We start from the raw sequence: 47,916 nt of genomic DNA, 5'->3' as shown, positions 1-47,916 counted from the left end.
TGACGGTATAGGCGCAGCGGTTTGGCACCCCCTTCACCGAGGAGGCGACCGAGGCCATGTTGATGATCGAGCCGTCGCCGCGGGCGATCATTCCGGGCAGCACGGCGCGGATGGTGCGGATCATGGCGCGGACATTGAGGTCGAAGGCGAAGTCGAGGTCCTTGTCGGCCATGTCCAGGACCGTGCCGCCATGCACGACGCCGGCGCAGTTGAACAGCACGTCGACATCGCCGAAGCGTCCGAGCACGTCCTTGACCATCGCCTCGTCCAGCACGTCGAGCCGCGCGGTCTCGATCGAACCGCCGCCTTGTCCCGCAAGCTCTGCGAGCGCCGCCTCGTTGATGTCGGTCGCCAGCACCCGCGCACCGGCGGCCGCAAAGGCAAGCGCGCTCGCGCGGCCAATCCCCTGGCCGGCAGCCGTCACCACGACACGTTTGTTTTCGAGGGAAAGCGACATCGGAATTTCCTTTCTGGATGCTTGCCGGATCAGGCGGCCTTCGGCCGCCGCTCGACGATATGGATGTGGTCTGCGGCGAGCACGACCTCGCCCTTCTGGTTGACAACCTCCGTGCGCTCGACGACGCGGCCGACCTCGGCCCGCTTCGGATCGTCCTCCTTCGAATGGATCGTTACCCGGGTATGGATCGTGTCGCCGATGAAGACCGGACGGATGAAACGAAGCCGGTCGTAGCCGTAGGAAAACGCAGCCGGATTGATGACGGATGCGGTCAGCCCGACACCGATCGAAAAGACCATGGTGCCATGGGCGATGCGTTGGCCGAACGGGGTCGTCTTGGCGAATTCGGCGTCCATGTGATGCGGGAAGAAATCGCCGGTATGCCCGGCATGGACGATGAAATCCGTCTCGGTGATGGTGCGTCCCGTCGTCTGGCGCTGCTCGCCGATCTGGTAGTCTTCGTAGTATTTGAGCTGTTCCATTGCGGACTTCCTTGTCAGGGCTTTGCGGCGAGCGGGGTGGCAGGCGCCGCGTTCGAGGCATAGAGCGCCTCAACGAGTGCCATCGTCATCCAGGCATCTTCGACCGAGGACACGAGTTCCTGATCCTCGCCTGCGGCGTAGCGCTGAAGATTGGCCATGCGCCCGACGAAGGCGTCGGGGAACCAGGTGCCCTGCAGCGGAACCTCGACCCAGTCGGTGCCGCCCTTCGGATAGATCGCCAGGATGTCGGGCTCGCCGTGCGGATAGTCGAGGTTGACCCCGAGCTGCACATAGGCCGCACCCTCGGTACCGCAGACGCGGAACTCACAGGCCTGGTAGCGACGGCCGAACTTGTGGTCATGGTTGATCGACACGGCGCAACGGACGCGGTCGCCATAGTCGAGGATTGCCGTCGTGCGCGTCTGGGCCATCTTGTGATTGGGATGGCCGATCGATTTGGCATGTACACCCTTCGGGTCACCGAGAACCTGGCGGATGAGATCCAGATAGTGGATCGAATGCATGGCGATCTCGATGCGCGGCAGGCCTTCGAGGAAGGCCCAGAGCTGCCACGGCGTATCGAGCGCGAGATAGACGTCGAAGTCCACGACTTCTCCGAGCAGGCCCTTGGCGATCGCATCCTTGAGCGCCAGCATCATCGGCGCGAAACGCAGCTGGAAATTCACGGCCGCCTTGAGCTTCTTCGCCCGGCATATTTCGAGGATTTCCGTTGCGGCAGCGAGGTCGGACCCCATCGGCTTCTGGATCAGCACTGGCGCGCCGTCGGGCAGAGCGGAAAGCACCTTGGCATGGGCTGCCGGCGGCGTGGCGAGATCGAAGATCGCACCTTCGACGGCTGCCGCCTCCTCGACGGTGGCATAGGCCTTCACGCCCCATTTGTCGGCCAGCGCCTTTGCCTTCTCGTGATCGGGGTCATAGAGCCCCGCAATCGGAAAGCCGCCCTTGGCATAGGCTGGAAAATGCGCGTCGCCGACGATAGATCCGGCCCCGAATGTGACGATCGGACGGGGATTGGCAGGAAGAGGCCAGGACTGGGAAAGGGATTTCGGGTCGAAGGTCATTGCATCGTCTCCGGGAGAGTTGGGAGGCCCCTCATCCGGCTGCCGCCACCTTCTCCCCGCAGACGGGGAGAAGGAAGACCCGGGCCGGCCTCGACGTCAGCATTCCCTCTCCCCGCCTGCGGGGAGAGGGTCAGGGTGAGGGGCAAGTCACAGCACACCCCGGGCACAGCGTTACGCATGGAAGAACACCTCCTCCATCTCGGCCCACCACTCGCCGTCTTTCCGGGTGTCGAGTGGCTGTTGGCACGGCATGCAGACGGCCCACCATTCCTGGGTGGTCGGATCGGCCGCCATCTTCGCCATGTCGGCCGCAAAGTCGCTGCCGTGATATTCGAAGAACGAGAACAGCACGTTCTCCGGCTCCTTCAGGAAGATCGAGTAGTTCCGAATGTTGCAGGCCGAGATCATCGCCAGCACGTCGGGCCACACCGCCGCATGCAGGCGCTTGTACTCGGCGATCTTCTCCGGCCTGAGGCCGATCACCATTCCCTTGCGTTCCATGATGTCCTCCCGGTTCAGCGTATGTCGCGGTCGAATTCGATGATCCGGCGGCTGCGGATCGCATCGCGGTCCCACTCGATGCCGAGGCCGGGCGTCGACGGCGCAAGCGCCATCCCGTCCTCGATCACCAGGCGTGACGTGGTGATGTCGTCGAGCTGCGGGATGTATTCGACATATTTTCCGTTCGGCACGGCGCAGGTCAGGCTGACATGCAGTTCCATCAGGAAGTGTGGGCAGACCGGCATGTCGAAGGCTTCCGCCGCATGCGCCACTTTCAGCCACGGCGTGATGCCGCCGATCCGGCCGGCGTCGACCTGCACGATCGAGCAGGCGCCGCGTGCCATGTATTCGCGGAAATGGCGGATCGAATAAAGCGACTCTCCGACCGCGACCGGCGTGGCGGTCGAGCGATTGAGCCTGACATGACCGTCGATGTCGTCGGCCGGCAGGGGCTCCTCCAGCCAGGCGAGGTCAAGTTCGCGCAGCCGTTCGGCGCGCCGGATCACCTCGTCCACGGCAAAGCCCTGGTTGGCGTCCGTCATGATCTCGTAGCCGTCGCCGACGGCCTGCCGCACGGCCGACAGGCGGGCGAAGTCTTCCGCACCGTGCGGTTTGCCGATCTTGACCTTGGAGCCGCGAAAGCCCTTGGCCTTGGCGTCGAGCGCATCCTCGACCAGCGCCTCGGCCGGCAGGTGCAGCCAGCCGCCTTCGGTGGTGTACAGCGGGCACCTGTCCTTGGCGCCGCCGGCGAGCTTCCAGAGCGGCAGCCCCTGCTTGCGGGCGCGCAGGTCCCAGAGCGCGGTGTCGATCGCGGCGAGCGCGATCGAGGTGATCGCGCCGATCGTCGTCGCATGGGTGGCAAATTCGAGCTCGTGCCAGATCGCCTCGATCTGGTCGGCGTCGCGGCCGATCAGGCGGGGGCTAAGATGATCGGCAAGAAGCCGCATGACCGACGAGCCGCCGGTGCCGATCGTATAGCTGTAGCCGGTGCCGCTGGCGCCGTCGCTGTCGGTGATTGTGACCAGCGGCGTTTCCTGGCTGACGAAGCTCTGGATGGCGTCCGTGCGCTCGACCTTCGGGCGAAGGTCGACCATGGAAAGCTCGACGCGTTCGATCTTCGCCATGTCAGCCCCTCAGGGTCTTGCCGCTGTCGCGGTCGAAGAGGTGGGCCTGCGAGAGGTCGAAGCAGAAGGGCAGGCTTTCTCCCGACTTCAACGGCCGCGGATTGAGCATGCGGCCGACCCATTCGGCACCACCGAATTCGGAGAATACGAGGGTTTCGTTGCCAAGCGGCTCGGTGATCGCGACCTTGAGGTCCTGAGCATGGACATCCGTCTCGTGGCCCGAATGAATGCCATGGCCGGCGGGATAGAGGTCGTCGGGACGCAGGCCGAAGGTCACCTTCTGGCCGGCCGAGACGCGGCTTGCGAACTGTTTCGGCAGCGGCAGGCTGTCGCCATTGCCGAAGACCATGCGGCCATCGGCAATCTCGGCGTCCTTGAGGTTCATCGGCGGCGAGCCGATGAAGCCGGCGACGAACTTGGACGTCGGCCGCTGGAAGACGTCTTCGGGCGTTCCGACCTGCTCGATGTAACCGTCACGCATGATGACGATGCGGTCGGCGAGCGTCATTGCCTCGACCTGGTCGTGTGTCACGTAGATCACCGTCGACTGCACCTTGGCATGCAACTTCTTGATCTCGGTGCGCATCTGGGTTCTGAGTTTCGCATCAAGGTTCGACAGCGGTTCGTCGAACAGGAAGACCTCCGGATCGCGAACGATGGCGCGGCCCATGGCGACACGCTGGCGCTGGCCGCCGGAAAGCTGCGAGGGGCGGCGCTCGAGAAGGGCGGTGAGGTCAAGGGTGCGGGCCGCCTCCTCGACACGGGGGCCGATTTCCTCCGGCTTCATGCCGGCGATCTTCAGCGAAAAGCCCATGTTCTCGCGCACGGTCATGTGCGGATAGAGCGCATAGGACTGGAACACCATGGCGAGGTTGCGGGCCCGCGGCGGCAGGTCGTTGACGATCCGGCCGCCTATCTTCAGGTTTCCGCCGGAGATCGGCTCGAGCCCGGCGATCATCCGGAGCGTTGTCGACTTGCCGCATCCGGAGGGACCGACAAGGGCGATGAATTCACGGTCGGCCACTTCGAGATCGATGCCATGCACCACTTCGAGGGCGCCATAGCGCTTGACCAGCTTTTCGAGGGAAACGGTTGCCATGGTCTATCCTTTGACTGCGCCGGAGGTGAGGCCGGATACGAGATGCTTCTGCACGATGAAGGTCAGCACGAGGGCCGGGATGATCATCACGACGGCGAGCGCACACATGCCGCGCCAGTCGATGGTGAACTCGGCGGTATAGTCGAGAAGACCGACGGGCAGGGTTTTGGAGTTCACGGAACGGGTGAGCTGCGAGGCGAGCGCGAACTCGTTCCAAGAGGTGAGAAAGGCGAAGATGCCGGCCGAGGCGATGCCGGGTCCTGCCAGCGGAAACTCGACCTGCCAGAAGGCCTGCCAGCGGGTGCAGCCATCGATCTGCGCTGCCTCGGCGAGATCCTTCGGCACCTGCCGGAAGAAACCGTCGATCAGCCAGATGGTGAAGGGCACGTTGAGCGCAACATAGGCGAGGATCAGGCCAAAATGCGTGTCGATGATGCCGAGCTTCGAATAGACGAAGAACAGCGGCAGCGAGAGCGCGATGCCCGGAACGGTCCGGGTCAGCATCAGGCCGAGGAAGATCGACGACTTGGCCTTGAAGCGGTAGCGCGCGAAGGCATAGCCGCCGGCCATGCCAATGGCGAGCGAGATCACCGTCGAGGTGACCGAGATGATCAGCGAGTTGCGGAAGTATTCGATGACCGGGATACCGCCTTGGCCGATGCCGGAGAACATCGCCACATAGGCGTCGAGCGACAGGTGCTGGGGGATCCAGACCGGCGGCTTCGCCATGATCTCGACCGTCGGCCGGAACGAGGCGAGCACGATCCACAGGCCCGGCAGGCAGATGATGGTCATGGCCAGGAACAGGCCGATCTTGTGGGCGATCGACAGGCCCAAGGATTTCAGGCGGGCTTCAGCATTCTCGTTCATATCACCACTCCGCAGCGATCTGGGTGCGGGCTGCCGCCAGCTTTTTGTAGAAATAGACGGTGAAGAGGATCGACAGCAGGATGGCGAAATAGGCCATGGCATTGGCGAGCCCCATGCGGGCGTCGGAATAGGCAGTGCGTGAAACCAGGGTCCAGAGGAGTTCCGTGCGCTTGGCCGGGCCGCCGTCGGTCATGATCTTGACGATGTCATAGGCACGCGCCACGTCCAGCGAGCGGATCGTCATGGCGATATAGGCAAAAGGCATGATGAAGGGCCAGGTGACATAACGGAAGGTCTGGAAGGGCGTGCATCCATCGACACGCGCGGCCTCGATCGGCTCCTTGGGCATGGCAAGCAGGCCGGCGAGGATCAGGATGGCGAAGACCGAGGTGGACGACCAGATTTCCGCGGTGATGATCGCCCAGAAGGCGAGCTGCCCGTCGATCAGCCACGGGATCGCCTGATTGGTGAGGCCAAGCGACTGCAGTGCATTGTTGATGAGGCCGATATTGTCGTTGAACATGAACTTGAATTGGAAGCCCACAAGGATCGGCGAGAACATCATCGGGAACATCATGATGGTTCTCAGCACGCGCTGTCCGCGCGAGGCCTTCTCCACCAGCATGGCAAGGCCGAGGCCGAGCAGCATCTCGACGTTGAGGGCAACGGTCAGCAGGAGAACGGTGCGTCCGAACGCTGTCCAGAACTCCCAGTCGGTCAGGATGCGCTGGTAATTGCGAAACCCGACCAGCGTGTAGAGCGATGCCGGCTGGGTCAGCCGGAAGGCGGTAAAGCTCGAATACAGCGAGAGCAGAAGAGGAATGATGACGACGGCTGCCAGGATGATGAATGCGGGCAGCAGAAGCAGGACGGGTGCCGGTAGTCTCCAGCCTTTCATGAAATGCCTCTCCTGTATGCTTTTGAAAGTGTTTGTCATGCAGTCAACACTCCCTGTGGCTCCGAACGAGGAGCCGTTTTGCGAGTGCGGACTGCCTGCTAATGCTAAATAAGTTTAGCCCCTCATCCGGCGGCCGGCACCTTCTCCCCGCAAGCGGGGAGAAGGGAGATGCCGCGCCGTTTCCGTCCCCTCTCCCCGCGTGCGGGGAGAGGGTCAAGGTGAGGGGCCGTTTCCGGTAATCGGAGCCTTAAAGCTCGCCGGCGTCCTCGAGGATCTCGGTCGCCTTCTTGGCAGCATCGTCAAGCGCCTGCTTCGACGTCTTGTCGCCGAGGATGGCGGCCTGGAGTTCCGGATAGACGGCGTTCGAGATTTCGATCCAGGACGGCGTCTGCGGAACGGCGAAGGCATGCTTGGCCGCTTCCTGGAAGGCGCTCAGGACTTCCTTCTTGTACGGGTCGCTTTCGGCTTGGCTGATGTCCCAGTCCCATACGGCGGTGCGGGTCGGCAGCGGGCCGGCGGCTGCCTCGAGCTTCTGGCTGTCCTCGTTGGTGAGGAACCAGACGAGCGAGGCGGCAGCTTCCTTGCTGGAGCAGCTTTCCGTGACAGAGAAGCCGTGATGGCCGGACCAGCCGGTGCGCTTGCCGGACGAGCCTGCCGGCTGAACCTTCACGCCGACATTGCCGGCAACCTTAGACGACTTCGGGTCGTTGAAGAAGGTTGCCCAGCCAGGCCAGTCGAGGTTGACGGCGATGGTGCCGGAGGCGAAGCCCTGGCCGAGATCGTCCCACAGATAGTTGGTGGTGCCGGCCGGAACCGCCTTGGCCTTGTACATGTTGACGAACCAGTCGAGCGCGCGCACGCCGGCTTCGGAATTGAAGGCGGGCTTGCCGTCGGCATCGAGGTATTCTCCGCCCTCGGCGACCACCATTTCATAGAAGCGGCCGTTGATGGCTTCTTCCTTGCCGGCGAACTGGGTGCCGTAGAAATCCGGCGGGCTGGAGAAGAAGGTGGCCTGGTCGCTCACCTGCTGCCAGGTATCCGGCGGCGTCAGCTCATAGCCGTACTTTTCCTTGAAGGCCTTCTTCTTGGCTTCGTCCTGGTAAAGGCTCTTCTGGTAGTAGAGCGCGGAGACGTCGAACTGCGCGCGCGGCAGCATCACCAGCTTGCCGTCGAGGGTCGAGGCCTTGATGTTTGCCGGCACGAAGGCGTCAATTTCTTCCTTCGGCAGCAGGGCCGAGAGGTCGGTGTAGATGTCCGGATACTGCGGCGCGAACGAGGAGTGGTTGGAACCGACGCACCAGGAGATGTTCCCGGTTGCGATATCCGACTTGATCTCCTTGTCGAGTTCGAAGTGGTTCTTCTTCGAAATCACGTTGACCTTGGCGCCGGTCGCCTTCTCCCATTCGGCGATGCGCGCGTAGAGCGCTTCATACTGCTGGCCGCCGATCAACTTGGCGTCGATGGTCACGCCGTCGAACTTGCCCGGCAGATCGGCCGCGCCGACCGCTCCCGCCCAAGCACACATTAATGCGCCGGCTGCAACGCCGGTCCAAAGCTTTGGCATTTTCTCCTCCCATTTGGCTTTCGCCCAGCCCTCACCAATAAGAGCTTCATTCATATACAAACCATTTATTCGCCTATCGTCAAGCTCAAACTATTGCAGGCCATCCATTCTGCGTATATGAACGAGTTGTTTTACTGAAGGGGGCTTAAGCGTGACGGAAGACGACAACGACCGCTATCGTGCGCCGGCGCTCGACAAGGGACTCGACATTCTCGAACTCCTGGCCGCTGTCGATGGTGGCCTGACGCAGGCGGAGATCGCCAAGCGCCTCGATCGCAGCACCAACGAGTTCTATCGCATGCTGGACCGCCTGGTGAAGCGCGGCTACGTGACCCGCATCGACGGCGACCGCTTCGCCTTGACGCTCAAGCTGTTCGGCCTCGCCCAGCTGCACGCTCCCGTGCGCCGGCTGGCATCCTTCGCCATTCCCCTGATGCGCGAGCTCGCCGAGGCCTCCCGTCAGGCAAACCAGCTCGTCGTGTTCGATCGCGGCTATCCGGTGGTGATCGCCCAGCAGGAGGCGCCGGGATACTGGGGTATCTCCATCCGCGTCGGGTCGCGGATCAGCCTGTTCGACACCGGCTCCGGCCACGTGCTGCTCGCCTTCCACACCAAGGAGGAACGCGAGATGATGATCGCCGAAAACCTCGGCAGCAGTGGCGATCATGCCAAGGTCACGCCGGAATTCCTGTCGCGCCTCGACCAGATCCGCAACCGTGGCTACGAAATGATGCCCAGCGCCCAGACGGCGGGTGTGATCAACCTGTCCGCGCCCGTGCTCGGGGCCGACGGCAAGGCGATCGCGGCGCTGACCGTGCCCTATATCACGCTCATCAATACGCCGGGCGCGCCGGATATCACCAACAGCATCCACCTTGTGGTCGAGACCACGCGCAAGCTGTCGGAAATGGCCGGCTCTGACTTCAAGTCCGAAGGGTCTTGATCGCTAAAAATCCGTATTTGAATGAACGCTTCTTCTGTGGCAGGTTTCCGTCCTCTCAAGGAGGAGGCCTGCATGATTGTCGATACCCATCTGCACCTGATCTACCGTGACCGGCTGGCCTATCCCTGGCTGTCGTCCGTGCCTCCGCTTGACGCTGATTTCACCTATGACGCCTACCAGCGCGAAGCCCGTCGCCTGGGGATCGTTTCGACCTTGCATATGGAAGTCGATGTCGCACCGGACCGGATCGAGGACGAAACCGACCTCATCGCCGGACTGGCCGCCGAAACGGGTAGCCTGCTTGTCGGCGCGATCGCCTCCTGCCGGCCGGAGGAGCCGGGTTTTGCCGCCTATCTCGATCGGACCCGTGCCAATCGCCTCGTCAAGGGCTTCCGACGCGTGCTGCATGTGATGCCGGACGACCTGTCCGAGGGCGCGCTTTTCCGCGAAAACATCGGGCGGCTTGGCGATTTCGGCCTGACTTTCGACCTCTGCGTTCTGCCGCACCAGATCGGGAAGGCGGCCGCCCTTGCCGATCTCGCCCCCGATGTCTCCTTCGTTCTCGATCACTGCGGGGTACCGGACATCAAGGGTGGCAGGTTCGACGCCTGGAGCGGACCGCTTTCCGAGATCGCCCGCAGGCCGAATGTGACGGTCAAGCTTTCGGGCCTGCCGGCCTATGGTGCCGAGAACTGGACGCTGGAGCACCTGAAGCCCTATTTCGCCCATGTCGCGGAGAGCTTCGGTTTCGATCGCATGATCTGGGGCAGCGACTGGCCGGTCTGCACCCTCGGCGGCGGGCTCTCGACCTGGGTCGGGACCACCCATGCGCTGCTGTCTGGCGTCAGCCTTGAGGAGAAGGCGAGGGTTCTCTCCGGCAACGCGCGCGCGCTCTGGAAGCTCTGAAATCGAGGCCTGAGGCTTTCCTCAGGCGGCGCGGGGCGCAAACAGGATGATTGCCGCGCCGGCAAGCGCAAGCCCTGAGCCTGTCACGTCCCAGCGGTCCGGCATCTGGCCTTCGATCAGCCACAGCCACACCAGCGAAGCAAGAATGTAGACGCCGCCATAGGCCGCGTAGGCACGGCCGGCGGCCTCGCTCGGCACCAGCGTCAGAAGTCCCGCGAAGGCAACCAACAGGGCAGCGCCGGGCATCAGCCAGAGCGCGGATTTGTCGAGCTTCAGCCAGGCCCAGAAGGCAAAACAGCCGGCGATTTCACAGAATGCTGCCGCCGCATAGATCGCGCCGGTGGAAAATATGGGATGCATCGATGCCACCATGTTGAGGGTCACCCATGGTGGCATCGATTGACGGCTGGATCCAGCCTTGGACAGGCTTGACTGTCAGGCCTCGACGCTCTGCACGAACCGCTCGTTGAGCCGCGCAATGGCGGCCTTTACGGCGATCGATCCCGTGACGGCATCGTTGATGATGTGCGAGGCTTCTTCCTGGAACGGCATGTAGCCGTTGTGCCGCGGGCGAAGCCAGGCGCCTTCGAGTGTGGCCCGGGTGCCCCGGTAGAAGTCCAGCGTTGCCGCATTGGCGCCGTCGTCCTCCCAGCCTGCCGCATGGCCGGGCTGGCCGCCCGTGCGCCAGTAGCGATCCGCCTGGACGGGGCCGCTGGCGATCCAGTAGGCAAAGTCGATTGCCGCTTCAGGCTCCTTCGAAAAGGCCGAGACGGCAATGCCCGTGCCGCCGAGTGCCGAGCCGACGGGACCGCGTTCCCCGATCGTCGCGATGTCGGTGAAGCTGATGCGTCGGTCTCGAAAACCCGCCAGTGCGTAGCTGACATAACCATAGATCAGCGGGGTGACGGCGATCGGCGAATCTGCCGCGCCCATCCGGTCGAACACAGCGATCGGATCCATGGTCAGGCAGGCCGGGTCGATGAGGAGAGCCAGTTCACGGATCATCTCCAGTGCGCAAGCACCGGCCTCGGGGTCGGCGAAGGGGGCTTCCCCAGTTACCGAGCAGGGATGGCCGAGGTTCCCCGTCAGCGTAAAGAAGCTCATCAGCGAATGCGGTGGCCGAAGCGGCAGCAGGACGCGGCCCTCGCGTGCAAGCTCCAGAACCTCTGCCCAGCGGGTCGGCGCAGCCCCGATGAGATCGGGGCGCCAGGCAAGCACCTGCGTCGCGGCATCGATCGGGAAGGCCCATTGGCGGCCCTGCCAGTTGTAGCTCGGGAAGGAGAGGCCGACCGTCCCAGCGGACAGGGCTGCAAACGCGGTCTCGCGCCCCGGTACATCGAGCGGTGCGAGGCAGCCCTCGGCGGTGATCTGGCCGACATGCGGATGGTCGATCACGATCAGGTCATACTGGCGGGCCAGTTCCTCGACCGGAAAGCTCTCGAAATCCTGCAGCGAGCGCTTGTCCCACGCGACCGTGACGCCGGTCTTCTTCAGCCAGTCGGCTGAGCAGGCGACCATAGGGTCGTAGCCCCGGGGGTGGCTCCAGGTCATGCCTTTGAGAATTTTGCCCATTACGCGAACTCCGCTCTGATCTTTGCCGTATGCTCACCGACAAGCGGTGCCGCGCGTCCGCCATAGGGACGCTTGCCATCGACGCGTACCGGGCAGCGGGTGGTGCCGATGGCCACGTCGTCCTCGCGTGTCACGGTCTGCAGCATGTCCAGCAGGCGGAAACCCTCGCTTTCCAGCAGTTCCGGCCATTCCAGCACCTTCGAGCACCAGATGTCGGCCGGCTCGAGGATCGACAGCCAGTGCTCGACGGTCTCGGTGGCGATGTGGTTGGCGATGATCGTCTTGATCTCGTCGCGCCGGGTGAACCAGGATTTCGTGTCGTCGCGGAAAGGAGCAAGCGCCTCGATGCCGAGAAGGTCCTGCAGCCGGCCGATCGGCGTCATGGCGATTGCAAGATAACCGTTCTTCGCCGGATAGACGCCGTAGGGCGCGGAAAGATAGGCATTCGCATTACGGAACGACGAGCGCTTGGGAAGTCGCTTCCCGTCATTGAGGTGGGTGGTGAGGAGCTCGAACTGGAGGTCCACGAGGCTCTCAAGCAGGCTGGTCTGCACATGGGCACCCTTGCCCGACATGCCACGGCGGACCAGCGCCGCCAGGATTGCCTGGCAGGTATTCGCGCCGGCGAGCATGTCGGCGATCGAAAGGCCGAGCGGAACCGGTCCCTGGTCTTCGTCGCCATTCAGCCACATGACCCCGGAGCGGGCCTGCGCCAGCAGGTCCTGGCCGGGGCGCATCACCCAGGGACCTTCCTCGCCATAACCGGAGATCGAGGCATAGACGATCCGCGGATTGATCGCCTTCACGGCCTCGTAGTCGAGGCCGAGGCGTTCGATCACGCCGGGGCGGAAATTCTGGATCATCACGTCGGCCTCAGCCAGGAGCTTGCGCAGGAATGCCAGGTCGTCGGGGTTCTTGAGGTCGATGCCGAGGCTTTCCTTGCCGCGGTTGATCGCATGGAAAAGTGTGGAGTCGCCGCCGACCTCGGTGTCCGAAAGATAGAGCCTGCGGGAAAGGTCGCCGCCATCCGGGCGTTCGATCTTGATGACGCGTGCACCGAGATCCAGCAGTCTGAGCGAACAGTAGGGTCCCGACAGGAACTGGCTCATATCGACGACCGTCAGGCCCGCGAGCAACGGGCCGGCATCATCCTGCATGTCATTCTCCTCCCATGACCGCCGAGGCGGCATTCATCCCTTCCGCCGGTCGCGATCGGATGATGGATGCGGCGGAGAATTCTTATTTGAATTTATCTTTCACATATGGGTGATTTTGACAAGGGCAAAGTTGTCCAGTCGCTCGCAGGGCGAGCAGCCGGATCAGTGGACGGATGTGGAAGCTTCACTCGACCAGGGCGCCGAGCTCGGACATGAACTTGTCGGGATCGAAAGCCGCATCGTCGTCCAGGTACCAGCGACGGTCGGCAGTCATGTTCGCCGGTGTCGCCAGCCCGCGGGTGATCTTGCTGATGGAAAGTGCCGTGCCTTCGCCCTCGCTTGGGGCATGGGCCAGGACCGTACCGTAGAGCTGGTAGCCGACGCCGACCGGCATCTCGGAGCAAAGTACGGGGCCATCGGGAATACGCAGGCAGATATGTCTGTCGGCGATGTCTATGTCCAACCGACCGTGCCAATGCTGGTCGAACCAGGCGATCGGGAAGCGTCTGACGCGGTCATTGTACACTGAACCGTGGACCTGCAGCAGATAGCTGCCGAGGTCGTCGCGTCGCGACAGGACCAGCCATGCCTGGTGGCCGGGCCACATCTCCACCACCTTGTCGCTCTGCAGCGCCACGACGAAGGTTCGGGTTGCCTTCGGATCGACCGTGAGGCCTAGCCTCACCGGCGTTTCCCGCGCCCGTGGATCGAGGGTCACCAACGGTTCTGCTGAGAGCAGACCCGTCTTCCCCCAGCTGTTGCCGGGCGGAACATCGATCTTCAGTGCTCCGTCGGCATAGGAGGCAAAACTGTCGAAATTGCCGCCGGCCGTTGCTGCAGGTTCGAAGAGGGGGGTCGGCTCGCCTTCGAAGATGGTCGTGACAGGAAGCGGTTCGATGCCCGCCGGCGGACCTTCCGGTTCGGGTTTATCGGAATAGTGACGCGTGACCGTGATCGATCGAAGCACCAGCTGGGTGGGCAGGTTTGCGTCCGCGGCATGGGAAAAGGCATAGATGCGGAACCCCGTGCCGCTCGCCAGCAGTGACCATGGCCGTTCCGCCAGCACCCTGCCGTCGATCTCGACGGAAATCTTGCCCGGCTTCAGCACGAAGCTGACCTTTTCCGGCGCGTCGGGCTTCAGCACGTCCTTCCAGAAATCGTTCTCCCCGTGCGGGTCCACATGGAATTCAGATCTCACGGATGCGCCGTCCGGCTGGCGGATCCAGTAGAAACGCGCATCGGGATTTCCCGGCTCGTTGCCGGGGACCCCACCCCAGCCGGGCTCGGCGAGTGCAAAGCCGAAGCCGCTGGTCCGTGTCGGATCAAGCGTGAAATCGACCCTGACCTCCGCGTCGTCGTGGAACTGGTCGAGCCAGACCAGCGGGTCGGGGCTGAGCAGGCCCACCTTGCCCCAGCCGCTGTTTGCCGGCACGTCGACGACGAGGGCGCCGTCCTTGTAGGTTGCCTGTTGATCGAACACGCCGCCATGCGCCTGATGCGGGATGAAGAGCTTGCTCTCGGTTCCGTCGAACAGGACCTCTTCCGTCGGTGCGCGCCAGCTGTCGAGAGCCACGCTCTGCACCGGCTCCGCGACCGGTTCCGCCGTCGAAGGCTGTTCATCGACGAGGATTTCGTCGTTCGGCATCTCGTCGGGTAAGACATCCTCGGAAGCCTCCGGACCGGGTGATGCGTCATTCGTTCCGGGCCCGACCTCGTTTGTGAAGTCCTGCCATTCGACCGAGAAGAAGCCCTGCCAGCCGACACCTTCATTGGTCGACCACGTCTTGTCACTCGATGTCCGAAGCCTGTAGGAGCCGGCGGGAATTGGCGTATTGATCTCCGCCAGCCAATAGGCGTTCGGCACTCCGCCCTGTCCCGGTTCGCCGATCGCCTGCCAGGGGCCGAGCCGTTCGCCCTGCTCGTTGATCAGGGAGATCGTTCCCGGCTGTTTGCCGTGCCCGTTGTTCCAGTGATAGGTGCGCAATCTGAGAAGCTGGATCGGCCGTGCGATGTTGATCATTGTCGGCACCCGGGGGCCGTTCGCCACGGCATCGATGTTGCCGAGTTCGAAACGCTGCGGCGGCCCGAGGGCGGGCGAGTCCGACTGTAGCTGGTCGTTGGCCTCGCCGTCGCCGATCTCGATGGAGGCGAAGATGTCCCAGATCAGTTGCTTGCGTGCCTTCCAGTCGGCTTGAGGCATCCAGCCGATGACCTTGACCACCTTTCCGGGGATGACGGCGGCGAAGGTGAGGGTGATGCCCTGCACGCCGTCTTCATCCCAGAGCCATTGCTCGACCGACGCGCGATGGCCGGAATAGTTGCGCGGCGCGAGCTTCTGCGTCCCGCCGCCCTCCTCGCTGCTGCCGGAGGATGTATCCTCGACGGCGATGGCCACCGTTGCCCCGAGGCCGGGCGATGGGGCGGGCTCGTCATAATGCGGATTGTCATCTGCCGGGCCGTCGCGGCGCGTCCAGTCGGCCGGAACCCGAAGCGAAAGCGGGCCGACGGCGACGATCTGAGTAGGGTTCTGGCCAAGGGCATTGCCGCTCGCCGTCAGCACTCCGAGGAAGACCAGAAGGACAGCGGCGAACCGGTGAAGGAGGGAGCGAGGATGTGGTCTCATGGTTGCCCCTTCAGCTGTGCGAATTCATCCGCGCTGATCAAGCCCTTGGCCCGCGCTTCCGCCGCCCAGCTCGCGATATTTTCCTTCGACATGGCCGCCGTCGCGTTGCGGATGATTTCCTGCCGGTTCTTAAGGAAATCATCGCCCGAAAGCCGGCCGTTCTTCAGCCCGTCATTCAGCTTGCTCAGTGCCGCCTCCTGCCAGCCCGGCCCGCTGCCGGTGAGAGCCTTGACCTCGGCAAGCACCTTGGCCCCCTGTTCCGCCCGATAGGTTGCTCCGCCGACCTTTTCCATGGTCTCGAACATCGAGGCCATGTCGCCGACCGCCTTCTGCGGCGACGAGCCGATTGCCTCGAGCATGGACTCGGCCTGCTTGGCCGTCACCTTCATGTCCTTGACCTGTTGGAAGATGTCCATCGCCGCCTGCAGTTGCGGCGGAACCGCCGCGCCCTTCATGCCATACTGTTCGAGGCGGGAGAGGATGAGGTCGTTATACTGCTTGCTGGCCTGACGCATGCCTTCTGCCATGTTGCGCGCCTGCTCGGCGGGATCGGTCGCGTTCGTCGCGCGATCGAACCAGACCTTGGACTTGTAGGTCACGGTGTCACGGACGTCCTCGACCCGGGTAATCGTCGGCTTGATGCCCTTGTCGAGGAAGTCGCCGAGCTGCACTTCTCCTGGATTGTAGGCTTCCGCATGCCATTTCGACGTCACCGTCTGGTCCATCGTCTCATGGGCATAGTCGTGGATCGCCTTGGTGTCCGGCACACCATCCTTGGTCAGCGGAAGCGGTTCCTTGCGGGTCGTCTTCCAGAAATTCTGTTCATAGGCTGTCTCGCTGACCTTGTGATCGATGTCAAAGCGACGCCCGTCCGGCGCGACGACCTCGAAGGTCACGTCGCGGTCCCGACCGAAGCTGGTGAGGCCGTCTTCCGGCCGCTTGTTGGTGATGGTTTTCACCTCGATCTTGAAGTCGTCGAGCGAAAGGTTGTTGTTCTTGGCATAGGTGGCCATGTCATTGCGCAGCTTTTCCGCCGCTTTGGGATCGATGCCGAGTTGCTGAGCAACGACCTTCGTATCGCCGGAACTGCCGAGCAGTTTCTTGAGATCGCTTCCCGCCCCGGCATCGGCCGACTTGTACCAGCCTTCGACCGCCTGCTTGGCCTGCTTGCGCAGATCGTCCGGTATCGCCTTGTCGTTGATGAGGGCCTGGGCTGTCTTGTTGGCCTGCAACTCGCGCAGGGCCTGTTGGTAGGCGTCCGATCCCGGTTCGGCTTGCTTGAGCTTGTCGATCAGGGCGGCGGCCTGCTTGCGATCACGCTCGACGGCGGCGATGTCGAGGGCCCCGGTGCCGCTGCTTTCGAACTTCCTGGCGGCGTCGTCGGCCTTTGCTTTCAAGGCATCTGTCGCGGCTTTTCTCTGTTGGATGAAAGCCTTTTCCGCAGCCTCCGCCGCCTCGTCGATCGCCTTGCCGCTGCGTCCGACCGCCTTGGCGGCCACGGCCTTCGCGTTCGCCGACCCGAGCGTCACGGCGACCTCGCCGACATCATCGACCAGTTTCGAAGCGGCCTTGGAACTCGCCATCAGCTTCTCGAGCCCCAGCGGGCCGGCAATCGCCGCAAACCGCAGCATCGCATCGAAGGCGGTGACCTGGTCACCGGAAAGCGTCCAGTCGCCCTTGCCGGCCAGGTAACCGGCCACCGCGATGAGATCCATCGTGTCGCCGACGATCGGAATGGCTGACAGCACGTCCTCGACCATTTTCTGGTTCCCGGCAATCTCGTCGAGAGCCCCTTCCGCCGCGATCTGAAGCCCCGACTCGTACTTGCCCAGCGCGCCGGACATCTGTCGGACGCCCTCGAAGATCGCCTTCGGATCTCCGCCCTCGAGCAACCCGATGAAGCGCCTGTCCCATTTCTCCAGCATGGATTTCCGCCAGGCATCGAGCGATGCCGCATCCGATGCCGGCGGTGCTGCGAGCCCCAGGGACTCCCAGAATCCGGGCAGCGCGCCAGGTTGATCGAGCTGCATGATCCGCTTGCGCATCATCGCATTGAACTGCTCGAGCTTGTTCATCGGATAGCCCTTCAAGCGAAGGGCCGTCAGGTTCTTGGCCAGCAGCTTTTCATAGTCCGAAACTGCAGACTCCGGCCCTTTCTGTGCCTTTGCCGCCTCGATTGCCTTGGCGGCCTCCGCCTGCTTCTGTTTGTCGCGTATCGTTTTCACTTCGCCGATCAGGACATCGACGATCGATGAACCGTCCTCGTAGCGCTGGGAGGCAATACAGGTCGACCATGTCGCCGGATCGTTGGGCAGCGGTTCGTCCCACTCGCCGAAGCCTGAAAAATGGCATTTGCCGTCACGGTAGCTGACGCCCACATGGCCGGCCCGCCACATGGTCGAACAGAGACAGGCGTAGAAATCGACGGGCGGCTGTCGTCCGGCCCGTTCGAGCAAGGCGTCGAGCTTGGCCTTGTTGAGGAGGGCGAGCCGTTCCTCGATACGCTTGCGGACCGCCGCATCCGGATCGGTCTGGTCGCTGGTCTCCTGGGCCATGGCGGTTGTGAGAAGCGACATCAGCAGTGCCGCGCCAAGAGCGAAGACCGAAAGTCGAATTCCAGAAGACTGCGCCATCAGACCCTCCCCCGCAGGCTCTTCAGTAGAGCGCGCAGGTGCCTTCGCCGGCATTGACTTGCGTCAAGTATGTCGTTGGTCTTTCGGCGTGGGACCGGGTGGAGCGCAGTCACGTTCATGCGACCATCGTGCAAGCCGGATATTGACGCAGGTCAATTGCGGTCATCCGGCAAGTGATAGACTTTCAACAGTTAAACAGGAGAGGACATTGCGATGGGGTACAGAAGCACGATTGCGGCGACGATATTTGTCGTGGTGCCGATGGTGGTGGGAATGGGGTCGCTCGGTGAAGTCTATGCCCAGGACTATGACGGAATGAGCTGCGAGCAGCTTTGGTACGAGCGCAACGCGATTTACGCGGCCAAGGGCTACTGCTTCAAGACGCAGCGTGCCCGCAACGTCTTCGGCCGCGGTTGCTTTCCGCCCTATGGCAAGCTGACCCCGGGCGAGCAGCGCCGCGTCAGCAACATCGAGCAGTGGGAAGTCTACCAGGGCTGTAAGTAGTCCGGGTTGCCGGTCTCCGATCGGCAGAGGTTTTGGCGGGGGCCACTCCCCGGGACGCAGATCGGCGGCCCGGGGAGTTTTCGTTTGCGGTCCCGAGAATGTGCCTATTGCCCGGTTTTCATTTTTGCCTAGGATGAAAGAAAACGAAAAGAAGAGGGAGGAGCCAGATGCTGTTTACCAGCCGCCAGGCCGAAATCATGGCACTTGCCAAGGCGGAAGGACGCGTGCTCGTCGACGAACTGGCCACGCGTTTCGCCGTCACGCCGCAGACGATCCGCAAGGACCTGAACGATCTGTGCGACGGCAAGGCTCTTACGCGTATTCATGGCGGCGCGATTTTTCCGACCGGCAACGAGAACGTCAAGTATGAGGCGCGCCGGTCCATGGCTGCCCCGGAAAAGCAGGCGATCGGTCGGGCGGCGGCGGCCCTCATCCCCGACAATTCCTCCCTCTTCATCAATATAGGCACGACGACCGAGGCCGTGGGTGAAGCCCTGACTGACCATAAAGAGCTGATGGTCATTACGAACAACATAAATGTTGCCAACAGGTTGCGCGTCTTCCCGTCGATCGAGGTGGTGATCGCGGGCGGTGTCGTCCGCGGCTCCGACGGCGGTATCGTCGGCGAAGCTGCCGTCGATTTCATCCGGCAGTTCAAGGTTGATTTCGCCGTGATCGGTGTTTCGGCGATCGACGAGGACGGTGCGCTGCTCGACTTCGACTACCGCGAAGTGAAAGTCGCCCAGGCGATCATCGCTAATGCGCGTCATGTCATCCTGGTGTCCGACGCATCGAAGTTCGAGCGCACCGCGCCGGTGCGGATCGGCCATATTTCCCAAGTGCATACCTTCATCACCGACCATTGTCCCGTGGAGTCCATCCGCCGGATCTGTGCGGAAAACGACGTGCATCTTCTGGAGACGCGCGATGGCGATGGCGGCATCAGGGACGATCGCTAGTCGCTTCCGTGAATCTTCGTTTGACATTCGATTTGGTTTCGATTTAGATGATCTCACTTTCGCAATTGCGTAAAATTGTGCAATGCGAAAAGGGGAGCGGGAGCGAATGCAGGTCGATCAGGTTTTCGACGTCTTTGTCATCGGGGGCGGCATCAACGGCTGCGGCATTGCGCGTGACGCCGTCGGCCGCGGCTACAGCGTTGCGCTGGCCGAGATGAAGGACTTCGCCGCCGGCACGTCCTCCGGGGCGACCAAGCTTATCCATGGCGGCCTGCGTTATCTCGAATACTACGAGTTCCGTCTCGTGCGCGAAGCCTTGATGGAGCGCGAAGTGCTTTGGGCGATGGCGCCCCATGTCATCTGGCCGCTGCGGTTCGTCCTTCCCTATCAGAAGGGCGGTATTCGTCCCGCCTGGCTGATCCGCCTCGGCTTGTTCCTTTATGATCACCTCGGTGGTCGCAAACTCCTTCCGGCGACGAAAACCCTCGATTTGCGCCGCGATCCGGCCGGCAAGCCGCTGAAGCCTGAATTTTCCAAGGCTTTCGAGTATTCCGACGGCTGGGTCGATGACGCGCGCATGGTCGTGCTGAACGCGCGCGATGCCGCCGACCGTGGGGCAACGATCCTTGACCGCAAGCGTGTGACGTCCGCCCGTCGCGAAGATGGTCTCTGGACGGTGGTCGTCTCGGACGAGGCTTCGGGCGAAATGCAGACGTACAAGGCCCGCATGCTGGTCAACGCCGCGGGGCCGTGGGTCGACCAGGTTCTCGCGGGCACTCTCGGCCGCAACAACGTTCACAATGTCCGCCTGGTTCAGGGCAGTCATATCGTGGTGAAGAAGAAGTTCTCCGATCCGCGCGCCTATTTCTTCCAGAACCCCGACAACCGGATCATTTTCGCGATTCCCTACGAAAAGGACTTCACGCTCATCGGCACGACGGATCGTGACTATACGGACGATCCGAAAAATGTGAAAATAAGCGAAGAAGAGATCGCGTATCTGTGCAATGCTGCCAGCGAATATTTCGCTGAGCCGGTTCGCCGGGAAGATATCGTCTGGAGCTATTCGGCCGTGCGTCCGCTCTACGACGATGGTGCATCGAAAGCCCAGGAAGCCACCCGTGACTACGTTCTGAAGCTGGATCGTGTCGCAGAGGATGCGCCGCTTCTCAATGTCTTCGGCGGGAAACTGACCACTTATCGGCGTCTTGCCGAACATGCGCTGGAGAAGATCGGCGAGGCGATCGGCGTGAAGGGCGGTTCCTGGACGGGGACGAGCAGACTGCCGGGGGGAGATTTCGGCGCGACGACTTACCCCGCCGAAGTCGACAAGCTGATCCGTGTCTGTCCGTTCCTGGAGCGGCGGCATGCCGAGCGGCTGGTCCGCTGCTATGGCACGGACGCGCAGAGGATCGTCGGCAATGCGAAGCGTGCCGAAGAGCTCGGGCGGCATTTTGGCGGAACGCTCTTCGAGTGCGAGGTGCGCTGGCTGATCGAGCGGGAATGGGCTCGCAGCGCCGAAGACGTGCTCTGGCGCCGCACGAAACAGGGTTTGTATCTGACGGCCGGGGAGGCCGCGGAACTCGAAAACTACATGGCAGCCGCCGCCCGCTGAGCGCGCGCAGCCGCTTTAGAATAGCCGAAGGTTCGGAGGAGGCCTAAGGAATAGATGCTTGAATTGCGCAATGTCTCGAAGATGGTTGCCGGCGAATATCATATTCGTCCGACCGATCTCGTCTTGCAGCGAGGGTCGCTGAACGTCCTGCTCGGGCCGACGCTGTCCGGCAAGACCTCGCTGATGCGCCTGATGGCGGGCCTCGACAAGCCGACCGCCGGATCGATTCATTTCGACGGCGTCGACGTGACCGGGATGCCTGTCCAGAAGCGCAATGTCGCGATGGTCTACCAGCAGTTCATCAATTACCCGGCATTGACCGTTTACGAGAACATTGCCTCGCCGATGCGGATTGCCGGCAAGGATGCCGCGACCATCGATCGCGAAGTCAAGAAGGCCGCCGATCTCCTCAAGCTCACGCCCTATCTCGAACGCACGCCGCTCAACCTCTCCGGCGGCCAGCAGCAGCGGACTGCGCTGGCGCGCGCCATCGTCAAGAACGCCAATCTCGTTCTTCTCGACGAACCGCTCGCCAATCTCGATTACAAGCTTCGCGAAGAGCTTCGCGAAGAGTTGCCGAAGATCTTCGCCCAGTCGGGCGCGATCTTCGTCTACGCGACCACCGAGCCCTCCGAAGCGCTCCTCCTCGGCGGCAATACCGCGACGCTCAGCGAAGGGTCGGTGACCCAGTTCGACGAGACCATTCGCGTCTATCGCCACCCGGTCGACCTGCTGACCGCTCGCACCTTCGCCGATCCGCCGCTTAACACGATCGAGCTGGTCAAGGCCGACGGTCAGTTCCTGCTGGCCGGGCGCCCGATCCTGCCGGTGCCCGCCCATCTCGCCGCGGTCGCCGATGGTCCGCTGACGGTTGGCTTCCAGCCGCATCATCTCCATCTATCGCGCAACGACCATGCGACGACGGGCCTCGTCGCCCGCACGCTGGTGTCCGAGATCGCCGGTTCGGAGAGCTTCGTGCATCTTCAGTTTGCGGATGCGCGTTGGGTCATGTTGGCCCACGGCATTCACGACATCGACCCCGATCACGAGATCGAAGTGTTCATCGACACGCGCCACCTGATGGCGTTCGGCCCGGACGGACGTGCGCTCGCCGACGTCCCGGCGGCGGTGTGAGGGGGAAAGACCATGGCTCGCATCAACCTCGATCATATCCGCCACGCCTACAGCCCGAAAGCCAAGGCGGCCGGTGACTACGCCCTCAAGGAAGTCCACCACGAATGGGCCGACGGCGGAGCCTATGCGCTGCTTGGCCCCTCAGGCTGCGGCAAGACAACGCTCCTGAACATCATCTCCGGCCTCATCCACCCCTCGGACGGCCGCATCCTGTTCGACGGTGTCGACGTTACCGCGCTCGCCACCCAGGCCCGCAACATCGCCCAGGTCTTCCAGTTCCCGGTCGTCTACGACACCATGACGGTCTACGATAACCTTGCTTTCCCGCTGCGCAACCGTCACGTGCCGGAAGCCGAAGTCGACCGGCGCGTCCGGGAAATCCTCGAGATGACGGATCTCGCGCGCATGGCGACGAAACGCGCTCAGGGGCTGACCGCGGACCAGAAGCAGAAGATCTCGCTTGGACGCGGTCTGGTCCGTGCCGACGTCAACGCCATCCTGTTCGATGAACCGCTGACCGTCATCGACCCGCACATGAAGTGGGTCCTGCGGTCGCAGCTGAAGCGGCTGCACCGCCAGTCCGGCTTCACCATGGTCTACGTCACCCACGACCAGACCGAGGCGCTCACCTTCGCCGACAAGGTCGTCGTCATGTATGACGGCCAGATCGTCCAGATCGGCACGCCGGCGGAGCTGTTCGAACGCCCGAGCCACACCTTCGTCGGCTACTTCATCGGTTCGCCAGGCATGAACCTCATGCCGGCTGTCGTCCAGGGCTCGGCCGCGGTTGTCGGCGACCAGTCAATTGCGCTTGCCGCAGCTCCGAAGATCGCCGCCGGCGCCAGGGTCGAACTCGGCATTCGGCCGGAATTCGTCCGCCTCGGCCGCGAAGGCATGCCCGTCCGGATCACCAAGGTCGAAGACATCGGTCGCCAGAAGATTGTTCGCACCGTCTTCTGCGGCCATCCGCTTTCGGTCGTCGTGCCCGAGGATGCGGAGATCCCGGGCGAGGCGCGTGTCACTTTCGAGAGCCAGGCGATCGGCATCTATGCCGACAGCTGGCGCGTCGGGCAGGAGGGCTGACGATGGAAAAGACCTTCAACAACAAGGCCTGGTTCCTGGTTCTGCCGGTTCTGCTGCTGGTCGCCTTTTCGGCGGTCATTCCGCTGATGACCGTGGTCAACTATTCTGTCCAGGATACCTTCGGCAACAACGAGTTCTTCTGGGCCGGCACCGACTGGTTCCTCGAGATCCTCAATTCCGATCGCTTCTGGGATGCGCTGGTACGCAACCTGATCTTCTCGATGGTGATCCTCGCCATCGAGGTGCCGCTCGGCATCCTGATTGCCCTCAACATGCCGAAGACGGGCCTCGGCGTGCCGGTCTGTCTCGTCCTGATGGCCCTGCCGCTGCTCATTCCGTGGAACGTGGTCGGCACCATCTGGCAGGTTTTCGGCCGCGTCGACATCGGTTTTCTCGGCCACTATCTGACGGTTCTTGGCGTCGACTACAACTACACGCAGGACCCCGTCGATGCCTGGGTGACGGTCATCGTCATGGATGTCTGGCACTGGACCAGCCTCGTCGTGCTGCTGTGCTATGCGGGCCTCGTCTCTATCCCGGACGCCTATTACCAGGCCGCCAAGATCGACGGCGCTTCGCGCTGGTCGGTGTTCCGCTTCATCCAGCTGCCGAAGATGAAGCGCGTGCTTCTGATCGCCGTGCTGCTGCGCTTCATGGACTCCTTCATGATCTACACCGAGCCCTTCGTCGTCACCGGCGGCGGGCCGGGCAATTCCACCACCTTCCTGTCGATCGACCTCGTCAAGATGGCGGTCGGTCAGTTCGACCTCGGTCCGGCGGCCGCGATGTCGATCATCTACTTCCTGATCATCCTTTTGCTGTCTTGGGTGTTCTACACCGTCATGACCAGCCACGACGCCCAGGCCAAGTAAGGGAGAACGAAGATGAACCACGACAAGAGCCGCTTCTCCTTCCTGATCCCGACGATCTACATCCTTTTTCTCGTCCTGCCGATCTATTGGCTGGTCAACATGAGCTTCAAGGAAAACAACGAGATCCTTGGCGCCTTCTCGCTCTGGCCGCAGAACCCGACGCTTCGGAACTACACGGTGATCTTCACCGATCCGTCCTGGTACAACGGCTACATCAACTCGATCATCTATGTGGCGCTGAACACGGTGATCTCGGTGGCGGCAGCCCTACCGGCAGCCTACGCTTTCTCGCGCTATCGCTTCCTCGGCGACAAGCACCTGTTCTTCTGGCTCTTGACCAACCGCATGGCGCCGCCGGCCGTATTCGCTTTGCCTTTCTTCCAGCTCTACTCGGCCTTCGGCCTGATCGACACGCACATCGCGGTCGCCATTGCCCACTGCCTGTTCAACGTTCCGCTGGCGGTCTGGATTCTGGAAGGCTTCATGTCGGGCGTGCCGAAGGAGATCGACGAAACGGCCTATATCGACGGTTATTCCTTCCCGAAGTTCTTCGTGAAGATCTTCATGCCGCTGATCGCTTCCGGCATCGGCGTTGCCGCCTTCTTCTGCTTCATGTTCTCGTGGGTCGAGCTGCTCATTGCCCGCACCCTGACCACGACCGACGCCAAGCCGATCGCCGCCACCATGACCCGAACGGTTTCGGCTTCCGGCATGGATTGGGGCGTACTGGCGGCAGCCGGCGTGCTGACCATTATCCCGGGCGCCTTGGTCATCTATTTCGTCCGCAACTACATCGCCAAGGGCTTTGCCCTGGGTCGCGTCTGAGAGAGGGAGGCTCAAGATGGACTTCTCGTGGATGGCATGGACGCTGCCGACGGCGCTGTTCTTCGGCGGCATCTTCACCCTGATCGCCGGCATGGCGGTCTGGGAATACTTCTCGCCGGGCGGCAATCCCCGCATCGGCATCCTTCGGTTCGAAACGACGCGAGGCGACCGCCTGTTTATCTCGCTGCTCGGATCGGCCTTCATTCACCTCGCATGGCTGGGACTGGGAGGTCCTAGCCTGTGGTGGGCTCTCGCCTTGTCGGTGGTCTACGCGATCGGCGTATTCCGCTTCGTCTAAGGCAAGAAAAATGGATGGCGGGTCGCGCCCGTCGTCCTTCAGTGCAAAGAGACTGCAATCGCAAACCCTTGGGAGGAAAACCATGCGAAAGCACCTTTTGACGACGACTGCAGCCATGCTGCTGGCGATGACCGGCTCCGCATTTGCCGGTATGGACGAAGCAAAACAGTTCCTGGACAAGGAAGTCGGCGACATGTCGACGCTCACACGCGCCGACCAGGAAAAGGAAATGCAGTGGTTCGTCGATGCGGCGAAGCCTTTTGCCGGCATGGAAATCAAGGTGGTCTCTGAAACCATCACCACCCATGAATATGAATCGAAGGTTCTGGCTCCGGCCTTCACCGCGATCACCGGCATCAAGATCACCCACGACCTGATCGGCGAAGGCGACGTCGTCGAAAAGCTGCAGACGCAGATGCAGTCGGGCGAAAACGTCTACGACGCCTATGTCAACGACTCGGACCTGATCGGCACGCATTGGCGCTACCAGCAGGCCCGCTCGCTCACCAAGTGGATGGCAAACGAAGGCAAGGACGTCACCAATCCCGGCCTCGACCTCAACGACTTCATCGGCCTGAAGTTCACCACCGCTCCGGACGGCGATCTCTACCAGCTGCCCGACCAGCAGTTCGCCAACCTCTACTGGTTCCGCTACGACTGGTTCAACGACGAGAAGAACAAGGCCGACTTCAAGGCCAAGTACGGCTATGACCTCGGCGTTCCGGTCAACTGGTCCGCTTACGAGGACATCGCCGAGTTCTTCACCGGCCGCGAGATCGACGGCAAGAAGGTCTATGGTCACATGGACTACGGCAAGAAGGACCCGTCGCTTGGCTGGCGCTTCACCGACGCCTGGCTGTCCATGGCCGGCAACGGCGACAAGGGCCTGCCGAACGGTCTTCCGGTCGACGAGTGGGGCATCAAGGTTGACGAAAACTCGCGTCCGGTCGGCTCCTGCGTCGCCCGCGGCGGCGATACCAACGGCCCCGCCTCGGTCTACGCCATCCAGAAGTACCTCGACTGGCTGAAGGCCTATGCTCCGGCCGCCGCCAACGGCATGACCTTCTCGGAATCCGGCCCGGTTCCGTCGCAGGGCGAAATCGCCCAGCAGATGTTCATGTACACCGCGTTTACCGCCGACCTCGTCAAGGATGGCCTGCCGGTGGTCAACGCTGACGGTACGCCGAAGTGGCGTTTCGCGCCGTCGCCGCATGGCGTCTACTGGAAGGACGGCATGAAGCTCGGTTATCAGGACGTGGGTTCCTGGACGCTCCTGAAGTCCACTCCGGACGATCGCGCGAAGGCGGCCTGGCTCTATGCCCAGTTCGTCACCTCGAAGACGGTTGACGTCAAGAAGAGCCATGTCGGTCTGACGCTGACCCGCGAGTCGACCATCCAGCATCAGAGCTTCACCGACCGCGCTCCGAAGCTCGGCGGCCTGATCGAGTTCTATCGTTCGCCGGCTCGCGTCCAGTGGTCGCCGACCGGCACGAACGTTCCGGACTATCCGAAGCTGGCCCAGCTGTGGTGGCAGGCGATCGGCGACGCATCCTCGGGTGCGAAAACCGCGCAGGAAGCCATGGACTCGCTTTGCGCCGAGCAGGAAAAGGTCCTGCAGCGCCTCGAACGCGCCGGCGTTCAGGGCGACATCGGTCCGAAGCTCGCCGAGGAGCATGACCTCGAGTACTGGAACAAGGATGCGGTCGCAAAGGGCAACCTTGCTCCGCAGCTGAAGGTCGAGAACGAGAAGGAAAAGCCGATGACCGTCAACTATGACGAACTGGTCAAGAGCTGGCAGAAGTAATCGTCCCTCGTTAGCATGACAAAGGACCGGGGCGCGAACCACGCGCCCCGGTCTTCATCCAAGGAGACCAAGCCCGATGAGCGGATACATTCTGGCAATCGACCAGGGAACCACCTCGACCCGATCCATGGTTTTCGACCAGGACATGCGCATCGTAGGCGTCGCCCAGCAGGAATTTACCCAGTTTTTCCCCAATTCCGGCTGGGTCGAGCATGACGCCGAGGAAATCTGGCAGAGCGTGCTTTCGACAAGCCGCATGGCTGTCGCCAAGGCAGGCATTACCCTCAGGGACATCACCGCGATCGGCATTACCAACCAGCGCGAGACCTCGGTGGTCTGGGATCGTCGGACCGGTGAGCCGCTCCACAGGGCGATCGTCTGGCAGGATCGCCGCACCGCCCGCTTTTGCGAGGAGCTGAAGGCCAGGGGGCTGGAACCGAAATTCACCGAGAAGACCGGGCTTTTGCTCGATCCGTATTTCTCCGGAACCAAGCTCGCCTGGGTGCTGAATCAGGTCGAAGGCCTGCGCGCCCGCGCGGAGAAGGGTGAGATCTGCTTCGGCACGGTCGACAGCTGGCTGATCTTCAAGATGACCGCCGGCCGGGTTCATGCAACCGACGCCACCAATGCCTCGCGCACGCTGATCTATGACATCGGCGAAAACCGCTTCGACGACGAACTTCTCGAGATTCTGCAGATCCCGCGCGCCATGCTGCCCGAGGTCAAGGATTGCGCCGACGACTTCGGCGTGACCGACCAGGAAGTCTTCGGCGCCGAAATCCCGATCCTCGGCGTTGCCGGCGACCAGCAGGCGGCCGTGATCGGCAATGCCTGCTTCGAACCAGGCATGATGAAATCTACCTATGGCACCGGCTGCTTTGCGCTCCTCAACACCGGTTCCGACCGCGTTGCCTCGTCGAACAGGCTGCTGACGACCATCGCCTATCGGCTGGGCGGCGAAACCACCTACGCGCTGGAAGGCTCGATCTTCATTGCGGGTGCTGCCGTGCAATGGCTGCGCGACAGTCTCGGCTTCATTGGCAGCTCCGCCGAGACCGACGGACTGGCGGCCAAGGCGGATCCGCATCAGCGCGTCTATCTGGTCCCCGCCTTCACCGGCCTCGGCGCGCCCTACTGGGACGCGGAGGCGCGCGGCGCCATGTTCGGCATGACGCGCAACACCGGTCCGGCCGAGTTCGCCCGGGCGGTGCTCGAAAGCGTCGCCTACCAGACCCACGACCTGCTGGAAGCGATGAAGAAGGATTGGCACGGCGCAAGCGACAGGACCGTGCTGCGCGTCGACGGCGGCATGGTTGCCTCGGACTGGACGATGCAACGCCTCGCCGACATTCTGGCGGCCCCCGTCGACCGGCCGCAGATCCTCGAGACGACCGTGCTCGGCGCGGCATGGCTCGCCGGCTCACGCGCCGGCATCTGGCCGGATCGACAAGGCTTTGCCGAGCATTGGAAGCGCGACCGCCGTTTCGAACCCGACATGGCCGATGACGAGCGCCGGACAGCTATCGCCGGTTGGCGCGACTGCGTCGCGCGCTGCCTTACCAAACATAGCTGACAAGAACGCTTCCCCTCGGCCGTCGGGCCATGGCGGGGCGCTACGTTCCTCAGGCGGCGGCGACGGAGTTCCCGACCAGTTCGCCAAACTTCGAGAAGAACTCGCCCGCGAGTTTCTTCGAGGTCGAGTCGATCAGCCGCGAGCCGAGCTGGGCGATCTTGCCGCCGACCTCGGCCTTGACCGTGTAGGTCAGGATCGTCGCATCCGCACCGTCGGCGGCAAGAGAGACGTCTGCACCGCCCTTGGCAAAACCGGCGAGACCACCCTTGCCTTCGCCGGCAATCGTGTAGGAATGCGGCGGATTGAGGTTCTGCAGCTCGACGGCGCCCTCGAACTTCGCCTTGATCGGACCGATCTTCAAGACGACCTTCGCAGTCATGTTCGTGTCTGAGGTCTTCTCCAGGCTCTCGCAGCCGGGGATCGCCTGCCGCAGGATTTCGGGGTCGTTCAATGCCTGCCACACCGTCTCGATCGGCGCTTCGATCCGCTCGCTGCCACTCATGTCCATGATGTCGTTCCTCTTCCCTTAGGCCTGTTGTGCCGTTTCGTCGCGCTGACCGCGGCGACGGATTGAAATGATTTCCGCGAGAACTGAAAGCGCGATCTCTTCCGGGGTGATGGCTCCTAGGTCGAGCCCTGCCGGACCCTTGACGTGGTCGAGGGCGGTCAAGCTGACGCCATCTTCGGCAAGTTCCTGCTTCAGAGCCGCCATCTTCCGATGGCTGCCGACGAAGCCGATATAATCAGCCCTTGCCGCGACCGCGGCCTTGAGGGCCGCCTCGTCGCCGCGTCCTTGGGTCGAGACGACCAGGTAGCGCTCACCCGGAGCGTCTGGGTCGATCCCGTAACCGTCCACCACATGGTCGGCATCCGTCGTCTCGACGAGGTCGTCCATCGGAGCGGCCAATGTCACGTTGAAGCCGAGCGGACGCGCCTGCGAGACGAGCGCCAGGGCAACCGGGCTTGCACCGAACACGACGAGCGTCGGTCTTGGCAGAACCGGCTCGATGAAGACATCCATGGTTCCCTGGCTCGGGCACATGTTGCGGGCGAACTGGACACCTTCGCGCGCCTCGCCGGGCTTGACACCGAGATCGGCAAGCAGGTCGCCAGGCTGGATCGAGACGAGCCGGGCCTTGCCGTCGCGCAGCGACTGGGTCGCCGCACGCAGCACCGCTCCCCGTGCGCAACCGCCTCCGATCCAGCCGGCGGCGATGGTGCCATCCGGCCTGATGATCGCCTTTGCCCCCGCCTTCGCGGCCGTCACCGAGACAGTTCTGACCACGGTCGCCAGCACGAACGCCTCTTCCGAGGATTTAAGCTTGGCCACGAGGTCCATCACGTCGATATGCATGGTCATGGTTGCCTCCTTCACAGTCGGGCCAGATAGGGTTCAAGTGCCGCGAGGCTCTCCAGCGAATGGGCGGGCGCATGGAGATCGACATGGGGCAGGGCGACCTTGATCCCCGCGGCCTCCGGCGCATAACCGTCCCAGCCGATCATCGGGTTCAGCCAGACGATGCGCCGGCAGCGCCGTCCGAGTGCCGCCATCTCCTCGCCGAGCCTTGATGCATCCCCGGTCTCATAGCCGTCGGAGACGATCATCACGCAGGTTCGCGAGTGAATGACCCGGGCCGCATGGTGCCGGTTGAAGTCCGCGAGACAGTCGCCGATCCGCGTCCCGCCGCCGGCCCCCCGCGCCATGATCGACAGCCGATCGAGTGCCCGGGCCGGGTCGCGCTCCTTCATCGCGTCCGAGACATGGGCGAGATGGGTGTGGAAAAGGAATGCTTCCGCTTCGCGAAAACTGTCCAGCACGCCGTGGATGAAGCGCAGGAAGACACCGGTATACATGCTCATCGAGCCGGAAGCGTCGAGCAGCAGCACCAGTCTCAGCGGTTTCTGCCGGCGCCGGCGCATCACCAGCGAAACGGGCACACCGCCGTGGCCGATATTGCGATGGATGGTGCGGCGCAGGTCGATGCGATAGCCGTGTCTGCGTGCGAGATCGCGCCGCGTCAGGCGCGCCTGCATGGCACGCGCCAGCTGGGCGGCGACAGCATGGGCGCGCTCGACTTCGTCCGGATTGGCAAGCTTGCGAAAATCGGTTGCGGCGATGTTGTCGATCACCGAAGCTCCCTCCATCCGGCCCTCGCCGGACTGGTCAATCCCCTCATCGCCGGAGGACGGTACCTGGTCGGTCGCCTCGTTGCCTGAGGCTGTCGCCTCCCGGTCCTGCAGTGTCTTGAGTGAGGGATTGGCCGTCGGCATCGGCGAACCGGAAATGGCGGAGCGCCCACGCACGTGCTTGCCAAGCCAGAAGGCGTCGAACAGGCCGTCGAAGCGTAGCCATTCGCTCTTGCGCGCGCAGAACAGCTGTTTGAAGGCCTGCCGCATCAGAGAGGGTTTTGAGGCATAGCCTGCCGCCATCAACGCTGCCGCGTCCTTGCCCTCGGAGAGCCCGACGGCGAAGGCATTGTCGCGCAATGTCCTCAGGAAGGCCGAGAGCTTTTCCGAGACCAGCCCGGAGACGGCGTCCATTTCGTCCTCGTTCATCGGCTGGCCGCAGCAGCTCATGCGACCCTCCCCAGCAATCGTTCGGTGACTTCGCGACCGATCCGCGTCCGGTCCTCCCGTGTCTTCAGGAGACAAAGCAGTGTCTGGTGCACAGCCTCAGGATTGTCGTGCAGGTCGCGCAGGTCGAGCCCGAGCAGTGCGGCCGCCCAATCAAGCGTTTCGGCAACCCCCGGGACCTTTCGAAGGTCCTCCTTGCGGATCGCCTCAACCATCCGGGCGATCTGTAAAGACAGCGATGCACCGATCCCGGCAAGATGGGACATGATGATGCGCGCCTCGCGGTCGGGCTCGGGATAGTCGACATAGTGGTAGAGACAGCGGCGGCGCAGCGCATCGGAAAGCTCGCGCGTTCCGTTCGAGGTCAGCACCACATGCGGAATGGTTGTCGCGCCAATCGTGCCGAGTTCGGGAATGGAGACCTGGAATTCGGAGAGCACTTCGAGCAGGAAGGCCTCGAACTCCTCGTCCGCCCGGTCCACCTCGTCGATCAGCAGGACCGGCGCCTTCGGCTGGCGGATCGCCGCCAGCAGCGGCCGCTCCAGCAGGTATTTTTCGGAAAAGATCTCGTCCTCGATCTCGACCGCGCCGCGGCCCTGATGCGCCTGGATCGCCAGCAATTGCCGCTGGTAATTCCATTCGTAGAGCGCCGCCGACTGGTCGAGCCCTTCATAGCATTGCAGCCGGATGAGCCTGGTGTCGTAGAGGTCGGCAAGGGCAGCCGCCACTGCTGTCTTGCCGACCCCGGCCTCGCCCTCGAGGAGCAAGGGTCGTTTGAGAAAGGCCATGAGGGAGATCGCCGTCGCCAGCTCGCCGTCGGCAATGTAGCCGGCAGCCGAAAGACGGGAAGCGATGTCGTCGCGGTCTAGCGTGGTCATGGTCGCACTGTCTCTTTCACTCGCCATCCAGGATGCCCCTCATCCGCCTGCCGGCTCTTTCTCCCCGCTTGCGGGGAGAAGGTCGCGGCAGCGGGATGAGGGGCCAGGCATCCGCTTACCCCGTGACGCCAAGGCGTTTCGCGGCTTCCCAGTTGCGCCAGAAATCATGCGGCATCTGGATATGGGTCGAGCCGAGGAAGGAGAAGGCGTCGTTGACGGCGTTGGAAAACGCCGGCACGCCGCCGACATTCGGACTTTCGCCTACACCCTTGGCTCCGATCGGATGATGCGGCGAGGGGGTGACGGTATAGTCGGTTTCCCAGTGCGGGGTCTCGACCGCCGTCGGAATGAAGAAGTCCATGAACGAGCCGCCAAGCACGTTGCCGGTGGCGTCGTAGCGGATCTCCTGGCCCATCGCGATGGCAAAGGCCTCGGTCAGCCCGCCATGCACCTGGCCCTCGATGATCATCGGGTTGATGCGGGTGCCGCAATCGTCCAGCGCGTAGAAACGGCGGATCTTGTAGACCCCGGTATCGACATCGATGTCCATCACGCAGAAATAGGCGCCAAAGGGGTAGGTCATGTTCGGCGGATCATAGTAGCTGACCGCCTCCAGGCCCGGCTCCATGCCCGGCGGTACCGAATTATAGGCCGCCCAGCAGATGTCCTTCATCGACTTGTACTTCTCGGGCAGTCCCTTGACCCTGAAGCCGTCGACGTCCCATTCGAGATCGCCTTCATGCACTTCGAGCAGGTAGGCGGCGATCATCTGCGCCTTGGCGCGGATCTTGCGCGCGGCAAGGGCAATCGCGGCCCCCGCCACCGGCGTCGAACGCGAGCCATAGGTGCCGAGGCCATAAGGAGCAGTATCGGTGTTGCCCTCCTCGACCATGATGTCGTCGGCGGGAATGCCGATCTCTGTGGCGATGATCTGCGCCCAGGTCGTCTCGTGGCCCTGGCCCTGGCTCTTGGTACCCATGCGGGCGATGCCGGCACCGGTCGGATGCAGGCGGATCTCGCAACTGTCGAACATGGCGATGCCGAGGATGTCGCAATTCTTCGACGGGCCTGCACCGACGATCTCGGTGAAGAAGGAGACGCCGATCCCCATGATCTCGCGGGTCTCGCCACGCTGGAACGCCTCGCGCTTAGCCGCCTGTTCGCGGCGCAGGCCGGCATATTCAATGGTCTCCATGCCCTTTTTCATGGCGGTGTGATAATCGCCCGAATCATATTCCCAGCCGAGCGCCGAGTGATAGGGAAACTGCTCTGCCTTGATGAAGTTCTTGAGCCTCAGTTCCGCCGGGTCCATGCCGAGCTTCTGCGCCAGGATGTCCATGCCGCGCTCGATGCAGTAGGCCGCTTCCGTCACGCGGAAGGAGCAGCGATAGGCAACCCCGCCCGGCGCCTTGTTGGTATAGACGCCGTCGACGGCCAGATGCGCCACGGGGAAGTCGTAGGACCCCGTGACGATGTTCATGAAGCCGGCCGGCCATTTCGACGGGTCGGCGCAGGCGTCGAAGGCGCCATGGTCGGCCAGAACGTGCACGCGAAGGCCTGTGACCTTGCCCTCCTTGGTCGCGGCGATCTCGGTCGTCATGTGGTAGTCGCGGGCAAAGGAGGTGGTGGTGAGGTTTTCCATCCGGTCCTCGACCCATTTCACCGGCTTGCCGATGACGATGGTGGCGACAGCCGCACAGATATAGCCCGGATAGGCGCCGACCTTGTTGCCGAAGCCACCGCCGATATCCGGCGCGATCACATGGATCTTGTGCTCGGGGATCTTGGAGATCAGCGCCACGACGGTGCGAATGACGTGCGGCGCCTGGAACGTGCCCCAGATGGTCAGCTCGCCCTTGATCTTGTCGAAGGAGCAGACGCACTGGCAGGTTTCGAGCGGCGAGGGATGGGTACGATGATAGGAGATCATCTCCTTGATCGTCACATCCGCCTTGGCGAAGGCCGCATCGGTCAGTTCGCGGTCGCCGACGGTCCACTCGAAGATATGGTTGTGATGCTTGCGGGGGCCGTGCGCCCCTTCCGTCTTGCCCGCGAGATCCTCGCGCAGCACCGGCGCATCGGCATCCATTGAGGTGAATGGATCGATCAGCGGCGGCAGCGCCTCGTATTCGACCTCGACTGCTGCAATACCGTCATCGGCCGCGTAGCGGTCCGTGGCGACGACGAAGGCGACCTCCTGGTTCTGGAACAACACCTTGCCGTCGGCCAGCACCATCTGCACGTCACCGGCGAGCGTCGGCATCCAGGCGAGATTGACGGTCTTGAGCGTCTCCGCGGTGATGACCGCGAGCACGCCCGGCACCTTCAGGGCCTTTTCGGTGTCGATCGACACGATGCGCGCATGCGCATGCGGCGAGCGGACGAAATCGCCATGCAGCATGCCGGGCAGCTTCACGTCGTCGACGTAATTACCCTTGCCCTGGGTGAAGCGGATGTCCTCGACGCGCTTGCGCTTGCAGCCCATGCCTTCGAGGCGGGCTTCTCTCTGTTCCCGCGTGGGAGTCATGTCGTTCATTCTGCTGCCTCCTGGAACTCGGTGCCGTTGATCTTGGCGGCGGCGTACTGGATCGCCTTGACGATGTTCTGGTATCCCGTGCAGCGACACAGGTTGCCGGCGATGCCGAAGCGGATCTCCTCTTCGGTGGGGTTCGGGTTTTCCTGCAGCAGGCGGTGCGCCCGCATGATCATGCCCGGCGTGCAGAAGCCGCATTGCAGGCCATGCATCTGCCGGAAGCCTTCCTGCAGCGCCGAAAGCGTGCCGTCCGGGTTGGCCATGCCCTCGATTGTCGTCACGGCGGCCCCGTTCGCCTGGACGGCGAACAAGGTGCAGCTCTTCACCGACTTGCCGTCGATGTCGACGGTGCAGGCGCCGCAATGGGTCGTCTCGCAACCGATATGGGCTCCGGTCAGCAGCAGTTGTTCACGGATGAAGTGGATCAGAAGCGTGCGTGGCTCGACGAGGCCTTCGACCTCGATCCCGTTCACCACCATTTTTACATGGGTCTTTGCCATTTCTCTTGTCCTCCTCAGGCCGTCGCGCGGGCTGCGGCGCGCTGAAGCGCACGCATGACCATGATGCCGCCGACATGGGTGCGATATTCGGTGGTGCCACGGGCATCGGTTGCCGGACTCATCACGGCGCGTGCCGCAGCGGCGGCCGTCTTGAGCGCCGCGTCGTCGAGGCTTGTTCCGATCACCGCCTGGGCCGCCTCTTCGGCGAGGACCGGGGTTTCGGAGAGGTTCGTCAGCGCGATGGAACAGTCGGTCACCTTGCCGTCCGCCATCGTGAGGGTCACGGCTGCGGCTGCGGTTGCATAATCGCCGATCTTGCGCTTCAGCTTCTCATAGGCATAACCGTGGCCAGCCTGTTGCACCGGAATGGAAATCGCGGTCAGGATCTCTCCCGGCTCGAGCGCGGTGAAATAGGCGCCCTGGTAGAATTCGGTGGCCGGCACATCTCGCGCGCCCTCCGGACCTTCGAGGCGATAGCTTGCCCCGAGCGCCATCATCACGGCCGGCATGTCATTGCCGGGGTCGCCATTCGCCACGTTGCCGCCGATGGTGCCCATGTAGCGGACCTGCGGATCGGCGATCAAAAGCGCCGTCTCGCGGATGATCGGCAGAAGGGACGCGATCTCGGCGGAATTGATGATGTCGGCCTGCGTCGTCATGGCGCCGATCACCAGCGCGTTGCCGTCGCGACAGATGCCCTTAAGCTGATCGATCGCGCCGAGGTCGATGAGATGCTCGGGGGTCGCGAAGCGCAGTTTCATCATCGGGATCAGGCTGTGCCCGCCGGCCAGCGGTCGTGCCTCGTCGCCAAGTTCGGACAACAGTTTCACTGCATCGGCGAGCGTGGCTGGCCGATGGTACTCGAATTCGCCTGGAATCATGGTCTCCTCCCATCCGTCGGTCTGGCGTCGACGCGAACGATGGAGAAAGCGTGTTCGCGCTTTTGATGATGCGCAAGCTGCGGGGGATGATCCCGTCACGAAGTCCGCTGTTTCGCACGAATTGCGGCCTTTGGCGCACGAACTGCGTCAAGCCTTCTGACTTACCGGCTTTCTGACCTACGGGCGGGCGGCGGCGTGACGGACAAGGCCGAGCCGGGCCTTGACCTCGGCGATCTTGGAGCGGCTGACAGGCACGATTTGCGGCACGGTGCCGCCGAGTTCGATGATTGCGCCGTCACCTTCCTTCCGCATGAAGGTGACATGGGGCAGCGCCACAATATGGCTGCGGTGGACGCGAACGAAGAAGGCTGGGTCGAGCCGCGCCTCGGCTTCGGAAATCGACCAAGGACACATGCGTTCCCGCTGGCCGTCATGGATCAGGGTGTAGTGGGCATCCGCCCTGATGCTGCGGATCTCCGAGACGTCGATCAGGTGGGTCCCGTCGGCGCTGGCGACCGGCACGCGGCTCGCGATGACCGGTTTCGGGTGCCCGATGCCGCCGAGCGGCAGGGCGCGAGAACCTGTCGCTTCACCTGGTTGGATGGGATGGCCTTCGAGTTCATCAGGTCGGTCATGCGTCTGCAGGTCGTTGTCGGGACCGAGTGCCGCCAGACGCTGCCGTTGTTCCGGCACGAGGAACAGCAGGAAACCGGCTGCAATGACGAAACAGAGCACGGCGACGACAAGGGAGAGGAGTTGCTGCGAGGCGACGAGACCTCCCAGCTCATGCTGGTGACCCATGGCCGCCGGGACGAAGTGCATGCCATACATGGCGGTGTAGTGCATGCCGGATACGGCGACGCCGAAGGCGACGGCGCTGAGAGCGAGACGCAGCCCGCCCTGCCGTGCGAGATAGATCCTGAGGCCCCCATAGGCGGCGGCGACCGCGATCGCCAGCGAAAGCGCCACCATCGGGTAGTCGTGCTCGATGGAGAAGTTGCCAGCCAGTCCGTGAATGCCGACATAGTGCATCGAGGCGATGCCGAAGCCGAGCAGCAAGGCCGATGCACCGACCCGCACATCTGATGGAACACCGATGCTGACGAAGAACAGCGAGATGCCGACCACCAGCGCGCAGATCAGGAAGGAAATGACCGTCGGCAGCACGAGGTAGCTTGCATCGGCCGGAATGGGCGCCGCCAGCATGCCGACGAAATGCATCGTCCAGATGCCGATCGCGAGAAAGGCCGCCGCCCCGGTCAGAAGCAGGCGGGGATTGGCATGGGGCGCCGTCCGGATCCGGGCGGCAAGCCCGAAGCCGGTGTAACCTCCCAGGATCGCGACGGCGAGCGAAAGCGTCACGAGAATTGGATCGTGCCCTGCGAACATCAAATCTTCGGTCGCCGGGTTCCTCCTCGGGCGACCATCCTCCGATGGGAAGGTACAATTGCGGTGACGATGTTGGCAAGCCACGCGTGTAGACCGGCATGCCGTGGAATGCGGCAATGAAGGCCGTCACCCGGCAGATGCAACGGGAGGCGGCGTGGCCGTCAGGGAAGCCGGGATCGCGGCCTCGGATGCAAGTGCCTCCCGAAATGCGGCTCCGATGCCGATCAGGACGGGTTCGTCCACGCCGATGGATGCCACCGCGCCCGCCATTTCGTCGAGTCTGCCGATCCATCGCTGTTCGTTCGGGCGCGTCACGGCACTGGCAACAACCGCCGGCAGATTCGGGCTCGCGCCGGCGGCGCTAAGTGCCGCCTGGATCTTCGCCGCCATCCGTCCCCCCATGTAAAACACGGTTGTGGTGCGCGGATCGGCAAGGCTCGCCCAGTCGGTGCCGGCGGGGAGGCCGCCGTCGCGTGAATGCCCGGTGACGAAACGAACCGCCTGCGCGTGGTCTCGATGGGTGAGGGACACGCCGAGATTTGCCGCCATGGCGGAAGCGGCCGTTATGCCGGGCACGACATCGACCGGAATGCCCTCCCGAGCAAGGCGCGAAATTTCCTCGCCGGCCCGGCCGAAGATCATGGGGTCACCGGATTTCAATCGCACGACGCGTTTGCCCGCCTTGGCCAGCGCCACCATCGTATCGTTGATATCCTCCTGGCGGCAGCTTTGCCGACCGCCCCGCTTGCCGACCAGCATACGCTTCGCTTCTCGGCGGGCGAGTTCCAGCACCTCGTTGGAAACAAGGTCGTCGAACAGGATGACATCTGCCGCTTGCAGCGCCCGCACCGCCTTCAGCGTCAGGAGCTCGGCGTCGCCCGGGCCGGCTCCGACAAGGGTGACGCGACCGGTGGCGGGCGCGCCGGACAGGCGGGTCGCCTCATCCAGCAGCGCCTGCCCAACGCCCTCCTCCGGCGTATTGGTGCCGGCAAAACACCGGTCGACGAAGCCTTCCCAGAACCGCCGCCGAAGCGCCCCCGGCGCCAGACGCTCATTGACCCGGTCGCGCAGCGCCTGGGCCAGTTGCGCCCAACCTTTAAGCGCCGGCGGCAGCAAGGTTTCGATACGGCGGCGGATCGCCTGGGCGAGGATCGGCGCCGCGCCATCGGTGGAAATCGCCACCACCACGGGCGAGCGGTTGACGATCGAGCCGAACTGGAACTGGCAATAGGCGGGCTTGTCGATGACATTGACCGGAACGCCGGAGGCACGAGCCCCGCTGAAGAAGGCCCGCGCCTCCTGGTCGGTCTCGCAATCGCCAATGGCAAGCACGGCTTCGGTGAAAACGTCCGGGTGCCAGGCGTGAGGATGATGGAGAATCCGGCCACGGCGGGCTTGGTTACCCCGTCTGTCCGGCAGGACAGAGGGGAGTGAGGCCTCCGGCACGACGTCCAGCAGGCCGCGCATAACTTCGCCCAGATCCTCGTTCGGCGCGAAGACGTGCACATCCGCGCCGCAGGCCGCAAGAAGCTCCGCCTTCCAGGCGGCGGCGTCCGAGCCGCCGGCCACGAGAACACGCTTGCTCTTCAGGTCCCAGAATACCGGCAGCTTGGCCAGCGGCGCCATGCGCTCGGCTTGGCGACCGTCGAGAGGCTCATTCGGCAGCGACAGCATTGCATCCATCGAGGATTCTCCTGATTTCGGCGCGGCACGAGCCGCAATTTGTACCCGCAGACAGCGTCGACCCGATCGCCTCTACCGTTCGGCAGCCTTCCCGGGTCGCGGCGACGATCTGGTTCGCCCCGACGGAAAAACAGGAGCACACGGTCGCGCCAGGATCGGGCCGTCCCGCGCCGGGTCGCCCGGCGACCACGGCAAATCGGGTCCGGGTGTCCGCATGGGCTTCGGTCAGCTGGGCAACGGCCCAGCTGCGGGAAACCGCGACGGGTCCGCAGCCGGCGAAGAGGGCGAGAAGCAGCCGATCACCGGCAAAGAAGGCAAGCCGCGCGTCACCGTTCACCGCATCCGAGTAGCCGAGGCTTTCTGCGTCTCCAGGCAGGTCGAAATGCTTCCGGCACCACGTCTCCCAGGTCGCGGGTGCTTTCTCGAAGGCCAGTTCCGTGCGCCATCCGCCATCCGCTTTCGCCACCGCCCAATAGGCGCTGTCGACTGCGTCGGGCTTCATCGCGCTGACGACATAGCCGTGACGGTCGGCTTCGAGCCGGCGGGCGACAACCGCGACATGTTTCGACGCGGGCTGGCCCGAAATGGGATCGGTGATGCCCGGCACCAGCGCGTCGACGCGCGCGCAGGCCGCCGTTTCATCGGTCCAGTGCATCGGAACGAAGACCGAGCCGGGACCCTGGCGCCGCGTCAGCAGCGCGCGGACGATGACATGGGCGCCGGTCGCGCTTTCTAGTCTGACGAGATCGGCGTCCTGGATGCCGAGCGACCGGGCATCGTCGGGATGGATCTCTGCGAAAGGCTCGGCGAGATGGGCCGAAAGCCGCGCACTCTTGGCCGTCCGCGTCATCGTGTGCCAGTGGTCACGCACCCGCCCCGTGTTGAGGATCAGCGGGAAATCCGCGGATACACGGCGGGGTGCCGCGACGGACGTCGCGATAAAGCGGGCCCTGCCATCCGGATGGTAGAAGCGGCCATCGGCGAAGAAGCGGGTTTCGGACATGGCGCGACCCTTCTGCCGCGGCCACTGGAACGGCTGCAGGCAATCATAGTCGGCGGGGCTCATCTCGGCACAGGCGCCGATGTCGAAATCGCGCCGTCCGTCGTTCTCGAAGGCCGAAAGGGCCGCGTGTTCGGCGAAGATGGACGCCGGCGCTGCATGGTCGAAACAGGAAAAACCCATGCGCCGGCCGACTTCGGCGATCTGCCACCAGTCGGGGCGCGCCTCGCCAGGTCCGGGCAGGAATGCCCGCTGGCGGGAAATGCGCCGCTCGGAATTGGTCACGGTTCCGCTTTTTTCGCCCCAGCCCGTGGCCGGAAGGAGCACGTGTGCAAGCCGGGCCGTGTCGGTATCTTCCTGGATGTCGGAGACCACCACAAAGGGACAGGATGCGATGGCGTCCCTGACCGCATCCGCGTCCGGCATCGAAACGACTGGGTTGGTCGACATGATCCACAGCGCCTTGATCTGTCCTGTCGCCACGGCGCGGAACATGTCGACAGCCTTGAGGCCTGGCCTGTCGGCGATCGTCGGCGAGCACCAGAAGCGCTTTACGCGATCGCGATCTGCGGCATCCTCGATCGACATATGGGCCGCCAGCATGTTTGCAAGCCCGCCGACTTCCCGCCCACCCATGGCGTTCGGTTGCCCGGTGAGGGAAAAGGGACCCATGCCGGGGCGGCCTATCCGGCCGGTGGCAAGATGGCAGTTGATGATCGCGTTCACCTTGTCGGTACCGATGGAAGACTGATTGACCCCCTGGCTGTAGCAGGTGACGACCTTCTCGCTCGCGGCGAACACTTCGCAGAAGGCATCGAGCTCCTCTTCGGCCAGCCCTGTAAGGCGCAGCGTCTCCTGTCGGCTTGTCGCGCGTGCAGCGGCCAGCGCCTCCGCGAAACCGTTTGCATGGTCGGCTATGAAACGGCGATCGATCGCGCCGTGATCCGCCAGATAGGTCAGCAGGCCGTTGAAGAGGGCAACGTCGCCATCCGGGCGAACGGAGAGGTGAAGGTCTGCGATGTCCGAGGTAGCTGTCTTCCGGGGATCGATCACCACCACCTTCATGCCGGGATTTTCGGCCTTGGCGGCGGCAAGGCGCTGGTAGAGCACTGGATGGCACCAGGCGAGGTTGGAACCGACAAGCACCACGAGATCGGCAAGCTCCAGATCCTCGTAGAGGCCTGGCACGGTGTCTGATCCGAAGGCGCGGCGGTGGCCGGCGACCGACGACGACATGCACAGGCGTGAATTGGTGTCGATATTGCCCGAACCGATGAAGCCTTTCATCAGCTTGTTGGCGAGGTAGTAATCCTCGGTAAGCAATTGCCCGGAGACATAGAAGGCGACCGAATCCGGCCCATGCGTGGCGATGGTCTGCGCGAAGGTGTGGGCCACCATGTCGAGGGCCGTGTCCCACGTCACGCGCTCGCCTCTTACTTGCGGGTAGAGCGCGCGGCCGTCGAGATCGAGTGTTTCGGCCAGCGCCGAACCCTTGGAGCAGAGGCGTCCGAAATTGGCCGGATGGGCCGGATCGCCCCTGACGGCGACCTTGCCGGCGTCATCAACGCTCGCGATCACGCCGCAGCCAACGCCGCAATAGGGACAGGTGGTCTTTGTTTCAATGGACATAAGGCCTCCTGAATGCCTGTGGGGCAGAGGGGGGTATCCGGGCCGCGGTCATCATCGCATCATTCCGCCGCGACCAGCATGCTTTCCAGCGCGATCGACAGCTGGCCGTCGATGTTGCGGACCGGGATGGTGCGGACCTCGCCCTCGTCGGCGCCGAGCGCCTCGCCGCTTTCGAGCGAAATGACCCAGTTGTGCAGCGGGCAGGTCACGGCCTTGCCGTGGACGATACCCTGGGAGAGCGGGCCGCCCTTGTGCGGGCAGTGGTCCTCGATGGCGAAGACCTCGTTTTCGGCCGTGCGGAACACGGCAATCTTGCCCTCAGGCGTCTTCACGCAGCGTGCTCCGCGCAGCGGAATGTCGTCGATATGGCCGATGGCGATCCAGTTCATGGGGATACTCCTTGTTGTTCCTGTCCCCTCTCCTCGCTTGCGGGGAGAGGGCTAGGGTGAGGGGCAATACAATGTGGCCCCTCATCCGCCCTTCGGGCACCTTCTCCCCGCAAGAGGGGAGAAGGGACTATTCCGCCGCCGCCGAATAGCCGACCGTCGCCATGGGATTGAACTCGTGCTTGTCCTTGCCCGAAACGCGCTCCGACCACGGGTCGACCTGGGCAAAGGACTGGCTGAAGACGAAGCGGTCGTAGTAGCCCTTGCGCTTGTCGAGATCATCGAGCACCTGCCGGCGGATCTCGTCCTTGCCGATGCGTTTGGCCCATTTGTAGATGCGCTCGAGATAGCGGGCCTGCTCGCGGTACATCTGGGTCAGCGCCACGATTACCTCCAGCGCCTCGTCCTCGGTCTTCACGAGGCCGAGCACTTCCGTGCCCTTGATGTCGAGACCGGCGGCGCCGGCGAAATGGATCTCGAAGCCGGAATCCACACAGACGACGCCGATGTCCTTGCAGGTCGCCTCGGCGCAGTTGCGCGGGCAGCCGGAGACGGCGAGCTTGAGCTTGGCCGGCGTCCACGAACCCCACATGAATTTCTCGATGCGGATGCCGAGCCCGGTCGAATCCTGCGTACCGAACCGGCACCATTGCTGGCCGACGCAGGTCTTCACGGTCCTAAGTCCCTTGGCATAGGCCTGGCCGGAGACGAAGCCGGCCTTGCCGAGATCGGCCCAGACGGCGGGCAGGTCTTCCTTCTCGATGCCGAGCAGGTCGATGCGCTGGCCGCCGGTGACCTTGACCATGGGGATCTCGAACTTGTCGACGACATCGGCGATGGCGCGCAGTTCGGCCGCGTTGGTGACGCCGCCCCACATGCGCGGTACGACGGAATAGGTGCCGTCCTTCTGGATATTGGCGTGGACGCGTTCGTTGATGTAGCGCGACTGGTAATCGTCGGCATATTCATCCGGCCAGTCGCAGACAAGGTAGTAGTTGAGCGCCGGACGGCACTTGGCGCAGCCGCAGGAGGTCTTCCATTCCAGTTCCTGCATGACGGCCGGAATGGTCTTCAGACCCTTGGCCTTGATCAGGCGGCGCACGTCGTCATGGCCAAGCTCGGTGCAGGCGCACATCGGCGTGACGGCGGCCGGGTTGTAGGCGTCGCCGAGGGTGAGCGCCATCAGCTGTTCGACCAGGCCCGTGCAGTTGCCGCAGGAGGCGGATGCCTTGGTGTGGGCGCGCACGCCGTCGAGCGCGGTCAGGCCCTTGCCCGTGATGGTCGAGACGATCTTGCCCTTGCAAACGCCGTTGCAGCCACAGATCTCCGCATCATCCGGCAAGGCTGCAACGGCCGCCATAGGGTCCAGCGGAGACCCTCCCTGGTAGGACTGGCCGAAGATCAGGGTGTCGCGCATCTCGGCGATGTCGGTGCCCTTCTTCATCAGGTCGAAGAACCACGAGCCATCGGCGGTTTCGCCGTAAAGCACGGCGCCGATGATGCGATTGTCCTTCAGCACGAGGCGCTTGTAGACGCCGGCCGAGGCATCGCGCAGCACGATTTCCTGCCGGTCCGGGGCCTCGGCGAAATCGCCGGCGGAAAACAGATTAATGCCGGTGACCTTGAGCTTCGTGTTGACGACGGAGCCATGATATTCGGCATGGCCGCCGGTCAGCCGATCGGCGAGCACGCGGGCGGCCTCATAGAGCGGGGCGACGAGGCCGTAGCAGGTGCCGCGATGCTCGGCGCATTCGCCGAGCGCAAAGACATTCGGGTCGGAGGTCATCATGCCGTCGTCGACGACAATGCCGCGATTGACGGCGATGCCAGCCTCCTTGGCGAGCGCCGAGGCCGGACGGATACCGACGGCCATGACCACCATGTCGCCCTCGATCACACGACCGCCTTCCAGCTCGATGCCCTCGACCTTGTCGTTCCCGAGGATCTGCTTGGTGTTGGCCTTGGTGATGATGTCGATACCGCGTTCGCCCAGTGCCTTTTCCAGAAGATAGGCGGCGGCCGGATCGAGCTGACGCTCCATGATGGTCGGCATCAGGTGGATGACGGTGACGTCCATGCCCTGGCGCTTCAGGCCGTAGGCCGCTTCCAGACCCAGGAGACCGGCGCCGATGACGATTGCGCGGCCCTTGCCTTCAGCGATCCTCAGCATGTTGTCGACGTCGTCGAGATCGCGATAAGGCAGAACGCCGGGCAGCTGATGGCCGGGAACCGGAATGATGAAGGGCAGCGAGCCGGTGGCGATGACCAGCTTGTCGTAGGAAACGGTGATGCCATTGGCCGAAGTGACGGTCCTGGCATGACGGTCGATCTCCGTGACCTTCGCGCCCTTGTGCAGGGTCACGCCATAGGCGGCGTACCAGTCGTCATTGTGGATGACGATGTCTTCATAGGATTTTTCGCCGGACAGCACCGGCGAGAGCATGATGCGGTCGTAGTTGACGCGCGGCTCGGCGTTGAAGATCGTGACGTCGTAAAGGCCGGGGGCCTTTTCGAACAGTTCCTCCAGCATGCGGCCGGGCGCCATTCCATTGCCGATGATTACGAGTTTCTGCGCCATGTCGGTTACTCCGCGGCTTCAACGAAGCGGTGACGTTCGTAGAGGAACTTCAGCACAGCTTCGCGGGATTTGAGGTAGGTGCGGTCGGCGGCGAGCGCGATGCGGTCGCGCGGACGCGGGATCGGGACGTCCAGCACTTCGCCGATGCGCGCGGCCGGACCATTGGTCATCATGACGATGCGGTCGGAGAGCAGCACGGCCTCGTCGACGTCATGGGTGATCATGATCATCGTATTGCCGAGGCGGGCATGGATCTCCATCACCGCATCCTGCAGATGGGCGCGGGTCAGTGCGTCGAGGGCGCCGAAGGGCTCGTCGAGCAGCAGGATCTTCGGTTCCATGGCGAGCGCCCGGGCGATGCCGACGCGCTGCTTCATGCCGCCGGAGATTTCCGCCGGGCGCTTGTCCGTGGCATGGCCCATCTGGACGAGATCCAGATTGCGCATCACCCAGTCATGCTTTTCCGCCTTGCTCTTCCTGTTGGCGAAGACCTTGGACACGGCGAGGTTGACGTTTTCATAGACGGTCAGCCAAGGCAGAAGCGAGTGGTTCTGGAAAACGACGGCGCGTTCCGGGCCGGGGGCGTTGACCTCGACGTTTTCGAGCAGGACGGCACCCGACGAGACCTTCGTCAGGCCGGCGATCAGGTTGAGCAGGGTGGACTTGCCGCAGCCGGAATGGCCGATGATCGATACGAATTCACCCTTGTCGATGGTCAGCGTCACGTCCTTCAGAACCTCGGTCGTCTGGCCGCCGCGTTCGAAGCTTTTGTCGATATGGTCGATCTTGAGATAGGCGCTCATGGGTCCGTCTCCTCAGTTCTTCGCGGTGCCGCGGGTGATGACACTGCCGAGGAGGGCGACGAGCTTGTCGAGGACGAAGCCGGTCACGCCGATGTAAGCGAGCGCCACGATGATGTCGGAGAGACGCGAGGAGTTCCAGGCATCCCAGATGAAGAAGCCGATGCCGACGCCGCCGGTCAGCATTTCCGCCGCCACGATGGCGAGCCAGGACAGGCCGATGCCGATGCGCAGACCGGTGAAGATGTAGGGGGCGGCGGCGGGCACCATGATGCGGATGAAGAATTCCAGCGGATTGAGGCGCAGCACCCGGGCGATGTTGCGGTAGTCGTCCGGAATGTTACGCACACCGACGGCGGTGTTGATGATCACAGGCCAGATCGAGGTGATGAAGATCACGAAGATCGCCGAGGGATTGGAATTCTGGAATGCTGCCAGCGACAGCGGCAGCCAGGCGAGCGGCGGCACGGTGCGCAGGATCTGGAAGATCGGATCGAGCCCACGCATGGCCCAGACCGACTGGCCAACCACGGCGCCGAGGAAGACGCCGACGATGGCTGCAAGGCCGAAGCCAATTGCCACACGTTGCAGCGAGGTCAGCACGCGCCAGGCAAGGCCGATATCCTGCGAGCCATAGTCGAAGAAGGGAAAAGCGATCAGGTCGTAGCTGTCGATCCAGACCTGGGAGGGTGGCGGCAGGGTCGCGCCGGGACCGGAACAGGCCAGCTGCCAGATGCCGATCAAAGCGACGAGCACGAACAGAGGCGGCAGGACGTTACGACAGACAAGTGTCACGATGCGCTGCGTGCCGAGCCTGCGGGCAGGTCGCTGCGTCATCACGACGACGGTTCCGCCTCTGTTGGACGCCTTGTGGGCCACCGCTGTCGGTGTCGCCGTCTGGTCTGCCTTGCGGACTGTTGCGGTCATGGTTTGATCCTCTTTCGAGTCGTGTTCGTTGTCGTGGAGCATTTGCCCCCTCACCCTGGCCCTCTTCCCGCAGGCGGGGAGAGGGGATGGAACGGCTGCGGCGGGTTCCTTCTCCCCGTTCACGGGGAGAAGGTGCCGGTAGGCGGATGAGGGGCCATGATCGTGCCCGGCGTTTTACGCGCCGGCCTTGATCGACAGGCTGTCGAGATAGGCCTTCGGATTTTCCGGATCGAAGACCTTGCCGTCGAAGAAGGTCTCGACGCCACGCGACGAGGAAGCCGGGATGTCGGCGGCGATGCCGAGATCGGCGGCGGCGGCCCGCCAGATGTCCTCGCGGTTGACCTTGTCGACCAGCGCCTTGATGTCGGTGTCGGGAGCGAACTTGCCCCAGCGGATGTTTTCGGTGAGGAACCAGGCGTCGTGGCTCTTGAAGGGATAGGAAGCGTGGTCCTTCCAGAACTTCATCTCCAGCCCGGAATTCTCGACGACTCGGTCATTGCCGTAGTTGATCGTGCCCTTGAGGCGGCCCGCCACATCCTTCGGCGGTACGTTGAACCACTGGCGCTTGCCGAGGATCGCCGACATCTCTTCCTTGTTGTCCATGCTATCGGCCCAGATCTGAGCTTCCATCACGGCCATCATCAGGGCCTTGGCCGCATTCGGGTTCTTCTCGATCCAGTCGGTGCGCAGGCCGAGCGCCTTTTCTGGATGGCCCTTCCACAGTTCGCCGGTGGTGCAGGCGGTAAAGCCGATGCCCTGGTTGACGAGTTGCTCGTTCCACGGTTCGCCGACACAGAAGGCGTCCATGTTGCCGACCTTCATGTTGGCGACCATCTGCGGCGGCGGAACCACGATGGTCGAGACATCCTTGTCGGGATCGATGCCGCCGGCGGCCAGCCAGTAGCGGATCCAGAGGTCGTGGGTGCCACCGGGGAAGGTCATGGCGACCTTGATCTCGTTTCCGGCCGCCTTCTTGGCGGCGAAGGCATCCTTGAGCTTCGAAGCGTCGAGCTGCACGCCGGTTTCGGCGTATTCTTTGGCGACCGAAATGCCCTGGCTGTCGAGGTTGAGCCGGGCGATGATCGACATCGGCACAGGCACGTTGTTCTGCGTCACCTTGCCGGTGGAGATCAGATACGGCATCGGGGTCAGGATATGCGCGCCGTCAATGCCGTTCGCCTCGCCGCCGAGCACGAGATTGTCGCGGGTGGCGCCCCAGGAGGCCTGCTTCAGCACCTCGACCCCGGTCAGGCCATACTTGTCGAACAGGCCCTTTTCCTTGGCGATGATCAGCGGGGCCGCGTCGGTCAGCGCGATGAAGCCGAGCTTGAGGCCCGTGACTTCCGGGCCGGCCGAGGCGGCGAAGGCGCCGGACGGGAAGGCGGTCTTGATGGCGCCGACGAGGGCGGCGGTTGCGGTGGTCTTGAGCAGGCTGCGGCGGCTGATGCCTTGTTCGATGATCTTTGTCATGTGTCTGACCCCTTGCGGATTGACGGAACCCGAAAACGAAAAAAACGCCGCATGGAGTTCGTGTCTTTCGGACGGGAGGTGTCCGGACAGCAAAAACCTTGCGACGTCGA

41 protein-coding genes are annotated in these 47,916 nt (G+C 63.4%); 12 read left to right on the top strand and 29 right to left on the bottom strand.

Annotated elements, in window-relative coordinates; all coding sequences use genetic code 11:
* From HHL25_RS15095 to HHL25_RS15055, 9 genes are all read right to left on the bottom strand, one after another.
* Positions 1 to 457: SDR family NAD(P)-dependent oxidoreductase (locus HHL25_RS15095; RefSeq protein ID WP_169592717.1), on the bottom strand; the 457-nt coding region annotated here is incomplete at its 3' end.
* Between the two features lie 29 nt (positions 458 to 486).
* Positions 487 to 939: a MaoC family dehydratase gene (locus HHL25_RS15090; RefSeq protein ID WP_169592714.1), complete on the bottom strand. Its 453-nt coding sequence runs from the start codon at positions 937 to 939 to the stop codon at positions 487 to 489.
* Between the two features lie 14 nt (positions 940 to 953).
* On the bottom strand, positions 954 to 2,021 hold the full coding sequence (locus HHL25_RS15085) for a Gfo/Idh/MocA family protein (RefSeq protein WP_169592709.1): 1,068 nt from the start codon (positions 2,019 to 2,021) through the stop codon (positions 954 to 956).
* Between the two features lie 171 nt (positions 2,022 to 2,192).
* Positions 2,193 to 2,522, bottom strand: a complete 330-nt coding sequence (locus tag HHL25_RS15080) for an L-rhamnose mutarotase (protein ID WP_169592705.1) — start codon at positions 2,520 to 2,522, stop codon at positions 2,193 to 2,195.
* Between the two features lie 14 nt (positions 2,523 to 2,536).
* The gene (locus HHL25_RS15075) at positions 2,537 to 3,646 is read right to left on the bottom strand and encodes a mandelate racemase/muconate lactonizing enzyme family protein (RefSeq protein ID WP_169592701.1); all 1,110 of its coding nucleotides are present in this window, start codon (positions 3,644 to 3,646) and stop codon (positions 2,537 to 2,539) included.
* A gap of 1 nt (position 3,647) precedes the next feature.
* On the bottom strand, positions 3,648 to 4,745 hold the full coding sequence (locus tag HHL25_RS15070) for an ABC transporter ATP-binding protein (protein ID WP_169592698.1): 1,098 nt from the start codon (positions 4,743 to 4,745) through the stop codon (positions 3,648 to 3,650).
* A 3-nt stretch (positions 4,746 to 4,748) separates the two neighbouring features.
* Positions 4,749 to 5,615, bottom strand: a complete 867-nt coding sequence (locus tag HHL25_RS15065; protein ID WP_169592695.1) for a carbohydrate ABC transporter permease — start codon at positions 5,613 to 5,615, stop codon at positions 4,749 to 4,751.
* Between the two features lies 1 nt (position 5,616).
* A complete protein-coding gene (locus tag HHL25_RS15060; protein ID WP_169592691.1) occupies positions 5,617 to 6,513 on the bottom strand; it encodes a carbohydrate ABC transporter permease in 897 nt (298 codons plus the stop codon).
* Positions 6,514 to 6,760: 247 nt separating this feature from the next.
* Positions 6,761 to 8,077 (bottom strand): sugar ABC transporter substrate-binding protein, encoded by a 1,317-nt coding sequence (locus tag HHL25_RS15055; RefSeq protein WP_169592688.1) that lies wholly within the window; start codon positions 8,075 to 8,077, stop codon positions 6,761 to 6,763.
* A 151-nt stretch (positions 8,078 to 8,228) separates the two neighbouring features.
* Between HHL25_RS15055 and HHL25_RS15050 the strand changes: the two genes are divergently transcribed.
* The gene (locus tag HHL25_RS15050; protein WP_169592684.1) at positions 8,229 to 9,020 is read left to right on the top strand and encodes an IclR family transcriptional regulator; all 792 of its coding nucleotides are present in this window, start codon (positions 8,229 to 8,231) and stop codon (positions 9,018 to 9,020) included.
* 72 nt (positions 9,021 to 9,092) lie between these two features.
* Positions 9,093 to 9,926, top strand: a complete 834-nt coding sequence (locus HHL25_RS15045) for an amidohydrolase family protein (protein ID WP_169592681.1) — start codon at positions 9,093 to 9,095, stop codon at positions 9,924 to 9,926.
* 21 nt (positions 9,927 to 9,947) lie between these two features.
* On the opposite strand, the gene HHL25_RS15040 is transcribed toward HHL25_RS15045, so the two are convergent.
* The 5 genes from HHL25_RS15040 to HHL25_RS15020 all read right to left on the bottom strand — a co-directional run bounded on the left by HHL25_RS15040 (position 9,948) and on the right by HHL25_RS15020 (position 17,911).
* Positions 9,948 to 10,298: a YnfA family protein gene (locus tag HHL25_RS15040; protein ID WP_246701805.1), complete on the bottom strand. Its 351-nt coding sequence runs from the start codon at positions 10,296 to 10,298 to the stop codon at positions 9,948 to 9,950.
* Positions 10,299 to 10,361: 63 nt separating this feature from the next.
* The gene (locus HHL25_RS15035) at positions 10,362 to 11,498 is read right to left on the bottom strand and encodes an extracellular solute-binding protein (protein ID WP_169592678.1); all 1,137 of its coding nucleotides are present in this window, start codon (positions 11,496 to 11,498) and stop codon (positions 10,362 to 10,364) included.
* The gene (locus tag HHL25_RS15030) at positions 11,498 to 12,655 is read right to left on the bottom strand and encodes a CaiB/BaiF CoA transferase family protein (RefSeq protein ID WP_169592675.1); all 1,158 of its coding nucleotides are present in this window, start codon (positions 12,653 to 12,655) and stop codon (positions 11,498 to 11,500) included. The genes HHL25_RS15035 and HHL25_RS15030 overlap by 1 nt, the downstream gene beginning before the upstream one ends.
* Before the next feature lie 184 nt (positions 12,656 to 12,839).
* Positions 12,840 to 15,278 carry a hypothetical protein gene (locus HHL25_RS15025; RefSeq protein WP_169592671.1) on the bottom strand — a complete coding sequence of 813 codons (2,439 nt, stop codon included), beginning with the start codon at positions 15,276 to 15,278 and terminating at the stop codon, positions 12,840 to 12,842.
* The gene (locus tag HHL25_RS15020; protein ID WP_169592667.1) at positions 15,275 to 17,911 is read right to left on the bottom strand and encodes a hypothetical protein; all 2,637 of its coding nucleotides are present in this window, start codon (positions 17,909 to 17,911) and stop codon (positions 15,275 to 15,277) included. Before HHL25_RS15020 ends, HHL25_RS15025 begins: the two co-directional genes overlap by 4 nt.
* Positions 17,912 to 18,124: 213 nt before the next feature.
* On the opposite strand from HHL25_RS15020, the gene HHL25_RS15015 reads away from it, so the two are divergent.
* The 10 genes from HHL25_RS15015 (at position 18,125) to glpK (ending at position 28,578) form a co-directional block, all read left to right on the top strand.
* Positions 18,125 to 18,415: a YARHG domain-containing protein gene (locus tag HHL25_RS15015; protein ID WP_246701804.1), complete on the top strand. Its 291-nt coding sequence runs from the start codon at positions 18,125 to 18,127 to the stop codon at positions 18,413 to 18,415.
* Between the two features lie 167 nt (positions 18,416 to 18,582).
* Positions 18,583 to 19,374, top strand: a complete 792-nt coding sequence (locus tag HHL25_RS15010) for a DeoR/GlpR family DNA-binding transcription regulator (protein ID WP_169592663.1) — start codon at positions 18,583 to 18,585, stop codon at positions 19,372 to 19,374.
* 106 nt (positions 19,375 to 19,480) lie between these two features.
* Positions 19,481 to 20,989 carry a glycerol-3-phosphate dehydrogenase gene (gene glpD, locus HHL25_RS15005; RefSeq protein ID WP_169592659.1) on the top strand — a complete coding sequence of 503 codons (1,509 nt, stop codon included), beginning with the start codon at positions 19,481 to 19,483 and terminating at the stop codon, positions 20,987 to 20,989.
* Positions 20,990 to 21,043: 54 nt separating this feature from the next.
* Positions 21,044 to 22,123, top strand: a complete 1,080-nt coding sequence (locus tag HHL25_RS15000) for an ABC transporter ATP-binding protein (RefSeq protein ID WP_169592656.1) — start codon at positions 21,044 to 21,046, stop codon at positions 22,121 to 22,123.
* A gap of 12 nt (positions 22,124 to 22,135) precedes the next feature.
* Positions 22,136 to 23,206: an ABC transporter ATP-binding protein gene (locus HHL25_RS14995; RefSeq protein ID WP_169592652.1), complete on the top strand. Its 1,071-nt coding sequence runs from the start codon at positions 22,136 to 22,138 to the stop codon at positions 23,204 to 23,206.
* Positions 23,207 to 23,208: 2 nt separating this feature from the next.
* Positions 23,209 to 24,078 carry a carbohydrate ABC transporter permease gene (locus tag HHL25_RS14990; RefSeq protein WP_169592649.1) on the top strand — a complete coding sequence of 290 codons (870 nt, stop codon included), beginning with the start codon at positions 23,209 to 23,211 and terminating at the stop codon, positions 24,076 to 24,078.
* 12 nt (positions 24,079 to 24,090) lie between these two features.
* Positions 24,091 to 24,903: a carbohydrate ABC transporter permease gene (locus tag HHL25_RS14985; protein ID WP_169592645.1), complete on the top strand. Its 813-nt coding sequence runs from the start codon at positions 24,091 to 24,093 to the stop codon at positions 24,901 to 24,903.
* Positions 24,904 to 24,919: 16 nt separating this feature from the next.
* Positions 24,920 to 25,201 carry a DUF2160 domain-containing protein gene (locus tag HHL25_RS14980; RefSeq protein ID WP_169592641.1) on the top strand — a complete coding sequence of 94 codons (282 nt, stop codon included), beginning with the start codon at positions 24,920 to 24,922 and terminating at the stop codon, positions 25,199 to 25,201.
* A gap of 82 nt (positions 25,202 to 25,283) precedes the next feature.
* Positions 25,284 to 27,005, top strand: coding sequence for an ABC transporter substrate-binding protein (locus HHL25_RS14975; RefSeq protein ID WP_169592638.1), 1,722 nt, complete (start codon positions 25,284 to 25,286; stop codon positions 27,003 to 27,005).
* A gap of 76 nt (positions 27,006 to 27,081) precedes the next feature.
* Positions 27,082 to 28,578: a glycerol kinase GlpK gene (gene glpK, locus HHL25_RS14970; RefSeq protein ID WP_169592636.1), complete on the top strand. Its 1,497-nt coding sequence runs from the start codon at positions 27,082 to 27,084 to the stop codon at positions 28,576 to 28,578.
* Positions 28,579 to 28,627: 49 nt separating this feature from the next.
* Here glpK and HHL25_RS14965 read toward each other — a convergent pair whose 3' ends face one another.
* The 15 genes from HHL25_RS14965 to HHL25_RS14895 all read right to left on the bottom strand — a co-directional run bounded on the left by HHL25_RS14965 (position 28,628) and on the right by HHL25_RS14895 (position 47,806).
* The gene (locus tag HHL25_RS14965; RefSeq protein WP_169592633.1) at positions 28,628 to 29,086 is read right to left on the bottom strand and encodes an SRPBCC family protein; all 459 of its coding nucleotides are present in this window, start codon (positions 29,084 to 29,086) and stop codon (positions 28,628 to 28,630) included.
* Positions 29,087 to 29,104: 18 nt separating this feature from the next.
* A complete protein-coding gene (locus tag HHL25_RS14960; RefSeq protein WP_169592631.1) occupies positions 29,105 to 29,938 on the bottom strand; it encodes an XdhC family protein in 834 nt (277 codons plus the stop codon).
* Between the two features lie 11 nt (positions 29,939 to 29,949).
* Complete coding sequence (locus tag HHL25_RS14955) at positions 29,950 to 31,155, bottom strand: vWA domain-containing protein (RefSeq protein ID WP_169592628.1); 1,206 nt, start codon at positions 31,153 to 31,155, stop codon at positions 29,950 to 29,952.
* A complete protein-coding gene (locus tag HHL25_RS14950; RefSeq protein WP_169592625.1) occupies positions 31,152 to 32,030 on the bottom strand; it encodes an AAA family ATPase in 879 nt (292 codons plus the stop codon). The genes HHL25_RS14955 and HHL25_RS14950 overlap by 4 nt, the downstream gene beginning before the upstream one ends.
* A gap of 115 nt (positions 32,031 to 32,145) precedes the next feature.
* Positions 32,146 to 34,566: an aerobic carbon-monoxide dehydrogenase large subunit gene (locus HHL25_RS14945; RefSeq protein ID WP_169592620.1), complete on the bottom strand. Its 2,421-nt coding sequence runs from the start codon at positions 34,564 to 34,566 to the stop codon at positions 32,146 to 32,148.
* Positions 34,563 to 35,063, bottom strand: a complete 501-nt coding sequence (locus HHL25_RS14940) for a (2Fe-2S)-binding protein (protein ID WP_169592617.1) — start codon at positions 35,061 to 35,063, stop codon at positions 34,563 to 34,565. Before HHL25_RS14940 ends, HHL25_RS14945 begins: the two co-directional genes overlap by 4 nt.
* Positions 35,064 to 35,077: 14 nt before the next feature.
* Positions 35,078 to 35,944, bottom strand: a complete 867-nt coding sequence (locus HHL25_RS14935; RefSeq protein WP_169592612.1) for an FAD binding domain-containing protein — start codon at positions 35,942 to 35,944, stop codon at positions 35,078 to 35,080.
* A gap of 177 nt (positions 35,945 to 36,121) precedes the next feature.
* The gene (locus tag HHL25_RS14930; RefSeq protein WP_169592609.1) at positions 36,122 to 37,333 is read right to left on the bottom strand and encodes an MHYT domain-containing protein; all 1,212 of its coding nucleotides are present in this window, start codon (positions 37,331 to 37,333) and stop codon (positions 36,122 to 36,124) included.
* A 126-nt stretch (positions 37,334 to 37,459) separates the two neighbouring features.
* Positions 37,460 to 39,016: a siroheme synthase CysG gene (gene cysG, locus HHL25_RS14925; protein WP_390624511.1), complete on the bottom strand. Its 1,557-nt coding sequence runs from the start codon at positions 39,014 to 39,016 to the stop codon at positions 37,460 to 37,462.
* On the bottom strand, positions 38,988 to 41,645 hold the full coding sequence (locus HHL25_RS14920) for a nitrate reductase (protein ID WP_169592607.1): 2,658 nt from the start codon (positions 41,643 to 41,645) through the stop codon (positions 38,988 to 38,990). The genes cysG and HHL25_RS14920 overlap by 29 nt, the downstream gene beginning before the upstream one ends.
* Positions 41,646 to 41,704: 59 nt before the next feature.
* Positions 41,705 to 42,034 (bottom strand): nitrite reductase small subunit NirD, encoded by a 330-nt coding sequence (nirD, locus tag HHL25_RS14915; protein WP_169592602.1) that lies wholly within the window; start codon positions 42,032 to 42,034, stop codon positions 41,705 to 41,707.
* Positions 42,035 to 42,161: 127 nt separating this feature from the next.
* Positions 42,162 to 44,609 carry a nitrite reductase large subunit NirB gene (gene nirB, locus HHL25_RS14910; RefSeq protein ID WP_169592599.1) on the bottom strand — a complete coding sequence of 816 codons (2,448 nt, stop codon included), beginning with the start codon at positions 44,607 to 44,609 and terminating at the stop codon, positions 42,162 to 42,164.
* 5 nt (positions 44,610 to 44,614) lie between these two features.
* Complete coding sequence (locus HHL25_RS14905) at positions 44,615 to 45,412, bottom strand: ABC transporter ATP-binding protein (RefSeq protein ID WP_169592594.1); 798 nt, start codon at positions 45,410 to 45,412, stop codon at positions 44,615 to 44,617.
* Positions 45,413 to 45,424: 12 nt separating this feature from the next.
* Positions 45,425 to 46,336 (bottom strand): nitrate ABC transporter permease, encoded by a 912-nt coding sequence (gene ntrB, locus HHL25_RS14900; protein WP_169592591.1) that lies wholly within the window; start codon positions 46,334 to 46,336, stop codon positions 45,425 to 45,427.
* A gap of 174 nt (positions 46,337 to 46,510) precedes the next feature.
* Entirely contained in the window at positions 46,511 to 47,806 is a 1,296-nt protein-coding gene (locus tag HHL25_RS14895) for an ABC transporter substrate-binding protein (RefSeq protein ID WP_169592587.1), read from the bottom strand.
* Positions 47,807 to 47,916: the final 110 nt, after the last annotated feature.

The organism is Rhizobium terricola, assembly GCF_012927355.1.
GTDB lineage: Bacteria > Pseudomonadota > Alphaproteobacteria > Rhizobiales > Rhizobiaceae > Allorhizobium > Allorhizobium terricola.
This window is presented reverse-complemented; position numbering and strand designations above follow the sequence as displayed.

Coding starts and splice junctions, on each gene's coding strand:
- HHL25_RS15090 (WP_169592714.1), bottom strand. CDS start 939: ATGGAACAGCTCAAATACTACGAAGACTACCAGATCGGCGAGCAGCGC.
- HHL25_RS15045 (WP_169592681.1), top strand. CDS start 9,093: ATGATTGTCGATACCCATCTGCACCTGATCTACCGTGACCGGCTGGCC.
- HHL25_RS15060 (WP_169592691.1), bottom strand. CDS start 6,513: ATGAAAGGCTGGAGACTACCGGCACCCGTCCTGCTTCTGCTGCCCGCA.
- ntrB (WP_169592591.1), bottom strand. CDS start 46,336: ATGACCGCAACAGTCCGCAAGGCAGACCAGACGGCGACACCGACAGCG.
- HHL25_RS14945 (WP_169592620.1), bottom strand. CDS start 34,566: ATGAACGACATGACTCCCACGCGGGAACAGAGAGAAGCCCGCCTCGAA.
- HHL25_RS14985 (WP_169592645.1), top strand. CDS start 24,091: ATGAACCACGACAAGAGCCGCTTCTCCTTCCTGATCCCGACGATCTAC.
- HHL25_RS14905 (WP_169592594.1), bottom strand. CDS start 45,412: ATGAGCGCCTATCTCAAGATCGACCATATCGACAAAAGCTTCGAACGC.
- HHL25_RS14930 (WP_169592609.1), bottom strand. CDS start 37,333: ATGTTCGCAGGGCACGATCCAATTCTCGTGACGCTTTCGCTCGCCGTC.
- HHL25_RS14920 (WP_169592607.1), bottom strand. CDS start 41,645: ATGTCCATTGAAACAAAGACCACCTGTCCCTATTGCGGCGTTGGCTGC.
- glpK (WP_169592636.1), top strand. CDS start 27,082: ATGAGCGGATACATTCTGGCAATCGACCAGGGAACCACCTCGACCCGA.
- HHL25_RS14935 (WP_169592612.1), bottom strand. CDS start 35,944: ATGATTCCAGGCGAATTCGAGTACCATCGGCCAGCCACGCTCGCCGAT.
- HHL25_RS14975 (WP_169592638.1), top strand. CDS start 25,284: ATGCGAAAGCACCTTTTGACGACGACTGCAGCCATGCTGCTGGCGATG.
- HHL25_RS15070 (WP_169592698.1), bottom strand. CDS start 4,745: ATGGCAACCGTTTCCCTCGAAAAGCTGGTCAAGCGCTATGGCGCCCTC.
- HHL25_RS14960 (WP_169592631.1), bottom strand. CDS start 29,938: ATGACCATGCATATCGACGTGATGGACCTCGTGGCCAAGCTTAAATCC.
- nirD (WP_169592602.1), bottom strand. CDS start 42,034: ATGAACTGGATCGCCATCGGCCATATCGACGACATTCCGCTGCGCGGA.
- HHL25_RS15010 (WP_169592663.1), top strand. CDS start 18,583: ATGCTGTTTACCAGCCGCCAGGCCGAAATCATGGCACTTGCCAAGGCG.
- HHL25_RS14965 (WP_169592633.1), bottom strand. CDS start 29,086: ATGGACATGAGTGGCAGCGAGCGGATCGAAGCGCCGATCGAGACGGTG.
- HHL25_RS15000 (WP_169592656.1), top strand. CDS start 21,044: ATGCTTGAATTGCGCAATGTCTCGAAGATGGTTGCCGGCGAATATCAT.
- nirB (WP_169592599.1), bottom strand. CDS start 44,609: ATGGCGCAGAAACTCGTAATCATCGGCAATGGAATGGCGCCCGGCCGC.
- HHL25_RS14995 (WP_169592652.1), top strand. CDS start 22,136: ATGGCTCGCATCAACCTCGATCATATCCGCCACGCCTACAGCCCGAAA.
- HHL25_RS14940 (WP_169592617.1), bottom strand. CDS start 35,063: ATGGCAAAGACCCATGTAAAAATGGTGGTGAACGGGATCGAGGTCGAA.
- HHL25_RS15025 (WP_169592671.1), bottom strand. CDS start 15,278: ATGAGACCACATCCTCGCTCCCTCCTTCACCGGTTCGCCGCTGTCCTT.
- cysG (WP_390624511.1), bottom strand. CDS start 39,016: ATGGATGCAATGCTGTCGCTGCCGAATGAGCCTCTCGACGGTCGCCAA.
- HHL25_RS15065 (WP_169592695.1), bottom strand. CDS start 5,615: ATGAACGAGAATGCTGAAGCCCGCCTGAAATCCTTGGGCCTGTCGATC.
- HHL25_RS14990 (WP_169592649.1), top strand. CDS start 23,209: ATGGAAAAGACCTTCAACAACAAGGCCTGGTTCCTGGTTCTGCCGGTT.
- HHL25_RS15030 (WP_169592675.1), bottom strand. CDS start 12,655: ATGCAGGATGATGCCGGCCCGTTGCTCGCGGGCCTGACGGTCGTCGAT.
- glpD (WP_169592659.1), top strand. CDS start 19,481: ATGCAGGTCGATCAGGTTTTCGACGTCTTTGTCATCGGGGGCGGCATC.
- HHL25_RS14895 (WP_169592587.1), bottom strand. CDS start 47,806: ATGACAAAGATCATCGAACAAGGCATCAGCCGCCGCAGCCTGCTCAAG.
- HHL25_RS14950 (WP_169592625.1), bottom strand. CDS start 32,030: ATGACCACGCTAGACCGCGACGACATCGCTTCCCGTCTTTCGGCTGCC.
- HHL25_RS15055 (WP_169592688.1), bottom strand. CDS start 8,077: ATGCCAAAGCTTTGGACCGGCGTTGCAGCCGGCGCATTAATGTGTGCT.
- HHL25_RS15085 (WP_169592709.1), bottom strand. CDS start 2,021: ATGACCTTCGACCCGAAATCCCTTTCCCAGTCCTGGCCTCTTCCTGCC.
- HHL25_RS15075 (WP_169592701.1), bottom strand. CDS start 3,646: ATGGCGAAGATCGAACGCGTCGAGCTTTCCATGGTCGACCTTCGCCCG.
- HHL25_RS15020 (WP_169592667.1), bottom strand. CDS start 17,911: ATGGCGCAGTCTTCTGGAATTCGACTTTCGGTCTTCGCTCTTGGCGCG.
- HHL25_RS15080 (WP_169592705.1), bottom strand. CDS start 2,522: ATGGAACGCAAGGGAATGGTGATCGGCCTCAGGCCGGAGAAGATCGCC.
- HHL25_RS15035 (WP_169592678.1), bottom strand. CDS start 11,498: ATGGGCAAAATTCTCAAAGGCATGACCTGGAGCCACCCCCGGGGCTAC.
- HHL25_RS14955 (WP_169592628.1), bottom strand. CDS start 31,155: ATGAGCTGCTGCGGCCAGCCGATGAACGAGGACGAAATGGACGCCGTC.
- HHL25_RS15015 (WP_246701804.1), top strand. CDS start 18,125: ATGGGGTACAGAAGCACGATTGCGGCGACGATATTTGTCGTGGTGCCG.
- HHL25_RS14980 (WP_169592641.1), top strand. CDS start 24,920: ATGGACTTCTCGTGGATGGCATGGACGCTGCCGACGGCGCTGTTCTTC.
- HHL25_RS15040 (WP_246701805.1), bottom strand. CDS start 10,298: ATGGTGGCATCGATGCATCCCATATTTTCCACCGGCGCGATCTATGCG.